52 protein-coding genes (1 of these 52 only partly in view) are annotated in these 52,391 nt (G+C 75.0%); 27 read left to right on the top strand and 25 right to left on the bottom strand.

The window, feature by feature from the left end; translation table 11 throughout:
* From HL054_RS18395 to chvE, 6 genes are all read right to left on the bottom strand, one after another.
* Window positions 1-6, bottom strand: the 5' end (the start) of a protein-coding gene (locus HL054_RS18395) for an L-ribulose-5-phosphate 4-epimerase (RefSeq protein WP_369140518.1). 669 nt of this gene lie to the left of the window's left edge; the window shows 6 of its 675 coding nt (coding positions 1-6); its start codon is at window positions 4-6; its stop codon lies off the left edge, out of view.
* Window positions 3-1,643, bottom strand: coding sequence for a xylulokinase (locus HL054_RS18400; RefSeq protein ID WP_369140519.1), 1,641 nt, complete (start codon window positions 1,641-1,643; stop codon window positions 3-5). The genes HL054_RS18395 and HL054_RS18400 overlap by 4 nt, the downstream gene beginning before the upstream one ends.
* A 70-nt stretch (window positions 1,644-1,713) precedes the next feature.
* Window positions 1,714-2,742 carry a LacI family DNA-binding transcriptional regulator gene (locus HL054_RS18405; protein ID WP_369140520.1) on the bottom strand — a complete coding sequence of 343 codons (1,029 nt, stop codon included), beginning with the start codon at window positions 2,740-2,742 and terminating at the stop codon, window positions 1,714-1,716.
* 61 nt (window positions 2,743-2,803) lie between these two features.
* Window positions 2,804-4,072: a multiple monosaccharide ABC transporter permease gene (gene mmsB, locus HL054_RS18410; RefSeq protein ID WP_369140521.1), complete on the bottom strand. Its 1,269-nt coding sequence runs from the start codon at window positions 4,070-4,072 to the stop codon at window positions 2,804-2,806.
* On the bottom strand, window positions 4,069-5,607 hold the full coding sequence (gene mmsA / locus HL054_RS18415; protein WP_369140522.1) for a multiple monosaccharide ABC transporter ATP-binding protein: 1,539 nt from the start codon (window positions 5,605-5,607) through the stop codon (window positions 4,069-4,071). Before mmsA ends, mmsB begins: the two co-directional genes overlap by 4 nt.
* Before the next feature lie 195 nt (window positions 5,608-5,802).
* Entirely contained in the window at window positions 5,803-6,951 is a 1,149-nt protein-coding gene (gene chvE / locus HL054_RS18420) for a multiple monosaccharide ABC transporter substrate-binding protein (RefSeq protein WP_369140523.1), read from the bottom strand.
* A 308-nt stretch (window positions 6,952-7,259) separates the two neighbouring features.
* Between chvE and HL054_RS18425 the strand changes: the two genes are divergently transcribed.
* Window positions 7,260-8,876, top strand: a complete 1,617-nt coding sequence (locus tag HL054_RS18425; RefSeq protein ID WP_369140524.1) for a long-chain fatty acid--CoA ligase — start codon at window positions 7,260-7,262, stop codon at window positions 8,874-8,876.
* Between the two features lie 100 nt (window positions 8,877-8,976).
* Here HL054_RS18425 and HL054_RS18430 read toward each other — a convergent pair whose 3' ends face one another.
* Window positions 8,977-9,309, bottom strand: a complete 333-nt coding sequence (locus HL054_RS18430; RefSeq protein ID WP_369140570.1) for a rhodanese-like domain-containing protein — start codon at window positions 9,307-9,309, stop codon at window positions 8,977-8,979.
* Window positions 9,310-9,393: 84 nt separating this feature from the next.
* Between HL054_RS18430 and HL054_RS18435 the strand changes: the two genes are divergently transcribed.
* Genes HL054_RS18435 through HL054_RS18445 form a run of 3 tightly spaced genes read left to right on the top strand, consistent with a single transcriptional unit; the run spans window position 9,394 to window position 12,056 of the window.
* Entirely contained in the window at window positions 9,394-9,909 is a 516-nt protein-coding gene (locus HL054_RS18435; RefSeq protein ID WP_369140525.1) for a PH domain-containing protein, read from the top strand.
* Window positions 9,906-11,381 carry a PH domain-containing protein gene (locus tag HL054_RS18440; RefSeq protein ID WP_369140526.1) on the top strand — a complete coding sequence of 492 codons (1,476 nt, stop codon included), beginning with the start codon at window positions 9,906-9,908 and terminating at the stop codon, window positions 11,379-11,381. Before HL054_RS18435 ends, HL054_RS18440 begins: the two co-directional genes overlap by 4 nt.
* 24 nt (window positions 11,382-11,405) lie before the next feature.
* Window positions 11,406-12,056 carry a pentapeptide repeat-containing protein gene (locus tag HL054_RS18445; RefSeq protein WP_369140527.1) on the top strand — a complete coding sequence of 217 codons (651 nt, stop codon included), beginning with the start codon at window positions 11,406-11,408 and terminating at the stop codon, window positions 12,054-12,056.
* Here HL054_RS18445 and HL054_RS18450 read toward each other — a convergent pair.
* Together HL054_RS18450 and HL054_RS18455 are read right to left on the bottom strand one after the other, a co-directional pair.
* Window positions 12,004-13,311 carry a glutamate mutase L gene (locus tag HL054_RS18450; protein WP_369140528.1) on the bottom strand — a complete coding sequence of 436 codons (1,308 nt, stop codon included), beginning with the start codon at window positions 13,309-13,311 and terminating at the stop codon, window positions 12,004-12,006. The genes HL054_RS18445 and HL054_RS18450 overlap by 53 nt on opposite strands.
* A 115-nt stretch (window positions 13,312-13,426) precedes the next feature.
* Window positions 13,427-14,077 carry a response regulator gene (locus tag HL054_RS18455; RefSeq protein ID WP_369140529.1) on the bottom strand — a complete coding sequence of 217 codons (651 nt, stop codon included), beginning with the start codon at window positions 14,075-14,077 and terminating at the stop codon, window positions 13,427-13,429.
* Between the two features lie 101 nt (window positions 14,078-14,178).
* Here HL054_RS18455 and HL054_RS18460 point away from each other — a divergent pair, with 101 nt between their 5' ends.
* The 3 genes from HL054_RS18460 to HL054_RS18470 all read left to right on the top strand — a co-directional run bounded on the left by HL054_RS18460 (window position 14,179) and on the right by HL054_RS18470 (window position 16,344).
* A complete protein-coding gene (locus tag HL054_RS18460; protein WP_369140530.1) occupies window positions 14,179-14,895 on the top strand; it encodes a sensor histidine kinase in 717 nt (238 codons plus the stop codon).
* Between the two features lie 136 nt (window positions 14,896-15,031).
* Window positions 15,032-15,895 carry a manganese catalase family protein gene (locus HL054_RS18465; protein WP_369140531.1) on the top strand — a complete coding sequence of 288 codons (864 nt, stop codon included), beginning with the start codon at window positions 15,032-15,034 and terminating at the stop codon, window positions 15,893-15,895.
* Between the two features lie 134 nt (window positions 15,896-16,029).
* Complete coding sequence (locus tag HL054_RS18470; protein WP_369140532.1) at window positions 16,030-16,344, top strand: hypothetical protein; 315 nt, start codon at window positions 16,030-16,032, stop codon at window positions 16,342-16,344.
* Window positions 16,345-16,564: 220 nt separating this feature from the next.
* Here HL054_RS18470 and HL054_RS18475 read toward each other — a convergent pair whose 3' ends face one another.
* Complete coding sequence (locus HL054_RS18475) at window positions 16,565-18,202, bottom strand: solute symporter family protein (RefSeq protein ID WP_369140533.1); 1,638 nt, start codon at window positions 18,200-18,202, stop codon at window positions 16,565-16,567.
* Window positions 18,195-18,566 (bottom strand): DUF485 domain-containing protein, encoded by a 372-nt coding sequence (locus HL054_RS18480; protein ID WP_369140534.1) that lies wholly within the window; start codon window positions 18,564-18,566, stop codon window positions 18,195-18,197. Before HL054_RS18480 ends, HL054_RS18475 begins: the two co-directional genes overlap by 8 nt.
* Window positions 18,567-18,734: 168 nt before the next feature.
* Here HL054_RS18480 and HL054_RS18485 point away from each other — a divergent pair, with 168 nt between their 5' ends.
* From HL054_RS18485 to HL054_RS18515, 7 genes are all read left to right on the top strand, one after another.
* Window positions 18,735-20,021 (top strand): Rieske 2Fe-2S domain-containing protein, encoded by a 1,287-nt coding sequence (locus tag HL054_RS18485; protein WP_369140535.1) that lies wholly within the window; start codon window positions 18,735-18,737, stop codon window positions 20,019-20,021.
* Window positions 20,022-20,064: 43 nt separating this feature from the next.
* The gene (locus HL054_RS18490; RefSeq protein WP_369140536.1) at window positions 20,065-20,517 is read left to right on the top strand and encodes a universal stress protein; all 453 of its coding nucleotides are present in this window, start codon (window positions 20,065-20,067) and stop codon (window positions 20,515-20,517) included.
* A gap of 107 nt (window positions 20,518-20,624) precedes the next feature.
* Complete coding sequence (locus HL054_RS18495) at window positions 20,625-21,809, top strand: sensor histidine kinase (RefSeq protein ID WP_369140538.1); 1,185 nt, start codon at window positions 20,625-20,627, stop codon at window positions 21,807-21,809.
* Window positions 21,806-22,525, top strand: a complete 720-nt coding sequence (locus tag HL054_RS18500; RefSeq protein ID WP_369140539.1) for a response regulator — start codon at window positions 21,806-21,808, stop codon at window positions 22,523-22,525. The genes HL054_RS18495 and HL054_RS18500 overlap by 4 nt, the downstream gene beginning before the upstream one ends.
* Window positions 22,526-22,786: 261 nt before the next feature.
* Window positions 22,787-23,557, top strand: coding sequence for an ABC transporter ATP-binding protein (locus HL054_RS18505; RefSeq protein ID WP_369140540.1), 771 nt, complete (start codon window positions 22,787-22,789; stop codon window positions 23,555-23,557).
* Between the two features lie 4 nt (window positions 23,558-23,561).
* Entirely contained in the window at window positions 23,562-26,027 is a 2,466-nt protein-coding gene (locus HL054_RS18510) for an FtsX-like permease family protein (protein ID WP_369140541.1), read from the top strand.
* Window positions 26,028-26,173: 146 nt separating this feature from the next.
* On the top strand, window positions 26,174-27,367 hold the full coding sequence (locus tag HL054_RS18515; protein WP_369140542.1) for an MBL fold metallo-hydrolase: 1,194 nt from the start codon (window positions 26,174-26,176) through the stop codon (window positions 27,365-27,367).
* Window positions 27,368-27,373: 6 nt separating this feature from the next.
* Here the strand turns inward: HL054_RS18515 and HL054_RS18520 are convergent, their stop codons facing one another.
* Window positions 27,374-28,042, bottom strand: a complete 669-nt coding sequence (locus tag HL054_RS18520) for a haloacid dehalogenase (RefSeq protein WP_369140543.1) — start codon at window positions 28,040-28,042, stop codon at window positions 27,374-27,376.
* 89 nt (window positions 28,043-28,131) lie between these two features.
* Between HL054_RS18520 and HL054_RS18525 the strand changes: the two genes are divergently transcribed.
* Entirely contained in the window at window positions 28,132-28,911 is a 780-nt protein-coding gene (locus HL054_RS18525) for a hypothetical protein (protein ID WP_369140545.1), read from the top strand.
* A gap of 39 nt (window positions 28,912-28,950) precedes the next feature.
* Here HL054_RS18525 and HL054_RS18530 read toward each other — a convergent pair whose 3' ends face one another.
* From HL054_RS18530 to HL054_RS18545, 4 genes are all read right to left on the bottom strand, one after another.
* The gene (locus HL054_RS18530) at window positions 28,951-29,820 is read right to left on the bottom strand and encodes an Fpg/Nei family DNA glycosylase (RefSeq protein ID WP_369140546.1); all 870 of its coding nucleotides are present in this window, start codon (window positions 29,818-29,820) and stop codon (window positions 28,951-28,953) included.
* A 173-nt stretch (window positions 29,821-29,993) separates the two neighbouring features.
* Window positions 29,994-31,469 carry an NAD-dependent malic enzyme gene (locus HL054_RS18535; protein ID WP_369140547.1) on the bottom strand — a complete coding sequence of 492 codons (1,476 nt, stop codon included), beginning with the start codon at window positions 31,467-31,469 and terminating at the stop codon, window positions 29,994-29,996.
* 61 nt (window positions 31,470-31,530) lie between these two features.
* A complete protein-coding gene (locus HL054_RS18540; protein WP_369140548.1) occupies window positions 31,531-32,007 on the bottom strand; it encodes a DUF309 domain-containing protein in 477 nt (158 codons plus the stop codon).
* Between the two features lies 1 nt (window position 32,008).
* Complete coding sequence (locus HL054_RS18545; RefSeq protein WP_369140549.1) at window positions 32,009-32,983, bottom strand: anti-sigma factor RsbA family regulatory protein; 975 nt, start codon at window positions 32,981-32,983, stop codon at window positions 32,009-32,011.
* 154 nt (window positions 32,984-33,137) lie between these two features.
* On the opposite strand from HL054_RS18545, the gene egtE reads away from it, so the two are divergent.
* The 5 genes from egtE (at window position 33,138) to HL054_RS18570 (ending at window position 37,276) form a co-directional block, all read left to right on the top strand.
* Entirely contained in the window at window positions 33,138-34,280 is a 1,143-nt protein-coding gene (egtE, locus tag HL054_RS18550; protein ID WP_369140550.1) for an ergothioneine biosynthesis PLP-dependent enzyme EgtE, read from the top strand.
* 88 nt (window positions 34,281-34,368) lie between these two features.
* Window positions 34,369-35,190 (top strand): DUF4397 domain-containing protein, encoded by an 822-nt coding sequence (locus HL054_RS18555; protein ID WP_369140551.1) that lies wholly within the window; start codon window positions 34,369-34,371, stop codon window positions 35,188-35,190.
* A 25-nt stretch (window positions 35,191-35,215) separates the two neighbouring features.
* Window positions 35,216-35,881, top strand: a complete 666-nt coding sequence (locus HL054_RS18560; protein WP_369140552.1) for a class F sortase — start codon at window positions 35,216-35,218, stop codon at window positions 35,879-35,881.
* 50 nt (window positions 35,882-35,931) lie between these two features.
* Window positions 35,932-36,528, top strand: coding sequence for an RNA polymerase sigma factor (locus HL054_RS18565; protein WP_369140553.1), 597 nt, complete (start codon window positions 35,932-35,934; stop codon window positions 36,526-36,528).
* Complete coding sequence (locus HL054_RS18570; RefSeq protein ID WP_369140554.1) at window positions 36,509-37,276, top strand: anti-sigma factor; 768 nt, start codon at window positions 36,509-36,511, stop codon at window positions 37,274-37,276. The genes HL054_RS18565 and HL054_RS18570 overlap by 20 nt, the downstream gene beginning before the upstream one ends.
* Here the strand turns inward: HL054_RS18570 and HL054_RS18575 are convergent.
* Window positions 37,273-38,643 (bottom strand): 8-oxoguanine deaminase, encoded by a 1,371-nt coding sequence (locus HL054_RS18575; RefSeq protein WP_369140555.1) that lies wholly within the window; start codon window positions 38,641-38,643, stop codon window positions 37,273-37,275. The two genes, HL054_RS18570 and HL054_RS18575, sit on opposite strands and share 4 nt — an antisense overlap.
* A 129-nt stretch (window positions 38,644-38,772) precedes the next feature.
* Between HL054_RS18575 and HL054_RS18580 the strand changes: the two genes are divergently transcribed.
* Genes HL054_RS18580 through pucD form a run of 3 tightly spaced genes read left to right on the top strand, consistent with a single transcriptional unit; the run spans window position 38,773 to window position 42,507 of the window.
* On the top strand, window positions 38,773-39,654 hold the full coding sequence (locus HL054_RS18580; protein ID WP_369140556.1) for an FAD binding domain-containing protein: 882 nt from the start codon (window positions 38,773-38,775) through the stop codon (window positions 39,652-39,654).
* A gap of 1 nt (window position 39,655) precedes the next feature.
* The gene (locus HL054_RS18585) at window positions 39,656-40,129 is read left to right on the top strand and encodes a (2Fe-2S)-binding protein (protein WP_369140557.1); all 474 of its coding nucleotides are present in this window, start codon (window positions 39,656-39,658) and stop codon (window positions 40,127-40,129) included.
* On the top strand, window positions 40,126-42,507 hold the full coding sequence (gene pucD, locus HL054_RS18590) for a xanthine dehydrogenase subunit D (protein ID WP_369140558.1): 2,382 nt from the start codon (window positions 40,126-40,128) through the stop codon (window positions 42,505-42,507). Before HL054_RS18585 ends, pucD begins: the two co-directional genes overlap by 4 nt.
* Here the strand turns inward: pucD and alc are convergent.
* Window positions 42,504-43,634, bottom strand: a complete 1,131-nt coding sequence (gene alc, locus HL054_RS18595) for an allantoicase (RefSeq protein WP_369140559.1) — start codon at window positions 43,632-43,634, stop codon at window positions 42,504-42,506. The genes pucD and alc overlap by 4 nt on opposite strands.
* A gap of 90 nt (window positions 43,635-43,724) precedes the next feature.
* Here alc and HL054_RS18600 point away from each other — a divergent pair, with 90 nt between their 5' ends.
* Window positions 43,725-43,880: a hypothetical protein gene (locus tag HL054_RS18600; protein ID WP_369140560.1), complete on the top strand. Its 156-nt coding sequence runs from the start codon at window positions 43,725-43,727 to the stop codon at window positions 43,878-43,880.
* 72 nt (window positions 43,881-43,952) lie between these two features.
* On the opposite strand, the gene allB is transcribed toward HL054_RS18600, so the two are convergent.
* From allB to HL054_RS18635, 7 genes are all read right to left on the bottom strand, one after another.
* Window positions 43,953-45,284: an allantoinase AllB gene (gene allB, locus HL054_RS18605; RefSeq protein WP_369140561.1), complete on the bottom strand. Its 1,332-nt coding sequence runs from the start codon at window positions 45,282-45,284 to the stop codon at window positions 43,953-43,955.
* The gene (locus tag HL054_RS18610) at window positions 45,281-45,994 is read right to left on the bottom strand and encodes an urease accessory protein UreD (protein ID WP_369140562.1); all 714 of its coding nucleotides are present in this window, start codon (window positions 45,992-45,994) and stop codon (window positions 45,281-45,283) included. Before HL054_RS18610 ends, allB begins: the two co-directional genes overlap by 4 nt.
* The gene (ureG, locus tag HL054_RS18615) at window positions 45,991-46,668 is read right to left on the bottom strand and encodes an urease accessory protein UreG (RefSeq protein ID WP_369140563.1); all 678 of its coding nucleotides are present in this window, start codon (window positions 46,666-46,668) and stop codon (window positions 45,991-45,993) included. Before ureG ends, HL054_RS18610 begins: the two co-directional genes overlap by 4 nt.
* 32 nt (window positions 46,669-46,700) lie before the next feature.
* Window positions 46,701-47,348: an urease accessory protein UreF gene (locus tag HL054_RS18620; RefSeq protein WP_369140564.1), complete on the bottom strand. Its 648-nt coding sequence runs from the start codon at window positions 47,346-47,348 to the stop codon at window positions 46,701-46,703.
* Between the two features lie 28 nt (window positions 47,349-47,376).
* Window positions 47,377-49,098, bottom strand: coding sequence for an urease subunit alpha (locus HL054_RS18625; protein WP_369140565.1), 1,722 nt, complete (start codon window positions 49,096-49,098; stop codon window positions 47,377-47,379).
* Window positions 49,098-49,427 carry an urease subunit beta gene (locus HL054_RS18630; protein ID WP_440347953.1) on the bottom strand — a complete coding sequence of 110 codons (330 nt, stop codon included), beginning with the start codon at window positions 49,425-49,427 and terminating at the stop codon, window positions 49,098-49,100. The genes HL054_RS18625 and HL054_RS18630 overlap by 1 nt, the downstream gene beginning before the upstream one ends.
* Before the next feature lie 68 nt (window positions 49,428-49,495).
* Window positions 49,496-49,798 carry an urease subunit gamma gene (locus HL054_RS18635; RefSeq protein ID WP_369140566.1) on the bottom strand — a complete coding sequence of 101 codons (303 nt, stop codon included), beginning with the start codon at window positions 49,796-49,798 and terminating at the stop codon, window positions 49,496-49,498.
* A 183-nt stretch (window positions 49,799-49,981) separates the two neighbouring features.
* On the opposite strand from HL054_RS18635, the gene HL054_RS18640 reads away from it, so the two are divergent.
* The 3 genes from HL054_RS18640 to HL054_RS18650 are packed head-to-tail and all read left to right on the top strand — an operon-like array spanning window position 49,982 to window position 51,962.
* Entirely contained in the window at window positions 49,982-50,344 is a 363-nt protein-coding gene (locus HL054_RS18640) for a GntR family transcriptional regulator (RefSeq protein WP_369140567.1), read from the top strand.
* A complete protein-coding gene (locus HL054_RS18645) occupies window positions 50,341-51,264 on the top strand; it encodes an ABC transporter ATP-binding protein (protein WP_369140568.1) in 924 nt (307 codons plus the stop codon). The genes HL054_RS18640 and HL054_RS18645 overlap by 4 nt, the downstream gene beginning before the upstream one ends.
* On the top strand, window positions 51,261-51,962 hold the full coding sequence (locus tag HL054_RS18650; protein WP_369140569.1) for a hypothetical protein: 702 nt from the start codon (window positions 51,261-51,263) through the stop codon (window positions 51,960-51,962). The genes HL054_RS18645 and HL054_RS18650 overlap by 4 nt, the downstream gene beginning before the upstream one ends.
* Window positions 51,963-52,391 lie beyond the last annotated feature (429 nt).

Consider the following 52,391-nt stretch of genomic DNA (forward strand, 5'->3'; position numbering starts at 1 on the left):
GGTCATGCGTGCTCCTCGGTCGGTGCGGCGGGGGTCCCCGCGTCCTGCGGCAGGTGCTCGACGGCGGCGCGCTCGACGGGGAGGGCGGCGAGGTACCGCTGCATGAAGGCGTCGAAGCCGGCGACGTCGTCCGGCCGGGGCTCGACGGTCTGCAGGACGGCGCCGGCGAAGACGGTGGTGTCCAGGTAGTCCGCGAGGGCCTGCCCGGGTGCGCGCCGGGTGGCGAAGGCGGCCAGGACCGCGGCTCCCCAGGCGCCGCCCTCCGCGGCCACGTCGCCGACGGACACCGGGGTGTCGATCGCGGCGGCCAGGAAGCGCTGCGCCACGCCCGCGGTCCGGAAGAGGCCGCCGTGGGCGAACATCCGGTCGAGCCGGACGCCCTCGGCCTGCTGCAGCACGTCCATGCCGACCCGGAGGGTGGCCAGCGCCGAGTACAGGTGGGTCCGCATGAACGTGCCCAGGTCGAGCCGGCTGTCCGGCGACCGCAGGAACAGCGGCCGGCCCTCCTCCAGGTCGGTGATCGGCTCCCCGGAGAGGTAGTTGTAGGCGAGCATGCCGCCGCCGTCGCCGGCGCCGTCCAGGGCTGCGGTGAAGAGGGTCTCGAAGACCCGCGACGGGTCGGCGTCGCTGCCCAGCGCTCGCGCGAACTGCGCGAACAGCCCGGCCCAGGCGTCCAACTCACTGGCGCCGTTGTTGCAGTGCACCATGGCGACCGGGTCGCCGGCCGGCGTGGTGACCAGGTCCAGCTCGCGGTGCGCCCGGCCGAGCGGGCGCTCGAGGACGACCATGGCGAAGATCGACGTCCCGGCGGAGACGTTGCCGGTGCGCGGGGCGACCGAGCCGGTGGCGACCATCCCGGTGCCCGCGTCGCCCTCGGGCGGGCAGAGCGGGGCGCCGGCGGACAGCCGGCCGGTCGGGTCGAGCAGCCGGGCACCCGCCTCGGTGAGCGTGCCGGCGGGCTCGCCGGCCACCGCGATCGCGGGCAGCAGCCCGGCCAGGGTGAGCTCCACCCCGGCCTCGGCGGCCAGCTCGTCGAACCGGGCCAGCATCGCGGCGTCGTACCCGCCGGTGGCGGCGTCGATCGGCAGCATGCCGCTGGCGTCGCCGACGCCGAGGACCTTCTCGCCGGTGAGCTGCCAGTGCACGTAGCCGGCCAGGGTGGTCAGGTGGTCGACCCGGCCGACGTGCTCCTCGCCGTCGAGCACGGCCTGGTACAGGTGCGCGACGCTCCAGCGGTGCGGGATGTTGCAGCCGAACTCCGCGCTCAGCCGCTCGGCGGCCCGGCCGGTGTTCGTGTTCCGCCAGGTGCGGAACGGCGCGAGCAGCTCGCCGTCGGCGTCGAACGCCAGGTAGCCGTGCATCATCGCGGAGACCCCGAGCGCACCGACGCCGGCCAGCTCGACGCCGTGGCGGCGCTGCACGTCGGCGGCCAGGGCCGCGACGCTCTGCTGCACTCCGGCCCAGACGTCGGCCAGCGAGTACGTCCACAGCCGGTCGACGAGCTGGTTCTCCCAGTCGGAGCTGCCGACGGCCAGCGGCGCGTGGTCCGGACCGATCAGCACGGCCTTGATCCGGGTCGACCCGAGCTCGATGCCCAGGGCCGTGCGACCCGAGGTGATCGCTGCGCCGGCGTCCGTCGTCACGTCAGGAGCTCCTTCCCGCCACCGCGGGATGCGGCACGAGTTCGATTGTTAGCGTTAACAACAGCGCCGGTCAAGCCGGCCGAACCGGCCCGGTGCTGTTCCGGACGACGAGCTGCGGCATGACCGGCTCGGGGCGGTGCGCCTCGCCGCGCAGCCGGGCGAGGACCAGCTGGACCCCCCGCCGGCCGAGCTCGGCGAAGTCCTGCCGGACGGTGGTCAACGGGGGTGTGTAGTACGCCGCCTCGGGCACGTCGTCGAAGCCGACGACGCTCACGTCGCCGGGCACCGACAGCCCCTCCTCGTGCAGCGCGTTGACCATCCCGAGGGCCATCTGGTCGTTGGCGACGAACACCGCGGTGACGTCCTCGCCCTCGCGCGCCAGCGCCGCCAGGCGGCGGCCCGCGGCGTGCCCGGACGAGGGCCACCAGTTGCCGTAGAAGACCTCGGGCACCGGTGCGCCGGAGGCCTCGAGCTCGCGCCGCCAGCCGATCAGGCGGCCGCGCGCCTCGAGCGAGTCACCCGGCCCGGTCACGTGGTGCACCGTGCGGTGGCCCAGCTGGAGCAGGTGCCGGGTGGCCAGCGCAGCGCCCACCTCCTGGTCGACCCAGACCGTGGGGTGCACCGGGTCGTGACCGACCTGCACCGCGATCAGCGGCACCTGCGCCCGGAAGCGGCCCAGCGCCTCGACCGCCTGGCCGTAGGTGGACAGCGCGACGACCGCGTCGACCGACTGCGCGACGAAGCGGTCGACGGCCTCCCGCATCGCCCCCTCGCTGTCGTCGTCCAGGATCGCGACGCCGAGGGAGTAGCCGGCCGCCCGGGCGGCCTTCTCCAGCCCGAGCAGGGTCTGCGCCGGGCCGTACTGGTTGATGTGCGACGTGACCAGGCCGATGGTCCGGGTCGAGCCGGTGACCAGGGCGCGGGCCGCCGTGTTGGGCCGGTAGCCCAGCTCGGCGATCGCCCGGAGCACCCGTTCCCTGGTCGCCGGTGCGACGTTCGGGTGGCCGTTGACCACCCGGGACACGGTCTGGTGCGAGACGCCGGCGTGTACGGCGACGTCGGCCATGCCCAGTGCGCGGGGCGCCCCCTCGGGCAGCACGGTCACTCCTCACTGGGGGGCGGCCTCGTCGCCGCCCCCCGTCCGTGGCCCTGCGGGACCGTCAGCGCGAGGTGCCCGCGCGCCGCTTGTTGTAGACGTCGAAGGCGACGGCGAGCAGCAGGATGAGGCCCTTGATGACCGACTGGATGGACTGGTCGACGCCCTGCAGCTGCATGCCGTTGCTCAGGACCGCGACCAGCAGGCCACCGACCATCGCACCGCCCACGGTGCCGACACCACCGGTGACGGCAGCGCCACCGATGAAGGCCGCCGCGATGGCGTCGAGCTCGAAGTTCTGGCCCGCCGCGGGCTGCGCGCCGTTGGACCGCGAGGAGTAGATGATCCCCGCGACCGAGGCCAGGAAGCCCATGTTGACGAAGATCCAGAAGTTGACGACCTTCACCTTGACGCCGGACAGCGTCGCCGCGGCCAGGTTGCCGCCGATGGCGTAGACCTGCCGCCCGAACACCGAGCGCTTGGTGATCAGGCCGTACGCGGTCACCAGCACGCCGAGGATGATCAGCACGATCGGCAGGCCGCGGGCGTGGGCCAGCTGCCAGGCGAAGTACATGACGACGGCGGCGACGACGACGACCCGGGCGACGAAGAGCGGGAAGCTCTCCACCGGCTGCTTGTACCGGATGCGGGCCACCCGGGTGCGGAACCCGCTCACCGCGTAGCCGGCGACCGCCAGGGCGCCGATGAGCAGCGTGAAGGCGTCGTAGCCGTTGCCGCCCATCAGGCCGTTGATGAAGCCGCTGGCGACCTTCTGGTACTCGGGGGTGAAGGGCGACAGCGAGATGTTGTCCAGCACCTGCAGCGTCAGGCCGCGGAACAGCAGCATGCCGGCGAGGGTGACGATGAACGCCGGGATGCCGACGTAGGCGACCCAGAACCCCTGCCAGGCACCGACCAGCAGGCCGACGGCGAGGGCGGCCAGCATGCCGACCCACCAGGGTGCGCCCTCGCGGATGACCAGCACCGCGGAGACCGCGCCGCTGAGCGCGACCACCGACCCGACGGACAGGTCGATGTGGCCGGCGATGATCACGATGACCATGCCGATCGCCAGCACCAGCACGTAGGAGTACTGGAGGACGATGTTGGTGATGTTGCCCGGGCTCAGCGACGTCCCGCCGGTGAGGATGGCGAAGAGCACCACGACGACGAAGAACGCCACGTAGATGCCGCTCTGCCGGAGGTTCCGGGTGAGCAGCTCACGGATGTCGCTCGTCCCGGTCTTCAGCGCCTTCGACTGTGCGTCGGCGACCTCAGCCGGGGTCTCGTTGGTCTGCGTCGACCCCTGGTCCGGCCCTGCGGTCCTGGTCATGCTGCGAGCTCCCTCTCCTTGGTCATGAGGGCCATCAGGCTCTCCTGGGTGGCCTCACGGACCGGCTGCTCGCCGGTGATCCGACCCGCCGACAGCGTGTAGATGCGGTCACAGATGCCGAGCAGCTCGGGCAGCTCGGACGAGATGACGACGACGGCCTTGCCGGCCGCCACCAGCTTGTTGATGATCGTGTAGATCTCGTACTTGGCGCCCACGTCGATGCCGCGGGTCGGCTCGTCGAGGATCAGCACGTCCGGGTCGGTGAACAGCCACTTGGACAGCACGACCTTCTGCTGGTTGCCGCCCGAGAGCTTGCCGACGATCGAGGACACGCTCGGCGCCTTGATGTTCATGTCCCGCCGGCTGTCCTCGGCGACCTTGGTCTCCTCGTTGCCGTTGACCCAGCCGCGCGTGGACAGCTTGGCCAGCGCCGCGGCCGAGACGTTGCGCCGGATGTCCTCGATGAGGTTGAGGCCGTACTTCTTGCGGTCCTCGGTGGCGTAGGCGATGCCGTTGTCGATGGCCTCGGAGACGCTGCGGGCCTTCACCTCGTGGCCGTGCACGAAGACGCGCCCGGTGATGTCCCGGCCGTAGGAGCGGCCGAAGATGCTCATCGCCAGCTCGGTGCGGCCCGCGCCCATCAGCCCGGCGATCCCGATGACCTCACCGGCCCGGACGTTGAAGCTCGCCCGGTCGACCACGAGCCGGTCCTGGGTGGGGTGCTTGACGGACCAGTCCTCGACCCGCAGCACCTCCTCGCCCGGGTGCGACTCGCGCTCGGGGTAGTAGGACTCCAGGTCGCGGCCGACCATGCCGCGGATGATCCGGTCGGTGTCGACGTCGGGGGCGCTCATGTCGAGCGTCTCCACCGTCCGGCCGTCCCGGATGATCGTGGTGTGCTGGGCGATCGCGACGATCTCGTTCAGCTTGTGCGAGATGATGATCGAGGTCATGCCGCGGTCGCGGAGCCGGCGGAGCAGGTCGAGCAGGTGCGCGGAGTCGGTGTCGTTGAGCGCCGCGGTGGGCTCGTCGAGGATCAGCAGCCGCACGTCCTTGGAGATGGCCTTGGCGATCTCCACCAGCTGCTGCTTGCCCACGCCGAGCTGGCCGACCGGGGTCACCGGGTTCTCGTCGAGGCCGACCTCGGCGAGCAGCGCGGCGGCGTCGGCGTTGGCCTTGTTCCAGTCGATCAGGCCGGCCCGGCCCTTGCGCTCGTTGCCCAGGAAGATGTTCTCCGCGATGGACAGGTACGGCACCAGTGCGAGCTCCTGGTGGATGATCACGATGCCCACGTGCTCGCTGTCGCGGATGCCGTTGAACTTCTGGACGGCGCCGTCGTAGACGATGTCGCCGTCGTAGCTGCCGGCCGGGTAGACGCCGGACAGGACCTTCATCAGCGTGGACTTGCCCGCGCCGTTCTCACCGCAGATGGCGTGGACCTCGCCACGACGCACCGCGAGTGACACGTCCGACAGCGCCTTCACGCCGGGGAACGTCTTGGTGATGGAGCGCATCTCCAGGATGTTGTCGTCCATGGACGCCGTCGTCCTCTCCATGAGGAGTGGCCCTCTCTGCACAGATGTCGGGCGGGGTGTCGCCACCCTGGCCCCTGGTTCGGTTGCCCGGCGACCCGGGCTGTCCCGACCTGTTCAGCGAGCAGTGTCAGGAGGTGGTGCCGGCCGGGCCCGACAGCTGAGCTGCCGGACCCGGCCGGGACTGTGGGGCGGACGTCAGTCCGACTGGCCCTTGGCGACCTCGTCGGCCGTCCAGTAGCCGGAGTCGACCAGGACCGACTGGATGTCGTCCTTGAAGACGGTCTCGACCGGGAGCAGGTAGGACGGGACGACCTTGACACCGTTGTCGTAGGTCTCGGTGTCGTTGGCCTCCGGCTCCTCACCCTCGAGGAAGGCCGTCGCCGCGGCGACGGCCTGCTCCGCCAGCAGGCGGGTGTCCTTGAAGATGGTGGAGCTCTGCACGCCGTCGTTGATCAGCTTGACCGAGGCGATCTCGGCGTCCTGACCGGTGACGACCGGCAGCGGGTTCGCCGAGGCGAGGTCCGGGCCGTAGCCGGCGTTCTGCAGGGCGGTGATGATGCCGCGCGAGATGCCGTCGTAGGGCGACAGGACGCCGTTGACCTTCGTGCCGTCGTTGTAGCTGCCGGTGAGGAGGTCCTCCATGCGCTTCTGGGCGGTCTCCTGGGCCCAGCGCAGGGTGGCGGCCTGCTCGATGTCGGTCTGACCCGACTTCACCACGAGCGTGCCGTCGTCGATCTTCGGCTGGATGACCGACATCGCGCCGTCGAAGAAGAACCCGGCGTTGTTGTCGTCCAGCGAGCCGGCGAACAGCTCGATGTTGAACGGCCCGGTGGCGGTGCCCTCGGAACCGTCGGCGTTGAGCACGCCCAGGCCGGTCAGCAGGGCGGTGCCCTGCGCGACGCCGACCTTGAAGTTGTCGAAGCTGACGTAGAAGTCGACGTTCTCGGTGTCGCGGATGAGCCGGTCGTAGCTGATCACCGGGATGTCGGCGTCGGCGGCGGCCTGCAGCTGGCTGCTCAGCGCGGTGCCGTCGATCGCCGCGACGATCAGGGCGTCGGCCCCCTGGGTGATCATCTGGTCGACCTGCTGGCCCTGGGTCGGGATGTCGTCGCCCGCGTACTGCAGGTCGACCTCGTAACCCTCCGCCTCGAGCTGCTCCTTGACGTTGTTGCCGTCGGCGATCCAGCGCTCGGAGGTCTCCGTCGGCATCGAGACGCCGATCGTGAGCTCAGAGGCGTCTGCGTCCTCGGTGTTCGCGTTGCTGCCGGCACCCTCGCCACCGCAAGCCGTGAGGCTCAGGGCCAGCGCGGCGCCCAGGGCGGTCAGCCCGAGCTTCTTGTTCACTGCCACATCTCTCCTTCGAGACATCTGCCGCCCGTTGGCGCAGGCCCGCAGAGATGCGGGCAGACGACAGTGTGAGCGCTAACAACCCGGGTGCGTCAAGCCCTCGGGACGAAGTCCCCCGTCACGGTCGCGTAACGACCCGTTCACCCGCGTCCCCCCGGGGCGGCCCCTCCGGTCACTCGCCCCGGCAGCTCACCCCTCCGGGGGAGCCGGCCCGCCGCCGTCCCTGCTGCCGCCCCGCCGTCCCTCGGCCCGGGCCGGCGCCGTCCCCGCTGGATCGTGAGCCAGGTCACTGGCACCATGCGGCCATGCGCGGCTTGATGCAGGACGTCCCCCTGACCGTCGACACGATCTTCCGGCACGCCGAGCAGCACCACGGCGACGTCCCGATCGTCACCAACAACCCCGGCGGCAAGGTGCGCACGACCTACGCGGAGTGGGCGCAGCGCACCCGGCGGCTGGGCGGCGTGCTGGACACCCTGGGCATCAGCGCCGACGGCCGGGTCGGCACCTTCGCCTGGAACTCGGCCCGGCACCTGGAGCTCTACTTCGCCGCGCCCTGCACCGGGCGGGTGCTGCACACGCTCAACGTGCGGCTCTTCCCCGACCAGCTGACCTACATCGCCAACCACGCCGAGGACGAGGTGGTCTTCGTCGACCGGACGGTGCTGCCGCTGTTCTGGCCGCTGGTCGACGCGATGAAGACCGTGCAGCACGTGGTGGTGATGGACGACGGCGGCGACAACCCGGTGCCCGACGACCCGCGGGTGCTCGACTACGAGACGCTGCTGGCCGAGGCGGAGCCGGTCGAGTTCCACGTCCGGGACGAGAACTCGGCGGCGTCGATGTGCTACACGTCCGGCACCACCGGCAACCCCAAGGGCGTCGTCTACTCGCACCGCTCGACGGTGCTGCACACCATGGCGGTGGTCGCGCCCAACGGCTTCGGCATCGGCGTCGAGGACGTCGCGATGCCGGTGGTCCCGATGTTCCACGCCAACGCCTGGGGGATCGCCCAGGCCGCGCCCGCGGCGGGGGCGGCGATGGTCTTCCCCGGCGCGATGATGCAGCCGCAGGCGCTGGCCGACCTGATCGTCGACGAGGACGTCACCTTCACCGCCGGCGTGCCGACGATCTGGCAGGGCGTGCTGCCGCACCTGGCCGGCCGGCCGCACAAGCTGCGCAAGATCGGCTGCGGCGGCTCGGCCGTGCCGGCCGCGCTGTCGCAGGCCTACCAGGAGCAGGTCGGGCTGCCGATCTACCAGGCGTGGGGCATGACCGAGACCCACCCGGTCGCCTCCGGTGGCACGCTGTCGCGCCGCTGGCAGGAGGCCGACGAGGAGACGAAGACCGCCCGCCGGGCGCGGCAGGGCGTGCCGCTGTTCGGGGTGGAGGCGCGGATCGTCGAGGCCGGCACCACCGACACGCTGCCCTGGGACGACGTCGCGACCGGCGAGCTGCAGGTGCGCGGGCCGTGGTGCGCGCAGGACTACTACAACCCCGACGCCGGGGTGGAGCTGTCGACGTCGGACGGCTGGATGAAGACCGGCGACGTCGCCGCGCTCGACGAGTACGGCAACATCCGGATCGCCGACCGCACCAAGGACCTGATCAAGTCCGGCGGCGAGTGGATCTCCTCGGTCGACCTGGAGAACGCGATCATGAGCCACCCCAAGGTGGCCGAGGCCGCGGTCGTCGCCATCCCGCACCCCAAGTGGGACGAGCGCCCGCTGGCCTGCGTGGTGCTCAAGCCCGGCGAGACCGCCACCGAGCAGGAGATCCTCGACCACATCAGGCCGCTGGTGGCCAAGTGGTGGCTGCCCGACGCGGTCGAGTTCATCGACGAGGTGCCCAAGACCAGCGTCGGCAAGTTCTCCAAGAAGGACCTGCGCTCCCGCTTCGCCGAGTACCCGGTGCGCGACTGAGGCCGCCGGCCTCCCGCACTCCCGTCGGCCCCGTCGGCCCCGTCGGCCCCGTCCAGAGGCTCACCCCGAGCTCGCGAGGGGTGAGGAGGACGGGGTCCTCTCAGACGACGTACGGGGGGCGGCCGGTCTCGCTGACCATCGGCCGGCCGGCCGCGTCCCACTCGCCCATGCCGCCGCTGACGTTCACCGCGTCGTAGCCGTTCTGGTTCAGCCAGGCGGCCACCCGCGCCGAGCGCCCGCCACCGCGGCAGGTCACGTACACCGGGTCGCCCTCGGGCACGTCGCCGAGGCGGGCCGGGACGTCGCCCATCGGGATGTGGGTCGCGCCCTCGATGTGCCCGGCCACCCACTCGTCGTCCTCGCGCACGTCGAGCACGACGGCGTCCTCGGGGACGTCGGCGGCGGGCACGGAGGGCACCTGCTGGGGCATCATCACGCCCACCATGGTCCCACGCAGCCCCGGAGGGCACCGCCGGTGCAGGCCGGCGCCGGCCGGGCACTGCCAGGATGGGCGGTGATGAACCCTCCCCCGCCGGCCCCGGCCCGCGAGCCCGCCTGGTCGCTGTCCCGCGAGGCGATCGGGCTGTGGACGGCGCAGGGCGTGCTCGGCACGGTCGTGTACGGCCTGCTGGTCACCGCCTTCTGGGTGTTCGTGCCCGCGGACGCCGGCTGGCCGGTGACCCTGGTCCGCTGGGCCGGCCCGGCGCTGGTCGTCGTCTACGGCGTGGTGGCCATCGGCTTCCGGCCCCGGCTGCGCTACCGCGTGCACCGCTGGGAGGTCACCGCCGACGCGGTCTACACCCTCACCGGCTGGCTGGCCCGCACCTGGACGCTGGTCCCGGTGTCGCGCATCCAGACCGTCGACGTCACCCGCGGGGTGGTGCAGCAGGTGTTCGGCCTGGCCAGCGTGGCGGTGCTGACCGCGTCCTCGCAGGGGACCGTGCGGATCCCGCACCTGGAGGCCGACGTCGCCCGCCGGGTGGCCGAGGACCTGGCGCGCCGGGCGGAGCTGGTCCGGGACGAGGCCACGTGAGCCCACCCGGGGAGCCGGTCGGACGGCGGACCTCGGCGTGGGTGCTGGTGCTGCACACGGTCACCTTCAAGCAGGCCCGCGGGCTGGTGCCGATCGTGCTGGTGGTCGGTGCCGGGCGGGGCCTGGGCGACGGCCCGGCGACGGTGGTGGCGCTGGCCGCGGGCATCACGCTGCTGTCCCTGCTGTGGGCGGCGCTGTCCTGGTGGCGGTTCAGCTACGCCGACGGCCCGACGTCGGTCGTCGTCACCCGCGGGCTGCTCTCCCGGTCGGTGCGCACGGTGCCGCTCGACCGGATCCGCGGGGTGGAGGTCGAGGCGCCGGCGCTGCACCGGCTGGTCGGGCTGGTCCGGGTGCGCATCGACGCGGCGGCCGGGCAGACCCTCGGCAAGGAGGAGGAACTCGTCGTCGACGGCGTCCCGCGCGCCGAGGGCGACCGGCTGCGGGCCCGGCTGCTGGCCCGCCGGGGGCCGGTCGGCGCCCCCGGTGACCCGGACGGCGCCGTCCCGCCGCCCGAGCCGGAGGAGGAGCTCACCCGCTTCGACCTGCGCTGGCTGCGGTACGCCCCGCTGGTCGGCGGGTACCTCGCCGTCCCGCTGGCGGGCGTCGGCGCGCTGTTCCGGGTGCTCGACGAGCTGCCCGAGCGCTGGCGGCCCGACCTCGGCCAGCCCGACGTCTCCGGGACGACGGCCCTGGCGCTGTTCCTGCTGGCTGCGGCGGTGGTGCTGGTCGCCGGGTCGGTGATCGGCTGCGCGGTGGTCAACTGGCGGTTCCGGCTGGTCCGCCGCGGCGGGTCGCTGGTGGCCGTCCGCGGGCTGGTCACCCGCCGGCACACCGAGCTGGAGATCGACCGGATCCGCGGGTGGGCGGTCAGCGCGGGGCTGGGCATGCGGCTGGCGGGCGCGGCGCGGGCCAGCGCCCTGGTCACCGGCCTCGGCGACGCCGCCCGGCGCGGGCAGCTGCTGCCGCTGGGGCCGCGGCAGACCGCCTGGACGCTGGCTGCCCGGCTGGTCGACGACCCCGGTGAGCTGCGCCGGCACCCCCCGGCCGCGCGCCGGCGCAGCGTCGTCCGGGCCTGCGTGCCGGGGCTGGTCGCGCTGCTGGCCGGCGCGGTGCTCGGTCCGCTGGCCGGCTGGTGGTGGCTGCCCGCGGCCGGTGCGGTGCTCGCCGTCCTGGGGGTGCCGCTGGGGCTGGCCCGGTACGCCGCGCTCGGGCACACCGCCGGCCCGCGGTCGTTCGCGGTGCGGTCGGGCTGGCTGGTGCAGGAGCACGCGGTGCTGCAGCGGCGGGCCGTCGTCGGCTGGCAGCTGCGGCAGAGCGTCGTCCAGCGCCGGGGCGGCCTGGTCACGGTGCTGGCCTGCGTCGGTGCCGGCCGGGGCGGTTACGCAGCGGTGGACATGGCCGCGGCGGAGGCGGCGGGGTTCGCCCGCGCCGCCTCGGGCCCGTGGGCGGCCACCCTGGAGCCACCGGCCTGACGCCGGGGCGCAGGGGACCCCAGGATGGGCGCCGTGCCCATGGACGCCGCCGCGCTGACCGACCTGCTGCCCGAGCTGGACGACGCCCCGGGGCCGGAGCTCACCGGCGGGGGCAGCGCCGACGGGCTGCGCTTCCCCGGCCCCGAGCTCACCGGGGACGCGACCGGCGCCCGGTTCCTGGAGTGCGTGCTCACCGGCTGCGACCTGGCCGGGGTGCCCTTCGACCGGGCCCGGCTGGCCACCTGCCTGCTCGCCGAGCTGCGGTCACCGGCCTGGTCGCTGGTCGACGCCACGCTGCTGGACGTGGTGCTCGCGGGCGGCCGGTTCGGCGCGCTGACCGCGCACGGCGCCGAGCTCACCCGGGTCGCGCTGGAGGGGGTGAAGGTCGACTTCGCCGACCTGCGCGGCGCGCGGCTGGTCGACGTCACGCTGACCGGCTGTACGGTCGGCGAGCTGGACCTCACCGGTGCCGAGCTGCGCGACGTCCGGCTGGTCGACTGCTCGGTCGGCTCGCTGGTGCTCTCCGGCTCCCGCAACCGGGCCGTCGACCTGCGGGGCGCGGAGATCGGTCTGCTCGACGGCGTCCCGGGCCTGCGTGGCTGCACGATCAGCACCGCTCAGCTCACCGGGTGGGCCGGCGGGATGGCCGCCGAGCTGGGCGTCGCGGTCGGCTGAGGCCCGGTCGGCCCGCGAGCAGGGTGGTCAGCAGGCCGGCCGCGGCGTCCGGGTGGTCACCGGCCAGCAGCCCGGCGGCGGCCAGCACGTACCGGGTGTCGACGACGACCCGGGTGCCGGTCAGCACGCCGCCGGCCCCGCCGCGGTCGGCGGCGACCCGCGCCACCACCCCAGCCACCACGGCCGGGTCGGCGTGCCGGAACACCCCACCGGAGAGCACCACCAGGCCCACGCCCCGCGCGCTGGCCCCGCCCGGGCCGTAGGCCGCCTCGGCCCGCAGGTGCCGGCGCAGCGCCACCACCGCGGCGGCCTCGCCCAGCGACAGCCCGTCGTCCCCCGGCGGCGCCAGCCCCTCGGCGGTGGCGGCCTCGCGCAGCGCGCCGGCGCTGGCCTGCACCCCGAGGTCGCCCTCCACGGTGCGCCGCCGCGCCGGGACCCCCACCGCCGACCGCTGCAGCGTCTGCTCGGCGTCGGCGACCGGGACGCAGTGCACGTCGGTGGTCGCGCCGCCGACGTCGAGCACCAGCACGCCGGGCACCTCGGCACCGGCGCGCAGCCCGGCCAGCGCCGCCACGCCGTCCAGCACCGCGTCCGGCGTCACCGACCGCACCCACTGCCGCAGCCGCGGGTCGGTGGACAGCCGGTCGCCGCCGATGACGTGGGTGAGGAAGACCTCCCGGATGGCCGAGCGCGCCGACTCCGGCGCCAGCCGGCCGATGTCGGGCAGCACGTTGCCGGCCGCGGTCACCGGCACGCCGGCCCCGGTGAGCACGGCCACGGCGTCGTCCCGGACGGCGGTGTTGCCGGCGACCACCACCGGGACGGCACGGTCTGCACCCGCCAGCACGCCCGCGTTGTGCAGCAGCACCCCGCCCTCCCCGCCGTCGGTGCCGCCGACCAGCAGGACGACGTCCGGCTCGGCGGCGGCCAGCCCGGCGAGCGCGGCCGCGGTCAGCCGCCCGGCCGCCACGTGCACCACCCGGGCGCCGGCGGAGAGCGCGGCGCGGTGCCCGGCCTCCGCGCTGATCAGCTCCTCGTAGCCGACCACCGCCAGCCGCAGCCCACCGCCGGCGCTGGAGCACGCGCGGACCGGGGCGTCCCACCCCGCGGTGGCGGTCAGCACGCCGGAGACGACGTCGTCCGGGGTGGTCGGTGCCTGGTGGGTCGCCACCAGGCGGCCGCCGTCCAGGTCGACCAGCGCCGCCTTGGTCCAGCTGGAGCCGATGTCGACGCAGGCGAGGATGCGAGCGGCCATGCGCGGACAGTAGCGACGAGGGTGTACCGCTACGGAACTGTCCGGTCCGGGCTTGCCGCCGGGGGCACCGGGTAGGGCGGGCTCGATGCCCCTCCGCTGCGCGTCCCCGGCCCGGTCAGTGCGACGTGCCGTCGGCGCGCAGCCCGACCCGGCCGGCGAGCGCGGCCGCCTCCACCCGGGTGGACACCTTCAGCTGGCGCAGCAGGTTGGCCACCAGCCGCTTCACCGTGCGCTCGGAGACGTGCAGCGTCGTGGCGATGTCCACGGTGCTGGTGCCCTCGGCCACCAGCCGCCACAGCCGGCGGTCGTCGGCGGACAGGTGGGCGGCGATGCCCTGGTCGGCCGTCGGCGCGGCGTCGTCCAGCAGCTTGCGCAGCAGCGACTCCGGGATCACCGACCAGCCGTCGAGGACGGCGAGCAGCGGGCGGACCAGCGCCTCGGGGGTGGTCGTCTTCGGCAGGAAGCCACTGGCCCCCGCGCGCAGCGCCTCCAGCGCGGCGTCGGCCTCGGCGAGCCCGGACAGCGCCACGATCCGGACCAGCGGCTCCGCCCGGCGGATCGCCGCGATCGCCCGGGTGCCGCCGGGCGGCGGCATGTGCAGGTCGACGACGGCGACGTCGGCGTGGTGCCGGCGCACCAGCGCCGCACCGGCCGACGCGTCCTCGGTGGTGCCCACCACGCGCACCCGGCCACCGCTCTCCGGCGGCAGCAGCAACGACAGCCCTCGACTGAACAGCGGGTGGTCGTCGATGACCACCACGTCCACCGGCGGACGGTGCCCAGCCCCGGCCTCGTGCTCCGCCACGTCACTCCCACGGTCCCAGCTGCGCCCGGCGTTGCTGACCGTCCGCTCCACCGGAGGTGCCCGTGACCCTTGCCGCTGACACACGCCCTGCCACCTTCCCCGCCCGCGTCGCCGACCTGCTGCGGGCGCTGCGCCGCAGATCACGCCGGGCCACCGCGGAGCAGGTGACGCCGGAGGACGCCCTGGTGCGGGCGATGTGCCACGACATGCGCAGCCCGCTGGCCGCCCTGGAGGGGGTGCTGGCCCGGCTGGACGGCGACGACCCCCGCCGTCCCGAGCTGGTCGAGCTGGCGCTGGCGCAGACCCGGCACCTGTCCTCGATGCTGCGCACCGCCGACGCGACCGGGGGCGCACCCGAGCGGCGGGGCACCCGGCAGCTGTCCGACGTGCTGCGGGCCGCCGTCGCCGCCTCCGGCCTGCCGCCCCACCGGCTCACCGTGGAGGTCGCCGACGGCGCGGTCGACGTCACGGTCTCCGACGCGCGGGTGCAGCGGATCCTCACCAACCTGCTGGAGAACGCCCACCGGCACGGGGCGGGCCGGCCGGTGCGGCTGGCCGTCGACCGCCGCGCCGGCTGGGTGGACCTCGCGGTGACCCAGGACGGCGTGCCGGCCGCCACCGTGCTCGGCCACCTCAGCCAGCTGGCGCCGCCGGTCGACCTCGAGGGGCTCGGGCTGTGGTCGGTGCAGCGGCAGACCCGGGAGCTGGGCGGGCGGCTGCTCTGGTCCCAGGCCCGGGACGGCGCGTTCACCCTGGTCATCCGGCTCCCCGACCGTTGAGGTCCCCCTCCGGACGCGGTGTCCGCAGGTCGGCCCCGAGGGGCCACGGGACGGCACGGGGGTGACAGCGGGGCCGGGCATCTGAGAGTCGTCACCGCGTGGGCGGCGACAGCGACGACGCAGAGGGAGAACGCCCGTGTTCACGCACACTCACGCCCTGCAGTTCGAGGCCAAGCCCGACGGCCCCGACCCGGACTTCGCCCGCAAGATGCAGGAGGTGCTCGGCGGCCAGTGGGGCGAGATGACCGTCGCCACCCAGTACCTGCTGCAGGGCTGGAACTGCCGCCTGCCCGGCAAGTACAAGGACATGCTGCTGGCCATCGGCACCGAGGAGCTCGCGCACGTCGAGATGATCGTGACGATGATCGACCGGCTGCTCGACCACATGCCGCTCAAGCCGGACGCCGCGGACCGCACCAAGGAGGCCGCCGCCGGCTACGGCCAGCACAACCCGCAGCACCCGATCGCCAACGGTGGCGGCGCCTCGTACATGGACAGCATGGGCAACCCGTGGACCGGTGCCTACGTCACCGCCAGCGGGAACCTGTACGCGGACTTCTCCTACAACGCCACCGCCGAGATGCAGGGCCGCCTGCAGGTCGCCCGGCTGTGGAACATGACCGACGACCCGGGCGTGAAGGACCTCCTCCGCTTCCTGCTGACCCGCGACCACATGCACCAGCAGCAGTGGCTGGCCGCGATGGAGGAGCTGAAGGCCGACGGGCTGGACGGCATCCCGGTGCCCGAGGCGTTCCCGCTGGACGAGGAGCTGCCGGAGTTCGCCTACACCTTCATCGACGCCTCCGACGGTCCCGAGGCCGCCAGCGGACGCTGGGCCAACGGCCCCGCGCTCGACGGCACGGACAACGTGCTCCGGGCCGCTCCGATCGCCGCCACCGCCGACGCCCCGATCCTGCCGCCGGGCGACCCGCGCCTGTACGGCACGCCCCCGGCGCCGATGACGGGTCTGCTCCAGAAGGCCAAGGACGCCCTGAAGTGAGGTGCCGCCTCCCGCGTCCGCACGCGTGAGGCACCCCGTACGTGCCGTCGCCGTGCCGGCGCCCCGGCCCCGCTCCCGAGCGGTCCTGGGACGCCGGCCCGGCGGGCGCCCGACCACCTGCTGGAGGCCCTGCCGTGCACCTGTCCCTTCCTGCCCCGCACCTGCCCGCGCTGCACGTCCCGGCGCTGCACCTCACCGGCCGGCTCCCGGTCGCGACGGCCCTGCTTGCGGTCGTCTACGCCGCCGCCGTCGTCATCGCCCTCACCGCCCCCGGCCAGCACGCCCTGGCCGGCTGCGTCGTCCTCGGTGGCCTGGTCAGCCGCTCCGTCGTCCGCCGCCGCCGGTCGACCGTGGCGGCCGTGACCGCGACCACCGCCGCGGTCGACGCGCTCGCCCCGGACGCCGTCCTGGCCGACCGGCCCGCCCCCGCCCCGGCCGCCGCCGCCTGACCGCCCCGCCGTCGGCCGCTGACCGACTGGACCGCCCGACCAGGGCCCGCCGTCCGGGACCCGCCGTCCTGGCTCACCGTGCGTGCTCCTGGCTCACAGTGCTGCGTGAGCTCGGAGCACGCACGATCAGGTCAGCTGATCCCGGGGCCACCGGCACGGGGCTGGAGACGCCACGAGGCGCGCCCCCGACGGGGACGCGCCTCGCGACGTGCTGGCCCGGCTAGTGGGCGACGGCCTTCTCCGCGCCGATGCCGGTCAGCGACCGGACCTCGAGCTCGGCGTACTTGTCCACGTCCGGGCGCTCCTTGGAGAGCTTGGTGCCCAGCCAGCCGAGGAAGAACGACAGCGGGATGGAGACCAGGCCCGGGTTGTTCAGCGGGAACCAGGAGAAGTCGACGTCCTGGATGAGCGAGGTGCTCTTCCCGGTCGTCGGGTTGACCGCTGCGCCGGAGACCACCGGGGAGAAGATGATCAGCGTCACGCAGGCGATCAGCCCGCCGTAGATCGACCACAGCGCGCCCTGGGTGGTGAAGTCCTTCCAGAACAGCGTGTAGAGGATCGTCGGCAGGTTCGCCGAGGCCGCCACCGCGAAGGCCAGCGCCACCAGGAAGGCGATGTTCAGCCCGGCCTGCAGCGCCAGGATGCCCAGCCCGATGGCCACCGCACCGATGACGATCGCGGCGATCCGGGCGACCTTGACCTCCGAGCCCGGTGCCGCGTTGCCCTTCTTGATCACCGACGCGTAGATGTCGTGCGCGAAGGACGCCGACGCGGTGATGGTCAGGCCGGCGACGACGGCCAGGATCGTGGCGAAGGCGACGCCGGAGATGATCCCCAGCAGCGCCGTGCCGCCGAGCTCGAAGGCGAGCAGCGGCGCGGCGGCGTTGACCGCACCCGGGGCCGCCAGGATCTCCTCGCGGCCGACCAGCGCACCGGCGCCGTAGCCGATGACCAGGCTGAAGATGTAGAAGATGCCGATCAGCCAGATGGCCACCACGACCGAGCGACGGGCGTCCTTGGCCGTCGGCACGGTGTAGAAGCGCATCAGCACGTGCGGCAGGCCGGCGGTGCCGAGCACCAGGGCCAGCCCGAGGCTGATGAAGTCGAGCTTGGTGACGTTGGTCAGGCCGTACTGGGCGCCGGGCTCGGCGACCGCCTGGCCGCCGTTGTCGATCGCCCCGCCGATCAGCGAGGACAGGTTGAACCCGTACTTGCCGAGCACCCACACCGTCATCACGAAGGCGCCGGCGATGAGCAGCGTGGCCTTGATGACCTGCACGTAGGTGGTGCCGCGCATGCCGCCGACGAGCACGTAGAAGATCATCAGCGCGCCGACGACGACCACGACGAGGGCCTGCGCGGCCTCGCCGCTCACGCCGAGCAGCAGGGTGACGAGGCCACCAGCGCCGGCCATCTGGGCGAGCAGGTAGAAGAGGCTGACGACCAGCGTGGAGATCGCCGCCGCGGTGCGCACCGGGCCCTGCCGCATCCGGAAGGCCAGGACGTCGGCCATGGTGAAGCGGGCGGTGTTGCGCAGCAGCTCGGCGACCAGCAGCAGCGCGACCAGCCAGGCGACCAGGAAGCCGATCGAGTACAGGAAGCCGTCGTAGCCGTAGACGGCGATGGCGCCGGCGATGCCCAGGAACGAGGCGGCGGACAGGTAGTCGCCGGCGATCGCCAGGCCGTTCTGGGTGCCGCTGATGTTGCGGCCGGCGGCGTAGAAGTCGGCGGCGCTCTTGTTGTTGCGGCTGGCCTTGAACGTGATGACCAGCGTGACCAGGACGAAGGCGCCGAAGATGGAGATGTTGACGGCCGGCTCGCCGATGGTGCCGGCGTCGGCGGCGATCAGGTCAGCCACGGGTGGTCTCCTCGCGGGGGGCGGCGAACTCGTGCGCCTCGAGGCGCTGGCGCATCTCGTCGGCGATCGGGTCGGTGGACCGGCCGGCGTGCCGGACGTAGAGCTGGGTGATCAGGAAGGTGCTCACGAACTGGCCCAGGCCGAGCAGCAGCCCGATGTTCACGTTGCCGAACACCTGCGTGGACATGAAGTCGTGCGCGTAGGTGGAGAGCAGCACGTAGAGCAGGTACCAGGCCAGGAACGCCACGGTCATGGGCAGGGCGAAGCGGCGGAACCGGCGGCGGAGCTCGGTGAACTCCGGGGAGTCCTGCGCCTGCCGGTACTCCTGCGGGGTCAGGAGCTTGCGTTCTGTCGGTGGGGTCACGGGGCACCTCACTGTGCGTCGCCTGAGTGGTGATCGCGGTCACCCTAGGGCGCTCTGGGCGCCGTGGGGAGAGGTCGTGTTCCGAAAGTTACGCAACGGTTTTCGAACGACGCCTCGAGTCCACGCAGGGGCAACGCCGGGGAAACGGCGAGGTGGTGGCATGGGTGCATGGCCTCCTCGCGGACCACGGGCACCCGGACCGGCTCGCGCTCCGTGCTCCGGCAGCCGGACCCGGCCACCGGCTGGTACCCCGTCGCGCGGTCGGCGGACGTGGGGACGACGCCGGTGCCGGTGGGCGCCGCCGGGCAGGCCTACGTCGTCGTCCGGCTGCGGCCGCGCGCGGAGGTGACCGCCCTGCCGGCGCGCTGCCCCCACCGGCTGGTGCCGCTGGCGGCGGCCACCGTCGTCGACGGCCGGCTGCGGTGCGGGTACCACGGCTGGCAGTTCAACGCCGAGGGCCGCTGCGTCGACGTCCCCTCGCTCGGCGCGGACGGCACACCCCCGCCGCGGGCCGACCTGTCGCTGCCCTGGGCGGTCGAGGAGCGCGACGGCTGGGTGTGGCTGGCCCCGGAGCGCACGTCCGTCACCCGGCCACCGAGGGCGGGCGGGGCGCCGCCGGTGCCCGAGCCCGTACCCGCTCCCCCGCCGCCGGCCGGCCCGGTGTTCGGCAACCTGGACCCGTCCCTGGACGCCGCGTGGCACCCGGTCGCGCTGTCCAGCGAGCTGCTCGAGGGCGGCTACGTGCAGACGCGGCTGCTCGGCCGCACCTGGACCGTCCACCGCCGCGACGGCGCACCGGACGCCGACCCGCCGGCCTGGGGCGTCACCGAGCGGCACGGGCTGGTCTGGGTCGCCCCGGCCGAGCCCCGGCACGGCCTGCTCGACGTGCCCGACGCCGACGAGCCGCGCGCCACCTCCGGCTGGTTGTTGCCCGCCCGCACCACCGCGCCCGCCGGGCTGCTGGCCGACGCCCTCCTGGACGCGGCGCACGTCCCCTTCGTGCACCCCGGGGCCGCGGCCGGGCACGTCGTCCCCGGGCACGACGTCGCCCCCGAGCCCGGCGGGTTCTCCAGCGTCCAGGCGCCGGGGCCCGGGTCCCGGCACCGGGTCACCCACCGCTACCGGGCACCGTTCCAGCTGCTCCTGCGGGTGGAGGACCTCGACAGCGGTGCGGTGCGGACGGTGGTGTCGCTGCTCCAGCCCGAGGACGCCGACTCGACCAGGGTGTACACCCGCCTGCTGCTCACCGGGCCCCGCGGGCGCAGCGTGCCGCGCGACGTCGTCGCGGCCGAGGTCGCCGCCGCGCAGGCCGCGCTCGCCGAGGACCTCGCCCAGCAGGCCACGATGGCCAGCGCCGGCCTGCCGCTGCTCCCCCGCGACGAGCTGCACGTGCCGGCCGACCGGCTGGGCGTCGCGCTCCGCCGCGCCCTGGCCGACCTCGCCGTCGGCGGCTGAGCCCCCTCCCCGGCCCCCGGCGGCCGCGGAGGACGATCGACCGGTGACCGCACCGGGAGCGTTCGAGCGGGGCACCGACGGCCCCCGCGTCATCCTCGTCGGCGTCGACGGGTCCGCGACGTCGCTGCGGGCGGCGGCCTACGCGGCCGGGCTGGCACGGCGGCAGCGGTCCCGGCTGGTCGCCGTCTACGTCATGGAACCGGCCCCGCCGATGGCCGGCTGGGTGCCCGCCGCGCAGGCCGTGGCGCAGGAGGCTGCCGCCGAGGTCGACGCCGAGCTGCGCCAGCTGTCCACCCGGGCCGAGGAGCTGGGCATCGAGGCCGAGTACCGGGTGGTGCACGGCGACCCGGTCACCGAGCTGTCCCGGATCGCCGACCAGCTGCCCGCCGACGCGGTCCTGGTCGGGGCCTCGGAGCAGGCCGGGCACCGGGTCGTCGGCTCGGTCGCGGTCCGGCTGGTCCGCGTCGGCCGCTGGCCGGTCACCGTCGTCCCCTGACCCCTCGTCGGCGGCGGACCGTGCCCGGCGCCTCATCCCCGGGGTGGACGCGCGGCTCACCCCGCAGGACGACGACGGACGGCGGCCGGGCTCCTAGGGTCGGCAGGGTGGACCAGTCGCTGCTCGAACGGATGGCGGTCTGGCTCCGGCAGCACCCCTTCGGTGTCGACGCGACCGCTGCCGCGCTGGCCGCGCTCCTCCTGGTCGTCGCGCCGGCGGCCAGCTACGTGGGCAACGGGGACGCGGACTTCCTGCTGGCCCTGCTGCTGGTCGTGCCCCTGGCCTGGCGGCGGCGGCGTCCGGTGCGGGCAGCCGCCGTGGTCGTCGCCGTCTCGCTGGTCCAGCTGGTCGTCGGCGGGGAGTTCCTGCCGGCCAACGTCGCCGCCCCGGTGATGGTCTACGCCCTGGCCGCCTACGCGCCGCGCTGGGCCGGCCGGGCCGGGCTGGGGGTCGGGCTGCTCGGCGCGGTGCTCGCCGCCGGCGCCTACTTCAGCAGCGGCGACGTCATCACGTTCGTCACCTCAGCCGGTGCCATCGGCGTGCTCGTCATCGCGTCCTGGGCGCTGGGCGACCTGCGCCGGGCGCGGCTGCAGCAGGTCGCCGGCCTGCAGGAACGCGCCCGGCTGCTGGAGCTGGAACGGGAGCAGGAGATGCAGCTGGCGGCCTCCACCGAGCGCGCCCGGATCGCCCGCGAGCTGCACGACGTCGTCGCCCACTCGCTCTCGGTGGTCATCGCCCAGGCCGACGGCGGCCGCTACGCCGGGCAGCACGACCCGGCCGCGGCCACCGGCGCGCTCGAGGCGATCTCGGCGACCGGACGGCAGGCGCTCACCGACATGCGCAGCCTGCTCGGCGTGCTCCGGGAGGGCGACGGGCAGGAGTTCGCCCCGCAGCCCGACGTGGGCGCGATCGTCCAGCTCGTCGACGACGTGCGCGCCAGCGGGCTGGACGTCGACCTCATCGTGGAGGGCGTGCAGCAGCCCATGCCGGCCGGTGCCCAGCTGGCCGCCTACCGGATCGTGCAGGAGTCGCTGACCAACGTGCTCAAGCACGCCGGGCCGGCGGGGCGGGCCTGGGTGCGGCTGCACTGGCGGCCCGACGGGCTGGAGGTGGCGGTGCTGGACGACGGCCGCGGCGCCTCCGCGGCGATCGCCGAGTCCGACGGTCAGGGCCAGGGCCTGCTGGGCATGCGCGAGCGGGCCGAGCTGCACGGCGGGCGGCTGTCCGCCGCGCCGCGCGAGGGCGGCGGTTTCGGCGTCCACGCCCACCTGCCCTACCGTGCTCCCCGATGACCTCCAACGTCCCCGGCCAGGTCCGCGTCGTCCTCGTCGACGACCAGCAGCTGGTGCGGGCCGGCTTCCGGATGGTGATCGACTCCCAGCCGGACCTCACCGTGGTCGGCGAGGCCGGTGACGGCGCCACCGCCGTGGACCTGCTGCGCCGCACGCCGGCCGACGTGGTGCTGATGGACATCCGGATGCCGGGCACCGACGGGATCGCCGCGACCGCGCAGGTCACCGCCCTGCCCGAACCGCCGCGGGTCGTCGTGCTGACCACCTTCGACCTCGACGAGTACGTGGTGGCCGCGATCGGCGCGGGGGCCAGCGGGTTCCTGCTCAAGGACGCCCCGCCCGAGGAGATGCTCGACGCGGTGCGCACCGTGCACGCCGGCGACTCGGTGATCGCGGCCAGCTCCACCCGCCGGCTGCTGCAGCACGTCGCGCCGATGCTGCGCGGCTCCGGAGGCGCGGGCGGCACGACGCAGTCCGACCCCGGGGCGCTGGCCGAGCTGACGCCGCGGGAGAAGGAGGTGCTGGTGCAGATGGCCTACGGCGCCAGCAACACCGAGATCGCCGGCCAGCTGTTCGTCAGCGAGGCGACGGTGAAGACCCACGTCGGGCGGGTGCTGGCGAAGACCGGCTCGCGGGACCGGGTGCAGGCCGTCGTCCTCGCCTACCGCACCGGCCTGGTCGCCCCCGCCGACCTCCTCCGCGACGCGCCCGCCTGACCCACCTCCGTCCACCCGACGGCGGACATGGCCATCTCCGCCCGTCTGACGACGGCGAACATGGCCATCTTCGCCCTGCATGCAAGGGCGGACATGGCCGTGTTCGCCCTCGGGCGGGGGCTGGGTCCGCCCGGGGGATGACCCGGGTCAGCCCCCGGGGGCAGCGGCGGCGCCGCGGAAAGCCCCCCGGGCTCCGACGCGGGGGGAGGCCGCCGGACGAGAACGTGGTCGCAGTCCCGACCACCGCCTCTGGAGGCCGCAGTGTCCGTCCCCGTCATGACCGTCCCGGGTGAGTCCCCGGCGTCGTTGTCCGCCGCCGTCCGCGCCACCGACCTGCGCAAGACCTACGGGTCCGGCGAGACGGCGGTGCACGCGCTCGCCGGCGTCGACGTCTCGTTCGACCGGGGTGCCTTCACCGCGATCATGGGGCCGTCCGGCTCGGGCAAGTCCACCCTGATGCACTGCCTGGCCGGCCTGGACGCCGCCACCTCCGGCTCGGTGTGGCTGGGCGGCACCGAGCTGACCGGCCTGCGCGACGACCAGCTCACCAAGCTGCGGCGCGAGCGGATCGGCTTCGTCTTCCAGTCCTTCAACCTGCTGCCGGTGCTCTCCGCGCAGGACAACATCCTGCTGCCGATGCAGCTGGCCGGGCAGCGCCCGGACCGCGCGTGGATGGACGCCGTGATCAGCCGGCTGGGCCTGCGCGACCGGCTGCGCCACCGCCCGCACGAGCTGTCCGGCGGCCAGCAGCAGCGGGTCGCCGTGGCCCGCGCGCTGCTCCCCCGCCCCGACGTCGTCTTCGCCGACGAGCCCACCGGCAACCTGGACTCCCAGGCCGGCGCCGAGGTGCTGGACCTGCTGCGCTCCAGCGTCCGGGAGACCGGCCAGACCGTGGTCATGGTCACCCACGACCCGGTCGCGGCCGCCTACGCCGACCGCGTGGTGCTGCTGGCCGACGGCCGGCTCGCCGGCGAGGTGCACCAGCCGACCACCGACTCGATCATCAACGCGCTGCGCGGACTGGGGGCCTGACGCCGTGCGAGCAGTGACGCTGGCGAGCATCCGGGCGCACCTGCCGCGGTTGGTCGCCTCCACCCTGGCGATCGTCATCGCGGTCGGCTTCGTGGTGGCCACCCTGGTGCTCAACGAGACGACGAAGGCGACCGTGCTGGAGGCCGCCGGGGCGCAGTACGTGGACACCGACGTGGTGGTCACCTCCGACAGCGGCTCCGGGCTGGGCGAGCTCGTCGCCCCGCTCACCGAGCTGACCGCCGTGGCGGCCGTGGACCCGACCTGGCAGACCTCCGTGCAGGCGGTCGTCCCGGGCCGCACCGGCGCGCAGTACCTGCAGGTCGACTCCGTGGCCGCCGACCCGCAGCTCCGCTGGCAGCAGCTGGCCGCCGGGGAGCTGCCGACCCGGGCCGGCGAGGTCGCGGTGAGCGAGCGCGTCGGCGCCGGGGTCGGCGACGTGCTGGCGGTCACCGTCTACACCGACGAGGGCACCGCGACGACGGCCGACGTGACGGTGACCGGCGTGGTCGACCTCGGCGGCGACCCCAGCGCCGGGCTCTACGGCCGCGCCTTCAGCACCCCCGAGCAGGCGCAGGCCTGGGGGGCGACGGAGCCCACCGAGCTGCGGATCGCCGGGCCGCGCCGCACCGACCCCGGCCTGCTGGCCGACGAGGTCCGCGCGACGCTGTCCGGGGAGGACGTCGTCGTCCGCACCGGCTCGGAGCAGGCGACCGAGCAGGTCGCCGCCCTGACCGGGGACGCCACCTGGCTGACCACCGTCCTGCTGGTGTTCGCCACCATCGCAGTGGTCGTCGCCGGGCTGGTCATCGCCAACACCTTCGCCGTGCTGCTGGCCCAGCGGACCCGTGACCTCGCGCTGCTGCGCTGCATCGGTGCCACCTCCCGGCAGGTGCGCCGCAGCGTGCTCGGCGAGGCGGTGCTGACCGGCCTGGCCGCCTCCGTCCTCGGCGTCCTCGCCGGGGTCGGGCTGTCGGCGGGGGTGTCGGCGCTGGTCTCGCGGACCGAGTCGCCCATCCCGCTGTCCGGCTTGAGCGTGCCGCTCTACGCGGTGGGGGTCGGCGTGGCCGTCGGCACCCTCACCACGCTGCTCGCCGCGCTGGCCCCGGCCCGCGCCGCCACCCGGGTCGCCCCGCTCGCGGCCCTGCGGCCCACCGACCCGGTGCCGTTCCGCTCCCGGGGCGGCGTGGCCCGCCTGGTCGCCGGGCTGCTGCTGGTGGTCCCCGGCATCGCGCTGATGGCCGCCGGCGTGGTCGGCGGGCAGCTCCTGGTCGCCCTGCCCGGCGGGGTGCTCAGCGCCCTGGGCGGGCTGCTGCTCGCCCAGCGCGCCGTGCCCCCGGTGGTCGCGGCGGCCGGCCGGCTGGTCAGCCGGTTCGGCGGTCTCCCGGCGCGGCTGGCCACCGGCAACGCCACCCGCAACCCCCGCCGGACGGCGGCCACCGCCACCGCGCTGCTCATCGGCGTCACCCTGACCACGGCGATGGTGGTCGGTGCGGCCTCCACCCGGGCCACCGCGCAGGCGGGGCTGGCCGCGGCCTACCCCACCGACGTGGTCGTCAACGGCAACGGCACCGAGCTCCCGGCGTCCCTGGTGGCGCAGCTCGGGTCGGTGGACGGCGTGGTCGCCACGACCACCCTCATCGGGGGCACGGTCACCGGCCCGGACGGCTGGGAGACCTGGGCCCTCGGGGTCGACCCCGCGGCGGCGCTGCCGACGCTGCGCTCCACCACGGACACCACGCTGCCCGAGACCGGCCAGGTCGCGCTGTCCACCTGGCTGCGGGAGAGCTGGGGGGCCTCGGTCGGCGACAGCGTGACGCTGACCGCCGCTGACCGGTCGCGGACGCTGACCGTGGTCGCCGGCGACTCCGACGCCCCGCTGCTCAACGAGACGGACCTCGGGGCCCTGGTGCCGGACGCGGCCGGCGACACCCTCTGGCTGCGGCTGGCCGACGACGCCGACCAGCGCGCCGCCATCGACGAGGTCACCGACGTGGCCGGGGCCGCCGTCCCGACCGCTTTCGTGACCGGGCTGGCCAGCGAGCGGGCGGCCATCGACGAGGTGGTCGACGTGCTGCTGCTGGTGGTCACCGGGCTGCTCGGCGTGGCGGTGGTGATCGCGCTGATCGGGGTGGGCAACACGCTGGCCCTGTCGGTGGTCGAGCGGCGCCAGGAGAGCGGGCTGCTGCGGGCGCTGGGCCTCACCCGGGGTCAGCTCCGCGGGCTGCTGGCCTGGGAGGCCGTGCTGGTGGCCGGGGTGGCCGCGGTGCTCGGCGTGCTGGTCGGCAGCGCGTACGGCCTGGTCGGCGCTGCCTCCGCGCTCGCCGAGGTGGGCGACGTCGTGATCAGCATCCCCTGGCTGCAGATCGCCGCGATCGTCGTCGTCGCCACCGCCGCCGGCCTGCTGGCCTCGGTGCTGCCCGCGCGCCGGGCGGCGCGGACCCCGCCGGTGGCCGCGATCGCCGCCGTGTGACCCCGGGCGCCCTCCGGGGTGCCCCCGCCGGTAGAGCCCTGCCCACCCCCGTGGGCAGGGCTCGACCGCGTGCCGGTGACCGGTGGTGCGACGCGCGTCCGGGAGGGGGCGAGCGCGCGCACAGCAGTCCGGGGGATGCTGGGGGCGTGCCGTTCCTCCGTCGTGCCGTCACCGTCACCGCCGCCGCCGCCCTCGCCGGGGGCGTGAGCTGGGTGGCCCGGGCCGCCTGGGGGCTCCCCACGGCCGTGGGCGCCAGCCAGCGCCGGCTCCGCCCCACCGTCGCCGGCTCCCCGCAGTTCTCCGACGGGAAGTTCCACAACACCCTGCCGACCCCGGCGCTCTCCCCGGCCAACGCGCGGGACGGGCTGCTCCGGCAGTGGCACGAGGAGCGGCACACGGGGCTGCCCGGCGGCCCCATCCCGCTCGTCTCCGCCGAGCTCCCGGAACTGGCCGGCGACCTGGCGGTCACCTGGTTCGGCCACTCCAGCGCGCTGCTCGAGGTCGACGGCCGCCGGGTGCTCGTCGACCCGGTGTGGGGCCACCGCGTCTCGCCGTCCCCGCTGATCGGGCCGACCCGGCTGCACGAACCGCCGGTCCCGGTCGAGGCGCTGCCGCCGGTCGACGCCGTGCTGATCAGCCACGACCACTACGACCACCTGGACCTGCCGACGGTGCGGGCGCTGGTGCGCACCCAGTCGGCGCCGTTCGTCGTGCCGCTGGGCATCGGTGCGCACCTGCGCGGCTGGGGCGTGCCGGCGGACCGGGTCGTCGAGCTCGACTGGGACGGGTCCACGTCCGTCGCCGGTCTCACCCTCACCTGCACCGAGGCGCGGCACTTCTCCGGCCGGTTCTTCGCCCGGGACACGACGCTGTGGTCCTCCTGGGTGGTCGCCGGGCCGCGGCACCGGGTCTTCTTCGCCGGCGACACCGGGTACACCCCCGCGTTCGCCGGGATCGGCGCCCGGCTGGGCCCCTTCGACCTGACGCTGCAGCCCATCGGCGCCTACAACGACGCCTGGCACGCCATCCACATGGACCCCGAGGAGGCGGTGCGCGCGCACGGCGACCTCGGTGGCCGCGTGCTGGTGCCGATCCACTGGGCGACGTTCAACCTGGCGTTCCACCGCTGGACCGAGCCGGTGCAGCGGCTGCTCGCCGCGGCCGGGCCCCGCGACGTGCAGGTGGTCGTCCCACGGCCCGGCGAGCGGGTCGACGTGCTCGCCCCGCCGCCGCTGACCGACTGGTGGACCCAGGTCGGCTCAGCCGACGGCGCGACCGGCCCGGCCGTCCCCGACGAGGGACGGACCGGTCCGCTCCGCCGGGTGGGCCCGCCCCGCTGACCGCCGTCACCCCGCGGGGAGGACGGCGGCCAGCGCCGCGCTGAGCGCACCGAGGTCGTCGACCTCGTGCGCCGGCTGCGGGCCCGCCGGGTCGACCCGGTGCCCGGGTCGGCGCACCCGGACGACGGCCATCCCGGCCTCCAGCGCACCGCGGGTGTCCCGGGCGGACGCCGGCACGTGCACGTCGACACCGGCGTCGCGGGCCCGCAGGTACAGCTCGGGGTGCGGCTTGTAGGCGTGCAGCCGCTCGCTGGTCAGCACCGCGTCGCCGTCGACCAGGCCGGCCACCCGGGTCCGGCCGAACAGCTCGTCGTCCACGTTGGAGAGCACGCCGACCCGGTGCGACCGGGCGACGTCCGGCAGCGCCGCCGCCACGTCGGGCCAGAGCGGCCAGTCCGGCAGCGAGCCGAGCAGCACCTCGGCGTCCGCGGCCGCGTCGCCGTCCAGGCCGCGGGCGGCGTAGGTGGCGGCCAGCGCCCGGCGGCAGTGCTCGGCGAAGGGCACCCACTGCGCGAGGTCGCGCTGGGAGGCCTTGTTGCGGGCGTCCCAGTCGTCGTAGAGGTCGGTGCCGGCGACGTCCCAGCCGTGCTCCGCGGCGAGGCCGGCCAGCGCCGCCGAGCCGCCGGTCCGGGAGTCGATCAGCGCGCTGAACAGGTCGAAGGTCACCAGGGCCATGGCGTCATGGTGCGCGTCGGACGGTTGACCGGCGTCCCGGAGGGGCACTCTGGTCCGACGATCCACTGTGGGTCCCCAGGAGGCACGACATGGCAGCGCAGCGCGACAGCTCGTCCGACCCCGTCCCGGCCGCCGGCAGCACCGGAGCCGGGGCCCACGCCGCCACCGACGCACCCCTCTCCGGTGGCACGCCGGACCGCACCCCCACCACGCCCGGCTCGCCCCTGCCGCCGGCGGCGCCTGTCCACGGTGTGCCTGCCCCCGGTGCGCTCGACCCGGACACCGACCGGCACCGCGGCATGGGCCGCGGCGAGCGGCAGCAGGTCGTCGCCGCCCAGAAGGCCCGCTACGGCGGGGTCTCCTGGGGCGCGGCCTTCTTCGGCTGGCTGTCGGCCAACGGGATGGCGGTGCTGCTGATCGCGCTGCTGTCCGCCGGCGGCCTGGCCTTCGGCCTGTCCGACACCGTCAGCTCCGCCGACGAGGCCGCCGACTCTGCGGCGTCCGGCATCGGGCTGGGCGCCGGCATCGCGCTGCTGGTCGCGCTGTTCCTCGCGTACCTGGCCGGCGGCTACGTCGCCGGCCGGATGGCCCGCTTCGACGGCGTCAAGCAGGGCATCGCGGTGTGGGTGATCGGCCTCGTCGTGGTCGTCCTGCTCGCGCTGGCCGGTCTGGTCTTCGGCTCGCAGTACAACGTGCTGGCCGACCTCGACCTGCCGCGGATCCCGGTCGACGAGGGCACCGCGACCACCGCCGGCATCATCTCGCTGGTCGCCGTCCTGGTGGCCACGCTCGTCGGCGCGGTCCTGGGCGGCATCCTGGGCGCCCGGTACCACCGCAAGGTGGACCGGGTCGGGTTCGACGCCGTCTGAGGCGCGCGGCGGGTGGGCGCCGGGCCGGCGCCCACCCGCTCAACGCAGCAGCTTGGACATCCGCCGGTCGGCCAGCGGCTTGCCGCCGGTCTGGCAGGTGGGGCAGTACTGCAGCGAGGTGTCGGCGAAGGAGACCTCGCGGACGGTGTCCCCGCAGACCGGGCAGGGCAGGCCGGTGCGCGCGTGCACCTGCAGGCCGGCCCGCTTCTCGCCCTTGAGCGTCGCCGCCCGTTGCCCGAGCTGGCGCTCCAGCGCCCCGCTCAGCGTCTCGCGCATCGCCGCGTGCAGCCGGAGCAGCTCCTCGTCGGTGACCTTGTCGGCCATCTTGAACGGGGACAGCTTCGCGGCGTGCAGGATCTCGTCGGAGTAGGCGTTGCCGATCCCGGCGAGCACCGTCTGATCGGTGAGCGTGCCCTTGAGCTGGGTGTGCCGCCCCGCCAGCAGCGCGCCGAACCGCTCGGTGTCCAGGCTGAGCGCGTCCGGCCCGAGCCGGGCGATGCCTGGCACCTCCGACGGCGACCGGACGACGTAGACCGCCAGCCCCTTGCGGGTGCCCTGCTCGGTCAGGTCGAAGCCCTCGGGCAGCTCGCCGTCCCGGGGCTCGAGGTGCACCCGCAGCGCGAGCGGCCCCTTGCCCGGCTTCGGCGGGGCCGGCGGCAGGTTGGTGCGCCAGTGCAGCCAGCCGGCCCGGGCCAGGTGCACGACCAGGTGCACCCCGGAGACGTCGAGGTCGAGGAACTTGCCGTGCCGCGAGGCGCCGGTCAGCTCCAGGCCGGCCAGCGCGGACAGCGGCGGGTCGAAGGTCTTGATCGCCTGGACGGCGGCCAGGTCGACGCGCGTGACGACGCGGCCGACGGCGTTCTCCCGGAGGAACGCCGCCAGCGCCTCCACCTCGGGCAACTCGGGCATCCGTCCATGATCCACGTCCGCGGCCCGCTGCGCCCCACCCCGAAGGGCGAACATGGCCATCTCCGGGGCTCCTGTCGGCCCGAACATGGCCATCTTCGGGGCTGAACGAGGCCCGGAGATGGCCATCTCCGGGAGTCCGGGCGCGCTGAGGGCCGTCGTCGGGCCTGGGGCGGTCAGGTTGCGTCGCCGGCCAGGTCGACGGTCGCGCCGGGCTCCGCGCGGGCCGAGCTCTCCACCGCGGCGGCGACGGCCTTGGTCACCGCCGGGTCGAAGACGCTCGGGATGATGTAGTTGGCGTTCAGCTGGTCGTCGCGCACCACGGCCGCCAGCGCGTCCGCGGCGGCGAGCAGCATGCCGGGGCGGATCTCCTTGGCCCGGGCGTCGAGCAGCCCGCGGAAGACCCCGGGGAACGCCAGCACGTTGTTGATCTGGTTCGGCAGGTCCGACCGGCCGGAGGCGACCACGGCGGCGTACTGCCGGGCCCGCACCGGGTCGACGTCCGGGGTCGGGTTGGCCATCGGGAAGACCACCGCCCGCTCGGCCATCTCGGCCAGCGCCTCCGGCTGGACCACGTTCGCCGCGCTGACCCCGATGAAGACGTCCGCGCCGACCAGCGCGTCGGGCAGCTCGCCGCGGCGGCAGCCCGGGTTGGTCCGGCGGGCCAGGTCCAGCTTCGCCGGGGGCAGCCGGTCGTCGTCCGGGGAGAGGATGCCCTCGCGGTCCCAGACCAGGACGTCGGTGGCGCCGGCCTCGAGCAGCAGCGAGACGATCGCCGTCCCGGCCGCGCCGCCGCCGGCCACGACGACCCGCACCGCCGCCAGCTCCTTGTCCACCACCCGCAGGGCGTTGCGCAGCGCAGCCAGCACGCAGATCGCCGTCCCGTGCTGGTCGTCGTGGAAGACCGGGATGTCCAGCTTCTCCCGCAGCCGGGCCTCGATCTCGAAGCAGCGGGGTGCGGCGATGTCCTCGAGGTTGATGCCGCCGAACCCGGGGGCGATCAGCTCGACGGTGCGCACGATCTCGTCGACGTCCTGGGTGTCCAGCGCGATCGGCCAGGCGTCGATGTCACCGAACCGCTTGAACAGCGCCGCCTTGCCCTCCATCACCGGCATCGAGGCGCCCGGGCCGATGTCGCCCAGGCCCAGCACCGCCGAGCCGTCGGTGACCACGGCGACCGTGTTGCCCTTGATGGTCAGCCGCCGGACGTCCTCCGGGTGCTCGTAGAGCGCCATGCAGACCCGGGCCACCCCGGGGGTGTAGGCCATCGACAGGTCGTCGCGGGTCTTGAGCGGCACCGTGGAGGCGACCTCCAGCTTGCCGCCCAGGTGCAGCAGGAAGGTGCGGTCGCTGACCTTGCGCACGTGCACGTTGTCCACCGCGTCGAGGGCGGCCACCACCTCGTCGGAGTGCGCGGCGTCGGCGGCGGAGCAGGTGACGTCGACGGTCAGCCCGTCGGCCCGGGACTCCACGACGTCGATCGCGGTGACCGCGCCGCCCGCGCTGCCCACCGCGGTGGCGATCCGGCCCACGCTGGCCGGGTCACCGTCGGCGTCCAGCCGCACGGTGATGGAGTAGGACGCCGACGTCACCGGCCCCCGGTGGACGACGGGGGGAGGCTGGTCGGCGGTGAGGTCGGTCACGTCGTTCATCCTGGCACCGCAGCGACGAGACTTCCACCACGTGGTGCAGTCGTCCCGGGATGCGGAACAATCAGCGACGCAACCGGGGTGGCGTGAGGTCCATCGGGGTGCCACCGGCCGCGGCCGCACCCAGCCGGGCGGCCCAGCGGACCAGGCCGGGACCGTCGATGCCGTGCCGCGCAGCCGCGGCGTCGGCGGTGCCCAGCGACCGGGCGCCGCGGGTGAGCAGGGTGGCCGCCCCGGTGGTGTTGCCCCGGGCCGCGTGGGTCAGCCCGACGGCCAGCTGCGCCAGCCCGCGCCACAGGTCCCGCTCGTCGTCCGGCCCGGTCTTCCAGGCGTCCTCGAGCACCTCGTGGGCGTGGAACGGCCGCCCGGCGTCGAGCAGCTGCTGCGCCTCGTGCAGCGTCTCCGCCGGGGTGCGGACGACGCCCTCCGGGGCGCGCGGCTCACCCGGCTCGCCGTAGGGCAGCGGGCGGCCCAGCGCGTCGCGGGGACGGGCGTTGCGGGCGCGACCGGTCCCGTCCCGGTCACGGGCGCCAGCGGCCACCTCAGCGCAGGACGGTGGTGAGCCGGACCTGGACCCCGTCGGCGGTGAGCGTGATGTCGACGTGGTCGCACAGCTGGCGGGCCAGCCACAGGCCCATGCCGCCGAGGGAGAGGTCGTCGCCGTGCGCCGGGCCGTAGCCGATGAACGGGTCCTGCAGGCCGGCGCCGCGGTCGGTCACGGTGCACACCAGCCGGCTCGCGTCCGCCCACAGCCGCAGGTCGACCGGCGGCCGGCCGTGCCGGAGGGCGTTCGTGGTCATCTCGTCGACGGCGAGCAGGAAGTCCTCCAGGGCCGGCTCCGAGCCCGGCGGGAGGCTCGCGTCCGCGGCCTGGGCGGCCAGGTCCCGGCGCAGCCCGCGCAGGTCGCGCACCGAGTCGGCCCGGACCAGCGGCTCGGTGGCCTCCAGCGGCTCGGCGGGGACCGGCAGCGAGGTCAGGTACTCAGCGGCGTCGACGTGGTCGGGGTTGGGCTGCTGCTGACCGTCCACCTGCAGCAGCGGGTGGGTGGCGCGCACGGCGTCGACCAGCACCGCCGGCACCCGCCGGGTGTCGCAGACGCAGAGCACGACCAGCGGCTCCTCGCCGAGCCGCTCGGCCTCCTCCAGCTGGTGGTCCAGGACGGCGTCGTAGCGCTGCCACTCCCGCCAGGTGTCCTCGTCCGGGCCGGCGAAGGGCTCCAGGACGACGTGCACGACCGGGCTCCCGGGGGTGCGGTACCGCTCGCCCAGCCGCCGGACGGCGGTGATCGCCGCGGCCGGGCCGTTGCCGTAGACGTCGGCCCAGCCGGCCCAGACGACCTGCGGGCGGTCGGCCAGCGCCTTCTGCAGCAGCTCGCCCGTCGGGTCGGTGCAGGCCACGACGACCGGCTCACCCGCGTCCAGCCCGGCGCACACGAAGGCCACCGTGCCCTCGACCAGGTCCTCGTCGGAGCCGCCGATCAGTGCCCGGTGCGTCCCGGACCCGGCTGCCCCGTCCATCTGCGCTGGTCCCCGTCCCGTCGATCCAGAGCTGCCGTGCTGGCAGCCGTGCCCAAGGGGTCCCTACCCGGCCGGAGCGGACCTAGGCGTGCGGTTCGGCACCACCCCCGTCCGGGTGGGCGCCGCCCCCGGCCGGTGCCCTAGCGTCGGGCCGGTGAGCACGCTCCCCCACGACGACCTGGGCCGTTCCTGGCGGGCGGCCCGGCCCCGCGCGGCGGTCGTGCACCTGGACACCGCGGCCTGCGGCCGGCAGAGCGAGCGGGTGCTCGACGCGGTGGCCCGGCACGCCCGCAGCGAGGCGGAGAGGGGCGCCCGGGTCGCCGAGGAGCAGGCCGCGGGGCTGCTGCAGCAGGGCCGGTCGGTGCTCGCCGGCCTGGTCGGCATGGCGGCTGCCGACGTCGCCTTCACCGAGAGCGCCTCGGCCGCGGTGCGCACCCTGTTCGACCGCTGGCGGTTGCCGGCCGGCACCCGGGTGGGCGTGCTCCCCGGGGAGTACTGGCACGACCTCGCCGTGCTCACCGACCGCGGCCTGACGCCGGTGGCGCTGCCCGCCGACGACCTGGGCCGGGCCGACCTGGCCGGCGTCGAGCGGGTGCTGCGCGACGACCCGCCGGCGTTGGTGCACCTCACCCTGGTCGCCAGCCACCGCGGCGTCGTCCAGCCCGGCCGCGAGCTCGCCGCGCTGTGCCGCGCGGCCGGCGTCCCGCTGGTGCTCGACGCCGCGCAGGCGATCGGGCACGTCGACTGCGACCTGGGGGCCGACGTCGCCTACGCCCCGGCCCGCAAGTGGCTGGCCGGGCCGCGCGGGGTGGGCTTCCTGGTGATGCGCCCGGCGATCACCGCCCAGCTGACCCCGGTGCTGCCCCCGGACCTCTTCGACGACGGCGGGGCCGGCGTCGACCACGCCCGCTGGTACGAGTCGCACGACGCGCACATGGCCGGCCGGGTCGGGCTGGTCCTGGCGCTCGGGGAGCACCTGGCCGCCGGACCGGACCGGGTGCGGGCCCGGCTGGCCGCGCTCGGCCGGGCCACCCGGGAACGGCTGGCCGGCCGCGGGGGCTGGACGGTCGTCGAGCCGCTGGACGAGCCGACGGCGATCACCACCCTGCGGCCACCCGACGGCGTCGAGGTGCCGGCCACCGCGGCGCGGCTGGCGGCCGAGCACGGCGTGCTGGTGACGCCGGTCGGCCGGGAGCGGGCCCGCGGCGAGCTCACCGGCCCGGTGCTCCGGGTGTCCCCGCACCTGGACGCGACGACGGACGACCTCGACGCGCTGGCGGCCGCGCTGCCGGGCTGAGCGGAGGCCCCGCCGGATCGCTGCATCCAGCGGCGGGGGGTGGCCGGAAGTGGTGGTGAGAGTCCACCTCCACCCGGAAGGAACCACCGTGAGCCGCATCCGCACCACCACCCTCGCCGCCATGGCCGCCAGCGGTCTCGTCGGCAGCCTCGCCGTCCTCGCCGCCCCCTCCGCGCTCGCCGCCGACACCGCGACGGTCTCGGTCCTGCACGCGGTCCCGGGTGTCCCGGTCGACGTCTACGCCAACGGCGAGGAGCTGATCCCGGACTTCCAGCCCGGCACGCTCACCGACCCGCTGGAGCTCCCGGCCGGCAGCTACGACCTGGCCGTCTACCCGGCGGGCTCCGACCCGGCCAGCACGCAGCCGGCTGCGTCCGCCGACGACGTCGCCGTCCCGGCCGGCGCCAACGCCACGATCGTCGCCCACCTCACCCCCGAGGGCACCCCGGTCCTGACGCCGTTCGTCAACGACACCTCCGCCGTCCCGGCCGGCCAGGCGCGGGTGACCGTGCGGCACACCGCGGCGGCGCCGGCCGTCGACGTCCGCGCCGGTGGCGCCGTCGTCGCACCGGGGCTCACCAACCCGAACGAGGCCGCGCTGACCGTCCCCGCCGGGACCGTCTCCGCCGACGTCGTGCTCGCCGGCACCAGCACCGTGGCGATCGGCCCGGCCGACCTCAGCCTGGCCGAGGGCACCAACACGATCGTCTACGCGTGGGGCAGCGGCGACGCCGGCTACCAGCTCGCCGTCCAGACGCTGAGCGGGCTGCACTCCTCGCCCTCCGGCGTCCCCGGCGGCTCGGCCGGCCAGGCCGACGACAGCCTGCCGACCCCGCTGCTCGCGCTCTCCGGTGCCGGCCTGGTGGCCGCCGCCCTCGCCGGTCGCCGGCTGCTCGCCTCCCGGGTCTGACCCGGTAGCAGCAGAGGAGACCACCGTGCGCGCCTCCGCCGCCGTGCTCGTGCTGGGCACCGTCCTCGCCGTCGGCCTGCCGACCGCCTGGGTGGTCACCCGGCCCGAGCCGGCGGCGGGGGCGCCGGTGACCGCCGTGCTCGCCACGACACCGGCCACCACCCCCGCGACCGCCCCGCCGGCGGCCGCGGCCGCGCCACGGGTGGCGGCCGCCCCGGCCACCCCACCGCCGGTCACCACCCCGGTGCCGCCGGTCCGGCTCGAGGTCGCGGGGGCGGGCATCGACGCCCCGCTCGACCCGGTCGGGGTCATGCCGGACGGCGCCATGGCGATCCCCGAGGACGTCGACCGGGTCGGCTGGTACCGCTTCGGCGCGGCACCCGGCGCGCCCGGGGGGACGGCGGTGCTCGCCGGCCACGTCGACGACGCCGAGCAGGGCCTGGGCGTGCTCGCCGCACTGCGCGACGTGCAGCCCGGCGCGGAGGTGCGCGTCACCGCCGCCGACGGGACCGCGACCCGCTGGCAGGTGGTCGGCCGGGAGCTGATCGAGAAGCAGGCGCTGCCGCTGGACCAGCTCTTCCAGCGGGCCGGCCCGCCCCGGCTGGTGCTGGTCACCTGCGGCGGCGAGTTCGACCCGGCGCTGCGCAGCTACGAGTCCAACGTGGTCGTCGTGGCGGAACCGCTGGGATGACCGCGATCCCCCGGGTTCACCTCCCGATCGCCGCCCCCTACGGTCGACGCATGGTCCGGGAGGTGGTGCCGGTGGCAGCAGCCCTCCCCGAACCCGACGACGCCGAGGTCGGACGCCGCTTCGCCGCCGGGGACGAACGAGCACTGGCCGTGGCCTACGAGCGGTGGGCCGGCCAGGTGCACGGCATGGCGGTCCGCGCCTTCGGGGCCGGCCCCGACGCCGAGGACGTCACCCAGCAGACGTTCGTCGCCGCCTGGACCGGACGGGCCCGCTACAGCGCCGCCCAGGGCCCGCTGCCGGCCTGGCTGGTCGGCATCTGCCGGCACAAGATCGCCGACAACTGGGCGAAGCTGGAGCGGCAGCGCCGGTCGGCCGAGGCCGCCGCCGCCGACGCCCGGTCCGCACCGTCGGCCACCGAGGGCCTGGCCGGTGCGGTGGCCGACCGGGTCCTGCTGGTCGGCGAGTTGAACCGGATCGGCCAGCCGCAACGAAGGATCATCGAGCTCGCGTTCTTCGAGGACCTCACCCACTCGCAGATCGCCGCCCGCACGGGCATCCCGCTGGGCACGGTGAAGAGCCACATCAGACGCACGCTGGAACGACTACGAGATCGCTTGGAGGTGGACGGTGCAGCACTCAGCTCCTGAGCAGCTCGCGCTGGCCGCGCTGGGCGAGCGGCTGCCGGCCGGCGACGCCGCCCACCTCGCCTCCTGCGCCGAGTGCCGGACCGAGGTCGCGTCGCTGCGCCGCCCGGTCGAGCTCCTCGCCGTCGCCCCGCTGTCCGCCGCCGGCCCCGACGTCGCCCCGCCGCCGGCGGTCTGGGCCGCGATCGCGGCGGCCACCGGCGTCAGCACCACCCCCGGCGCGCCCACCACGGCCGACGACACCACGACCGGCGCCCCCGCCGGGACGGGAGCGACCGCCGACCGCGACGAGCCGGTCGCCGACGTCCTGCCGTTCCGCCCGCGGCGCCCCAGCACCCGCTGGCTGACCGTGGCCGCCGCCGTCCTGGTGGGCGGCGTCATCGGCGGCGGCGTGGTCGCCTACACCCGGGACGACGGCGGCTCGGTGGTCGCCGCCACCGCGCTGGACCCGCTGGACGCCGACGAGGCCTCCGGCCGGGCCGAGGTGCGCGAGGTCGACGGCGTCCGCTCGCTGCAGGTCGACCTGGACGCCCCCGACCTCGCCGACGGCTACTACGAGGTCTGGCTGCTGGAGCCCGACGCCGTCCGGATGGTGCCGGTGGGCGTCGTGCGCAGCGGGGACACGGTGCTGCCGCTGCCGGCCGGCCTCGACCTGGGCGACTACCCGCTGGTCGACGTCTCGGTCGAGCCGATGGACGGCGACCCGACCCACTCCGGCGTCTCGGTCGCCCGCGGCGAGCTGCAGCTCTAGCCGGCGGCCTGGACCCGGGCCGACACCCGGCGGTGGACGGCGAGCTGCTCGTCCAGGGCCGGGTGCACCGGCACACCGCCGTCCACGACGACCCGGCCGCCGACGACGGTCTGCCGGGCCGACACCGGGCCGCAGCGCAGCCAGGCCTCCACCGGGTCGGACAGCGCGCCGGCGAACCGGACCCCCTCCAGCGACCAGACGGCCAGGTCGCCGCACGCGCCGACCGACAGCTGACCCACCTCCCCGGCTCGGCCCAGGCAGGCCGCACCGCCGCGGGTGGCGATCTCGAGGGCGTCCCGGGCCGACATCGCCGCCGCGCCGTGCCGCAGCTTGCCCTGCAGCATCGCGGTGCGCGCCTCCAGCCACAGCGAGGCCGAGTCCGCCGACGCCGAGCCGTCCACGCCCAGGCCGACCGGGGCGCCGGCGGCACGCAGCTCGGCGACCGGGGCCAGCCCGCTGCCCAGGATCATGTTCGACGACGGGCAGTGCGCCGCGCCCACCCGCGCCGCGCCCAGCCGGGCCACCTCACCGGCGTCCGGCCAGACCACGTGCGCCAGCCAGGTGCGGTCGGTCATCCAGCCGACGTCGTCGAGGTAGTCGACCGGACGGCGGCCGAAGGTCTCCAGGCAGAACGCGTCCTCGTCCTGCGTCTCGCAGAGGTGGGTGTGCAACCGGACGTCGAGGCGCTCGGCCAGCTCGGCGGTCCGGCGCATCAGCGACGTGGAGACGCTGAACGGCGAGCAGGGCGCCAGCGCGATCCGGGTCATCGCGGTGGCCGAGCGGTCGTGGTGCAGCTCGACCAGGCGCTGGGAGTCGGCGAGCACCTCGTCGTCGTCCTGCACCACCGAGTCCGGCGGCAGGCCGCCGTCCTTGACCGACAGCGACATCGAGCCGCGGGTGGGCGAGAAGCGGACGCCGAGGTCCCGGGCCGCGATGACCTCGGCGGTGATCAGGTCGCCGCCGCCGCGCGGGTGCACGTAGAGGTGGTCGGTCGACGTGGTGCAGCCCGACATCGCCAGCTCGGCCAGCCCGACGTAGGCGCTGACGTACGCGGCCTCCTCGTCCAGCCGCGCCCACAACGGGTAGAGGGTGACCAGCCAGTCGAACAGGCCGCCGCTCAGCGCGGGCGCGTAGGCGCGGGTCAGGTTCTGGTAGAGGTGGTGGTGGGTGTTCACCAGCCCCGGGGTCACCAGGCAGCCACGGGCGTCGATGCGCCGGACGGCGTCCGGCTGCGGGTCGGCGGGGCCACCCAGCCCGGTGACGACGCCGTCGGTGACCGCCACCCACCCCCCGGCGATCTCCCGGCGGGCGTCGTCGACGGTGGCGATCAGCTCGGCGTCGTGCACGAGCAGGTCAGCGGTGGGCACGGGGCGCATCCTGCCCGGGGAATGTGTCGGGCCGCGCACCACCCGTCATCTGGAAGTGACACGTCGCGGTTACCGTGGCCGTCCCCGGTGGTGACGACGGACACCGGGCCCCCTGACGAGGAGCGCGCGATGGACTTCCTCCAGCCCACGACCTGGGCCGAGGCGCTGGAGGCGAGGGCCGCCCGCCCCGACTCCGTGCCGGTGGCCGGTGGCACCGACGTCATGGTCGGGGTGAACTTCGGCCGCCTGCGCCCGGCCACGCTGATCGACCTCACCCGCATCCCGGAGCTGCAGGAGTGGGGCACCGAGGACGGCGCGGTGCGGCTGGGCGCCGGCGTGAGCTACGCGCGGGTGATCACCGAGCTCGGGCAGCGGCTCCCCGGCCTGGCGATGGCCGCCCGCACCATCGGGTCGCCGCAGATCCGCAACCGCGGCACGGTCGGCGGCAACCTGGCCACCGCCTCCCCCGCGGGCGACGCGCACCCGGCCCTGCTGGCCGCCGACGCCGTCGTCGAGGTCGCCTCGGTCCGGGGCAGCCGCCGGATCGCGATCACCGACTTCTACACGGGGGTCAAGCAGCACGCGATGGCCCCCGACGAGCTGATCGCCGCCGTCCACGTCGTCCCGCCGAGCGGCCCGCAGCAGTACAGCAAGATCGGCACCCGCAACGCCATGGTCATCGCGGTGGCGGCCTTCGGCCTGGCGCTGCACCCCGCCCGGCGCGCCGTCGGCACCGGGATCGGGTCGGCCGCACCCACCCCGCGCCGGGCGCCCGAGGCCGAGGAGTTCCTCGCCGGGGAGCTCACCGGCTCGGGGCTGTGGGAGTCCCGCGCCGAGCTCCCGGCCGCGACGGCCGCCCGCTTCGGCGAGCTGGTCGCCGGCTCCGCCGCACCGATCGACGACGTCCGCGGCAGCGCCCGCTACCGCCTGCACGCCCTCTCCGTCCTGGCCCGCCGCACCCTGGGCTGGGCCTGGACCGACTACCGCAACGACTCCGCGAAGGTGGCCTGACATGCGTCTGACCTGCACCGTGAACGGCACGCAGCAGAGCGTGGACGACGTGTGGGAGGGCGAGAGCCTGCTCTACGTCCTCCGCGAGCGGATGGGCCTGCCCGGCTCGAAGAACGCCTGCGAGCAGGGCGAGTGCGGCTCCTGCACGGTCGCCCTGGACGGGCTGCCGGTCTGCGCCTGCCTGGTCGCCGCCGGCCAGGCCGAGGGACGCCGGATCGAGACCGTCGAGGGCATGTCCGAGGGCACCGCGCTGGACCCGGTGCAGCAGTCCTTCCTGGACGCCGGCGCCGTCCAGTGCGGGTTCTGCACCCCCGGGCTGCTGGTCGCCACCCGCGACCTGATCGAGCGGCAGGGCCGTCCCACCGACCCGGAGATCCGGGAGGCGCTGGCCGGGAACCTGTGCCGGTGCACCGGCTACGAGAAGATCATGGACGCCGTGCGGCTGGCCGCCGACCGGATGGCGGCGGACCGGTGAGCACCCCCACGCGCACGCCGACCGGGGCACCGGCGCACCTGACCGGCCCGGGCGGCGGGCAGGTCGGCGACGACGCCCAGCGGCCCGACGGGGTGCTCAAGGTCCGCGGGGAGTTCGCCTACGGCAGCGACCTCTGGATGGAGGACATGCTGTGGGGCGCCACGCTGCGCAGCCCGCACCCCTACGCCCGCATCCGCGGCATCGACCTCGGCCCGGCCCTGGCCGTCCCCGGCGTCCGGGCGGTGCTCACCGCCGACGACGTCCCCGGCGAGAAGGTCTACGGCCTGGAGCTGGCCGACCAGCCAGTGCTCGCCGTCGACGTCGTCCGGTACCAGGGCGAGCCGGTGGCGCTCGTCGCCGCCGACCACCCGGAGACCGCCCGGCTGGCCGCGTCCAGGATCGTCGTCGACTACGAGGTCTGGGAGCCGGTCACCGACGCGCAGACCGCGCTCGGCCACCCGACGTGGAACAAGGTGCACGAGACCACCCCGGAGGTCACCGAGCTGAGCCGGGAGAGCGCGCACCTGCACCCCGAGGGCAACCTGGTGCGGCACCTGAAGGTGCGCACCGGCGACCCGTCCCCGACCGCCGACGTCGTGGTGGTCAACGAGTACCAGGTCGGCATGCAGGACCAGGCGTTCCTCGGTCCGGAGTCCGGCCTGGCCGTGCCCACCGAGGACGGCGGCGTCGAGCTGTACGTCGCGACCCAGTGGCTGCACGTCGACCAGCGGCAGATCTGCTCCGCCCTGGCGCTCCCCCCGGAGCAGGTGCGGCTCACCCTGGCCGGGGTGGGCGGCGCCTTCGGTGGCCGCGAGGACCTCTCCATGCACGTGCACGCCTGCCTGCTCGCCCTGCGCACCGGCCGGCCGGTCAAGATGTCCTACAACCGCGAGGAGTCCTTCTTCGGCCACGTGCACCGCCACCCGGCCACCATGCGCTACGAGCACGGCGCCACCCGGGACGGCGACCTGGTCTACGTCAAGGCCGAGATCTACTTCGACGGCGGGGCCTACGCCTCGAGCACCCCGGCGGTCGTCGGCAACGGCGGGACGATGGGCATCGGCCCGTACGTGGTGCCCAACGTGCACGTCGACTGCTACGGCGCGTACACCAACAACCCGCCGTGCGGGGCCATGCGCGGCTTCGGGTCGGTGCAGACCGCCTTCGCCTACGAGGCGCAGATGGACGCGCTCGCCGCCGCGCTGGGCATGGACCCGGTCGAGCTGCGCTGCCGCAACGCCATGGCGGAGGGGTCGGCGACCCCCACCGGCCAGGTGATCGACAGCCCCGCGCCCGTGGTGGAGCTGCTGCGCCGGCTGGAGGCCATGCCGATGCCCGGCGCGCCAGGGGACGAGGTCGACCTGCGGGACATGCCCGGCGGGGTCTCCAACACGACCCACGGCGAGGGCGTCCGGCGCGGGGTCGGGTACGCCGTCGCCTACAAGAACGTGGCCTTCTCCGAGGGCTACGACGACTACTCCACCGCCCGGGTGCGCCTGGAGGTGGTCGGCGGCGAGCCCACGGCGACCGTGCACACGGCCGCGGCGGAGGTGGGCCAGGGGCTGGTCACCGTCGAGCAGCAGATCGCCCGCACCGAGCTCGGCGTCGACCAGGTGACCGTGCACCCCAAGGACACGACGGTCGGCTCGGCCGGCTCCACGTCGGCGTCCCGGCAGACCTACGTGACCGGGGGTGCGGTGAAGGCGGCCTGCGAGGCGGTCCGGGCGCAGGTGCTGTCCCGGGCCGAGCGGCTCGTCGGCCGGTCGGTGCCCGACCTGCGGCTGACCGGCGGTGCCGTGGTCTCCGACCTGGAGGGCATCGCCGTCCCGCTGGTCGACGTCCTCGGCGACGAGCCGGTCGAGGAGACCGTCGAGTGGCGCCACCGGCCCACCGAGGCGATCGACCCGGAGACCGGCCAGGGTTTCGCGCACGTGCAGTACGCCTTCTCCGCCCACCGCGCCGTGGTCGACGTGGACACCGAGCTCGGCCTGGTCAAGGTGGTCGAGATGGCCTGCACCCAGGACGTCGGCAAGGCGATCAACCCGCAGGCGGTCGTCGGCCAGATCCAGGGCGGCACGGCCCAGGGCCTGGGGCTGGCGGTGATGGAGGAGGTGCTGGTCACCGACGGCCTGGTCCGGAACCCGTCGTTCACCGACTACCTGATCCCGACGATCCTGGACATGCCGCCGATGCGGATCGAGGTGCTCGAGTACGCCGACCCGCACGCCCCGTACGGGCTGCGCGGGGTGGGCGAGGCGCCCAACATCTCCTCCGGGCCGGCCGTGGCGGCCGCGATCCGGGCCGCGACGGGGCTGGCGCTGCGCCGGGTGCCGGTGCGGCCCGAGCACATCACCGTCGAGGCGACGGCGGACCGCTAGCGGGAGCCGCCGGCGGGGCCGTCCAGCAGCGCGGCGACCCCGGCCGGCAGCTCCCCGGTCAGCGGGCGGGCACCGACCAGCCGGCCGGCGTCGGACGGGTCGGTGCCCGCCCGGCCGAGCACCTCGAGCGCGGTGACGTCGGGCAGCGCGTCGAACCAGCGGCGGCCCAGCCCGGCCCGACCGGCCGCGGTGGGCCGGCCCCACAGGCGCAGCCGCGCCATCCCGCCGTCCGGGAAGACGTCGAGCCGGACGGCGTGCACGCCCGGGGCGCCGTCCAGGACGAAGCGGTGCCGGGTGTCCGGCTGCAGCCGGGTGCGGGGCAGCAGCGTCACCTCCGCGCCGTCGGACGTGCGGCCGGTGAGCGACGCCGAGCCGGGCGCGTTGCCGAGGAAGTACGAGGTGTCCAGCTCGGCGAGGGTGACGACGCCCTCGCAGGCCAGCGCCACGTCCACCCAGTCGTTGCCCGGGCCGCGCCGCCGGGCGTTCTCCCAGCCCTCGCCCATGGAGCGGGCGTCGCCCCGGCCGATCAGCTGGTGCGGGCTGCCGTAGTGCGCGTTGCTGACGCCGGTGACCCGGCCGCCGTTCTCCAGCGCGGCCAGGTCGAACGGGCCGGCGTCGACCAGCCGGGGGTCGGGGACGACGGTGCCGTGCACCCGCAGCCGCGCCACGCCACCGTCGGGGTGGATGGTCAGCCGGACGTGGGTGTACCGGCGGTCGGACTCGACCGCGAACGTGTTGGCCGTGTCCCCGGCCAGGTCCGACAGCGGCAGGATCGGCTGCCAGTCCGCCTTCGCCAGCTGGTCGACGGCCGGGTCGCCCTCGACCGCGGCACCCTCGACCGAGGCCTGCGACGGGAAGTTGCCGGTGAAGAAGGCGGTGTCGACGACGACGCCCGCGACGACGCCCGGCGCGCCGAGCCGGACGATCGCCCAGTCGTGGCCGGGTCCACGGCGTCGGCGGGTCTCCCAGCCGTCGTACTCCTTGCCCTTGTGCCCGAACTCGGTGCGCGCGACGGCGGGGTGCGGCAGCACCAGGTTCTCCCGGGCCGCGAAGAACTCGTCGTTGGCGGCGACGACGGCACCGCCCAGGTCGCGGCGGACGAGGTCGGGCAGGTCGGTGAAGGTCATGGTCTCCCGATCAGTTCGTCCGCGCGCGGCTTCCCCGCGCCGCGAGGGTAGGGGAGGGTGAGGGCACCACCCACGAGCAGGAGGTCTCCCATGAGCAGCCCCGACGACGACCTGAAGGCCCGCGCGAAGGACTACGTGGAGCACCTCCCCGCAGAGACGGCGCTGGGCAACGCCGACCCGGCAGGCGGGGTCGACACCGACCCGAAGCCCATCGACGAGGCAGCCGCGCAGAAGCCGCAGAGCTGAGGACGGGACCCGTCCTGCTCGCGGCTCCGTCCCGGGGGCCGTGCCCGGCCCGCCGGGGGCGAGGAGGACGGGTCACCCGGCACGCGCCGCGGGGACGGTCAGCCGGCCGAGGGGCGTGCCGCCGTCGGTGAGCTGCTGCCCGCGCAGCCAGGTGCGGCGGACCACGCCGGTCAGCGCGCGCCCGGCGTAGGGCGTCACCGGGTTCCGGTGGTGCAGCCCGGCCACGGTGGAGCGCTCGTCGGGCGCGAAGGCCACCAGGTCGGCGTCCTTGCCCACCGCGATCCCACCCTTGCCGGTCAGCCCGGTCAGCTCGGCCGGCGCTGCGGACATCCAGCGGACGACGTCGCCCAGCGTCAGCCCCCGCTCCCGGGCGCCGGTCCACACCACGGGCAGCGTCACCTGGAGCCCGGCGATGCCGCCCCAGGCCAGTGCGAAGTCGCCGACGTCCAGGCGCTTGAGCTCCGGGGTGCACGGCGAGTGGTCGCTGACCACGAGGTCGATGTCGCCGGCCGCCAGCGCCGCCCACAGCGCCTCGCGGTGCGCGGCCCCGCGGATCGGCGGGCAGCACTTGTACGACGTGTCGCCGTCGGGCACCTCCTCCGCGCTGAAGGTCAGGTAGTGCGGGCAGGTCTCGACGGTGATCCGCACGCCCTCGGCCCGCGCCGCCCGCAGCAGCGGCAGCGCCCCGGCGTCGGCCAGGTGGACGACGTGCACCCGGGCACCGGTGTCGCGGGCCGCGGCGACCAGCCGGCCGATCGCGGTCTCCTCCGCCGCCTCGGGGCGGGAGGCGAGGAAGTCCGCGTAGCGCCGCCCACCGGCCTGCGGCGCCGCGGCGATCACGTCGTCGTCCTCGCAGTGCGCGATGAGCAGCCCGTCGACCTCGGCCAGCGCCGTCAGCGCGGCCCGCAGCCCCGCGTCGTCCAGCGGCGGGAACTCCGGCACGCCGCTGTCGAGCAGGAAGCACTTGACGCCGACGGCACCCGCGGCCAGCAGCCGCGGCAGCTGGCTCGCGTTGCCGGGCACCGCCCCGCCCCAGAAGGCGACGTCGACGCTGACCTGCCCCTCGGCCGCCCGGCGTTTCACGTGCAACGCCTTGACGGTGACCGTGGGCGGCACCGAGTTCAGCGGCATGTCCACGATCGTGGTGATCCCGCCGGCCGCCGCGGCCCGGGTCGCCGAGGCGAACCCCTCCCACTCGGTGCGGCCGGGTTCGTTGACGTGCACGTGGCTGTCGACCAGCCCCGGCAGCAGCACCTCGTCGTCGGCGAGGGTCACCGGCCGGTCGCCGGCGTCGTCGAAGCCGGTCACCGCCGTCACCACGCCGTCGGTGACGTGCACCGCGGCCGCCCGCTCCCCGTCGGGGAGCACCACCCGCCGCGCGCGGACCACCAGACCGTCGCTCATCGTGCGCCCTCCAGCACCTGGTCCCCGGTGACCGACCGGAGCCGGTGCACCGCCTCGTGCAGCTCGCCCGCCCACGCGGTGGCCACCCAGCCGCCGGGCAGCGGCAACCGGACGGCGTCCACGCCGGTCTCGACGTCCGCACGATGGTCGCCGACCGCCACCGTGGAGGCGTAGGCGCGCGGCGCCACCGGGGGTGCCCAGGCCGGCGCCCCCGGCCCGAGGCCGACGGTGGTGTGCAGCAGCGGGTGACCGTCCCGCACGACCCTCGTCGTCCCGGTCCAGCGGCCGGGCTCCTCCCCCTGCCGGCCGAGCAGCACCTGCTCGGTGGCGGTGAGCTGCCCGTGCGCGGCGAGCTCGACGTCGAGGTCGGCGAGGTGGACGGCGCGGGCGGTGACCACGGTGGGCTCCGGCGCCAGCTCCAGCACCCCGGCGACCTCGGCCCGGACCCGCTGCCGGGACGGCGGCGACTCCCCCCGGGCCGGCAGGACGACGGCCGCCGCGACCGAGCACACGGTCAGCCGCGCACCCTCCTCGACGACCAGCCGGACCTCCGCGTCGTCCCCGCCGAGCGGGCCGAACGCCGTCGCGACCAGGTGCACCGTGGCCGGCCCGGTGCGGCGGACGGCGAGCTGCCCGCTGGCCCGGACCACCGCGAGCACCGTGCGGCCGCGCGCGTCGCACCGGGCGACGACCTCGACGAGCGTCCTCACGCTCCCTGCAGCGCCCTCGCCCGGACCTGCTCGCGCACCCACTCGGCCACCGGCGCGGCCGTCGGGTCCTCGCGGAGCGAGACCAGCAGCGTCGGCTTGCCGCCGCGCACCGCGTCGGCGTCCCGGCGCATCACCCCGAGGTCGGCGCCCACCAGCGGCGCGAGGTCGGTCTTGTTGACCACCAGCAGGTCCGAGGCGGTGACGCCGGGGCCGCCCTTGCGCGGCACCTTGTCCCCACCGGCGACGTCGACGACGAACACCTGGACGTCGACGAGGCCGTAGCTGAACGAGGCGGTCAGGTTGTCCCCGCCGGACTCGACCAGCACCAGCTCCAGCCCGGGGTGCCGGGACTCCAGCAGCTCCACGGCGTCGAGGTTGGCGGTGATGTCGTCGCGGATGGCGGTGTGCGGGCAGCAGCCGGTCTGCACCGCCTCGATCCGGTCGTCGGACAGCACGGCGTTCCGGCGCAGGAAGTCGGCGTCCTCGGTCGTGTAGATGTCGTTGGTGACGACGGCGAGGTCGTACTCGGTGCCCAGCGTGCGGCACAGCGCGGCGGCCAGCGCCGTCTTGCCGGAGCCCACCGGGCCGCCGAGGCCGACGCGCAGCGGGCCGCCGTGGCGGTGCCCGGGGGCGTACGGGTCGACGTAGTCGTCCAGGACGTGGTCAGGCGGCATCTGCACTCCCAGTGGGTGTCATGAGGTGGGTGTCACGAGGCGAAGAACCGGTCGGAGCGCACGGCGTGCACCTCGGCCAGCAGGTCCAGCAGCGGGTCGGCGGCCGCCGGCAGCTCGTCGGCGGCGGTTGCGGCCACCGCGTCGACCTCCGGGGACAGCCGGGCGGTGACCGCCGCGACGGTGATCGGGTCCATCGCCAGCAGCCGCTGGGCCGCGGTGGCCGGCCCCGAGACCGACAGGTAGGCCGCGGCTGCCGCGGCGTCGCGGGCGGTGAGCCCGCCGGCGGCGGCGGCCACGCCGAGCGCGAGCGGGTGGTGCGGGTGCCGGGGCAGCGCGGCCCAGGCCGGGTGCGGCCAGGCACGGCCCCCGACCCGCACCAGCCCGCGGCCCTGCTGCCGCGAGGCGGCCCGCAGCGCCGGCGACGGTGTCCGGGCGTCCGCCTCGGCGTCCAGGGCCGCCAGCGCGGCGACCACGTCGGCGGTGTCCACCGCCCGGCACGCGGCCGCCGCCAGCCCGGCCGCCACCGCGCCGGAGGTGGTCAGCCGGCGGCGGAGGAACGCCGCCAGCGACGCCGGGTCGGTCAGCAGCCCGGCGGCGATCGCCTGTTCCACGCCGCCGGAGTGGGTGTGACCCCCGGCGGGCAGCCGGGAGTCGGCGAGGGTGAGCAGCGCTGCGGTCATCGGGACCGGACCGCTGGGTGCGTGGTCATCAGAAGAGGAAGTAGCGCTGGGCCATCGGCAGCTCCGCGACGGGCTCGGGCTCCCAGACCTCGCCGTCCACGGAGACCGTGAAGGTGTCCGGGTCGACCCGGATCTCCGGCAGCGCGGTGTTCTCCGGCATGTCCGCCTTGGCCAGCCGGGTGGTGTCGGCGACCGCGACCAGCCGTCGGTCGACGGCCAGCCGGTCGGCCAGCCCCGCCTCCAGCGCGGCGGGCGCCACGAAGTGCACCGAGGTCTGCGCCGGGACGCGGCCGAAGGCACCGAACATCGGGCGCGGCAGCACCGGCTGCGGCGTCGGGATGGAGGCGTTCGCGTCGCCCATCTGCGCCCAGGCGATCATCCCGCCCTTGAGCACGACGTGCGGGCGGACGCCGAAGGTCTTCGGGTCCCAGAGCACCAGGTCGGCGAGCTTGCCCGGCTCGACCGACCCCACCTCGCCGTCGATGCCGTGCGCGACGGCGGGGCAGATCGTGTACTTGGCGACGTACCGGCGGGCCCGCAGGTTGTCCGCCGCGCCGTCGCCGGCCAGCGTGCCGCGCCGGCGCTTCATCACGTGCGCGGTCTGCCAGGTGCGCATGACGACCTCGCCCACCCGGCCCATCGCCTGGGCGTCGGACCCGATCATCGAGATCGCGCCCAGGTCGTGCAGCAGGTCCTCGGCGGCGATCGTGGTCGGCCGGATCCGGCTCTCGGCGAAGGCGAGGTCCTCAGGCACCGAGGAGTCCAGGTGGTGGCAGACCATGAGCATGTCGAGGTGCTCGTCGAGGGTGTTCACCGTGTGCGGGCGGGTCGGGTTCGTGCTGCTGGGCAGCACGTTCGGGTGCCCGGCGACGGTGATGATGTCCGGTGCGTGGCCGCCTCCGGCCCCCTCGGTGTGGTACGCGTGGATGCTCCGGCCGGCGATCGCGGCCAGCGTGTCCTCGACGAACCCGGCCTCGTTGAGGGTGTCCGAGTGCAGCGCCACCGGCACCCCGTGCCGGCCGGCGACGGTCAGCGCCGCGTCGATGGCAGCCGGCGTGGAACCCCAGTCCTCGTGCAGCTTGAAACCGCTCGCGCCGGCCCGCAGCTGCTCCTCCAGCGACTCGGTCGAGACGGTGTTGCCCTTGCCGAGCAGCGCGACGTTGACCGGCATGCCGTCCATCGCCTCGAGCATCCGGGCCAGGTACCAGTCGCCCGGGGTGATCGTGGTGGCCTTGGACCCCTCGGCCGGGCCGGTGCCGCCGCCGATCAGCGTGGTCATCCCGGCGCCGAGCGCGGTCGGCACGATCTGCGGGCAGATGAAGTGGACGTGGCAGTCGATGCCGCCGGCGGTCAGGACCTTGCCGTTGCCGGACAGCACCTCGGTGCCCGGGCCGATGACCAGGTCGGGGTGGACGCCGTCCATCGTGTCGGGGTTGCCGGCCTTGCCCAGCGCCACGATCCGCCCGTCGCGGATCCCGACGTCGGCCTTGACGACCCCCCAGTGGTCGAGCACGACCGCGCCGGTGATCACCAGGTCGGGGGCGCCCTGCGCGCGGGTCGCCCGGCCTTGGCCCATCGACTCGCGGATCACCTTGCCGCCGCCGAAGACCGCCTCCTCGCCGGCCAGCCCAGGGCCGCCGCAGCGGTCCTCGGTGACCTCGATGAGCAGGTCGGTGTCGGCCAGCCGGATCCGGTCGCCGGTGGTGGGGCCGTAGAGCTGCGCGTAGCGCTCGCGGGACAGCTGGACCACTAGGAGAGGCCCCCTTCGGCGGTCAGACCCGGGACGACGCGGGCGCCGCCGAGCGGGACGAGGGTGACGGTGCGCTGGATGCCCGGCTCGAACCGGACGGCGGTGCCCGCGGCGATGTCCAGCCGGTGCCCGTGGGCAGCCGCCCGGTCGAAGGCGAGCGCGGCGTTGGACTGGGCGAAGTGGAAGTGCGAGCCGACCTGCACCGGCCGGTCGCCGGTGTTGTGCACGGTCAGCTCGACCCGCGGGACACCGGGCAGCGTCTCGATGACGCCCTCGGCCGGGACGACCTCGCCGGGGATGATCCCGGCGGTGACGCCCGGGCGGCTCACGGGCTCTGCGGGACGGCGCCGCTCGCTGGCGCTCACGGGATCTGTCGGACGGCCCCGCTCGCTGGCGCTCACGGGATCGGGTGGTGGACCGTGACCAGCTTGGTCCCGTCCGGGAAGGTCGCCTCCACCTGCACCTCCTCCAGCAGCTCGGGGACGCCGTCCATGACGTCGTCCCGGGTGAGCACCGTGCGCCCGGACTGCATGAGGTCGGTGACCCGCTCCCCGTCGCGGGCCCCCTCCAGGACGTGGTCGGTGACGATCGCCGTCGCCTCGGGCAGGTTGAGCCGCAGGCCCCGGGCCCGACGACGCCGGGCGAGCTCGGCGGCGTAGCTGAGCATCAGCCGTTCCTGCTCGTGCGGGGACAGCAGCACGGTCGTCGGCCTCCGGGACGTCTCGGTGGTGAGGTCCTCGCAACGTAACCGTCGCGTGTGACAGCCCTGTTGCACGCCGCCCGCAGCAGGGGCTTGCCAGCTCGGCCCTGCCGGTTCTATGGTTCGTTACATGGGTAATGAACCAGCGAGCCGGCGGACCCCTCGCCTGCTCCCCGGGCCGGCATGAACGAGGACGCCGGACCGATCTTCCGGCAGATCGCCGTCCAGCTGGAGGACGCGATCGTCGACGGTTCGCTCGCCGAGGAGGGCCAGGCGCCCTCGTCCAACGAGCTGGCCGCCTTCCACCGCATCAACCCCGCCACCGCAGCCAAGGGCCTGAACCAGCTGGTGAGCGACGGGGTCCTCTACAAGAGACGAGGAGTCGGGATGTTCGTCGCCACCGGCGCACGCGAGCAGCTGCTGAAGCGGCGCCGCAGCGAGTTCGCCGACCAGTACCTGACGCCGTTGCTGGCCGAGGCCGAGAAGGTGGGCATCAGCGTCCCCGAGATCGCCGCGATGCTCCGCGAGCGGGGTGACCGGTCGTGACCGCTGCTGCCACCCTCGACGGCGTCACCATGCGGTTCCGCGGGCACACCGCGCTCACCGACGTGACGACGGAGGTCCAGGCCGACACGATCACCGGCCTGCTGGGCCGAAACGGCGCCGGCAAGACGACGCTCATGCAGCTCCTCACCGGGCACCGGGTGCCGACGACGGGCGACGTCCGGGTGCTGGGCCAGGCGCCGTTCGAGAACGACGCCGTCCTGAGCCGGCTGTGCTTCATCCGCGAGGGCCAGCGCTACCCCGACGTCTTCCGGGTCTGCGACGCGCTCGACGCGGCGGCCCGGCTGTACCCCGGTTGGGACGCCGAGCTCGCCGAGCAGCTGGTGGGCGACTTCGAGCTGCCCCGCAGGCGGCAGATCAAGAAGCTGTCCCGGGGGATGAACTCGGCGGTCGGGATCGTGCTGGGCCTGGCGTCCCGCGCGCCGATCACGCTGTTCGACGAGCCGTACCTGGGGCTGGACGCCGTGGCCCGGCAGCTGTTCTACGACCGGCTGCTGGCCGACTACGCCGAGCACCCGCGCACGATCGTGCTGTCCACCCACCTCATCGAGGAGATCAGCGACCTGCTCGAGCACGTGCTGCTGATCGACCGCGGCCGGGTGCTGCTCGACGCCGATGCGGAGACGTTGCGCTCCACCGCGCTGACCGTCACCGGCCCCGCCCGGGAGGTCGCGACCTTCGCGGCCGCCCACCAGCTGCTGACCACCGAGTCGATGGCCGGGCAGTCCCGGGCAGTGGTGCGCACCCGCAGCGCCACGGCCCACCGGGACGCCTCCGTCCTGGGGCTGGCCGTGGACCGCACGCCGCTGCAGCAGCTCGTGGTCGGGATGAGCCTGGCCGCCCACCGCGACCTCACCGCACCCGCCGCCGACCGGACCGACCTGCAGGGAGCCCCCCGATGAACCGCGTCGTCAGTGCCGCCCGGCTGCAGGGGGCCCACCCGATGGTCTCCCTCGGGGTGCCGTGGATGGTCGTGTCCATCTCCTTCGCCATCAACCTGGCGATCTGGGGGCTGGCCGACCTCGACTCGCAGCCCGACGCCAGCGCCACCACCGGCGGGCTCGCCTCGCTCTACATCACCGTGGTCGTCGTGTACGCCCAGACGGTGACGCAGATGTTCCCCTTCGCGCTGGGGTTGAGCCTGAGCCGGCGCACGTACTACCTCGGGACGGCGCTCGCCGCGCTGGTGCAGTCGCTGCTGTTCGCCGTCGCGCTCACGGCGCTCACCGTGGTGGAGAACGCCACCGACGGCTGGGGCGTCGGCCTGGACTTCTGGGCCCCGGGTTCCGTGGACGTCGGCAACCCGGCACTGCAGGTGCTCGTCTTCACCTTCCCGATGCTCGCCGCCTGCTTCATCGGCATCGGCATCGGGGTCGTGTTCAAGCGATGGGGGGCCACCGGGATGTACGCCCTGGGCATCGGCACCTTCGCGGTCACCGGCCTGGCGATCATCGTGCTGACATGGCGCGAGGCGTGGGGCGACACCTGGACCTGGCTCACCGAGCGGTCGGTCGAGTCGATGACCATCGGCCTGCCCGCGGTCCTCGCGATCGCCCTGGCCGGTCTCACCTACCTCGGGCTGCGGCGAGCCGTCCCCTGACGCGCGCTCGTCCGACGGCCGGCCCCCATCTCGGTGGCCGGCCGTCGTGCGTTCCAGCTCGCCGACGACGTCGACATGACGGTGTGACGAAAAGCAGGGCGCCCAGCGTCACCGCACGTCGAACCGGCCGCCGGCGCGTCCACACCGGAACGCCACGGGCTCGCGGCCCGTGTTCCGCTCGCAGCGGGGCCGGCCCCGGTCCACGACCACCCGGCGCGAACCACACGCGGGGAGACGCGCAAGACCACGCGTGGGAAGACGCGCGAAACCACGCGTGGAAAGACGCGCGAAACCGCGGCGGGATTGTCCCGGGAATGCAGAAACGGGGTCACAGCAGATGCTGTGACCCCGTTCCTGGGAGTTATGTCCGGCGGCGTCCTACTCTCCCACCCGGTCCCCCGGGCAGTACCATCGGCGCTGAAAGGCTTA

It is taken from the genome of Modestobacter versicolor (assembly GCF_041028285.1).
Lineage (GTDB): Bacteria > Actinomycetota > Actinomycetes > Mycobacteriales > Geodermatophilaceae > Modestobacter > Modestobacter versicolor_A.

Coding starts and splice junctions, on each gene's coding strand:
- HL054_RS18450 (WP_369140528.1), bottom strand. CDS start 13,311: ATGGCCGCTCGCATCCTCGCCTGCGTCGACATCGGCTCCAGCTGGACC.
- HL054_RS18565 (WP_369140553.1), top strand. CDS start 35,932: ATGGTCCGGGAGGTGGTGCCGGTGGCAGCAGCCCTCCCCGAACCCGAC.
- allB (WP_369140561.1), bottom strand. CDS start 45,284: ATGAGCGACGGTCTGGTGGTCCGCGCGCGGCGGGTGGTGCTCCCCGAC.
- mmsA (WP_369140522.1), bottom strand. CDS start 5,607: ATGGACGACAACATCCTGGAGATGCGCTCCATCACCAAGACGTTCCCC.
- HL054_RS18620 (WP_369140564.1), bottom strand. CDS start 47,348: ATGACCGCAGCGCTGCTCACCCTCGCCGACTCCCGGCTGCCCGCCGGG.
- HL054_RS18430 (WP_369140570.1), bottom strand. CDS start 9,309: ATGATGCCCCAGCAGGTGCCCTCCGTGCCCGCCGCCGACGTCCCCGAG.
- HL054_RS18580 (WP_369140556.1), top strand. CDS start 38,773: ATGGACTTCCTCCAGCCCACGACCTGGGCCGAGGCGCTGGAGGCGAGG.
- alc (WP_369140559.1), bottom strand. CDS start 43,634: ATGACCTTCACCGACCTGCCCGACCTCGTCCGCCGCGACCTGGGCGGT.
- HL054_RS18640 (WP_369140567.1), top strand. CDS start 49,982: ATGAACGAGGACGCCGGACCGATCTTCCGGCAGATCGCCGTCCAGCTG.
- HL054_RS18500 (WP_369140539.1), top strand. CDS start 21,806: ATGACCTCCAACGTCCCCGGCCAGGTCCGCGTCGTCCTCGTCGACGAC.
- HL054_RS18485 (WP_369140535.1), top strand. CDS start 18,735: ATGGCCTCCTCGCGGACCACGGGCACCCGGACCGGCTCGCGCTCCGTG.
- HL054_RS18425 (WP_369140524.1), top strand. CDS start 7,260: ATGCGCGGCTTGATGCAGGACGTCCCCCTGACCGTCGACACGATCTTC.
- mmsB (WP_369140521.1), bottom strand. CDS start 4,072: ATGACCAGGACCGCAGGGCCGGACCAGGGGTCGACGCAGACCAACGAG.
- HL054_RS18585 (WP_369140557.1), top strand. CDS start 39,656: ATGCGTCTGACCTGCACCGTGAACGGCACGCAGCAGAGCGTGGACGAC.
- ureG (WP_369140563.1), bottom strand. CDS start 46,668: ATGCCGCCTGACCACGTCCTGGACGACTACGTCGACCCGTACGCCCCC.
- HL054_RS18520 (WP_369140543.1), bottom strand. CDS start 28,042: ATGGCCCTGGTGACCTTCGACCTGTTCAGCGCGCTGATCGACTCCCGG.
- HL054_RS18545 (WP_369140549.1), bottom strand. CDS start 32,983: ATGGACGGGGCAGCCGGGTCCGGGACGCACCGGGCACTGATCGGCGGC.
- HL054_RS18650 (WP_369140569.1), top strand. CDS start 51,261: ATGAACCGCGTCGTCAGTGCCGCCCGGCTGCAGGGGGCCCACCCGATG.
- HL054_RS18525 (WP_369140545.1), top strand. CDS start 28,132: ATGGCAGCGCAGCGCGACAGCTCGTCCGACCCCGTCCCGGCCGCCGGC.
- HL054_RS18435 (WP_369140525.1), top strand. CDS start 9,394: ATGAACCCTCCCCCGCCGGCCCCGGCCCGCGAGCCCGCCTGGTCGCTG.
- HL054_RS18535 (WP_369140547.1), bottom strand. CDS start 31,469: ATGAACGACGTGACCGACCTCACCGCCGACCAGCCTCCCCCCGTCGTC.
- HL054_RS18445 (WP_369140527.1), top strand. CDS start 11,406: ATGGGCGCCGTGCCCATGGACGCCGCCGCGCTGACCGACCTGCTGCCC.
- HL054_RS18530 (WP_369140546.1), bottom strand. CDS start 29,820: ATGCCCGAGTTGCCCGAGGTGGAGGCGCTGGCGGCGTTCCTCCGGGAG.
- HL054_RS18600 (WP_369140560.1), top strand. CDS start 43,725: ATGAGCAGCCCCGACGACGACCTGAAGGCCCGCGCGAAGGACTACGTG.